Annotated in this window: 58 protein-coding genes and 4 pseudogenes; 22 read left to right on the top strand and 40 right to left on the bottom strand. The window is 68.2% G+C overall.

Features of this window, described 5'->3' with window-relative positions; all coding sequences use genetic code 11:
• The 4 genes from ACIGO8_RS33260 to ACIGO8_RS33245 all read left to right on the top strand — a co-directional run.
• A partial coding sequence (locus tag ACIGO8_RS33260) for a helicase associated domain-containing protein (protein WP_399738521.1) occupies nt 1-101 on the top strand: 101 nt, incomplete at its 5' end.
• A 301-nt stretch (nt 102-402) separates the two neighbouring features.
• Complete coding sequence (locus ACIGO8_RS33255; RefSeq protein ID WP_399738515.1) at nt 403-1,044, top strand: hypothetical protein; 642 nt, start codon at nt 403-405, stop codon at nt 1,042-1,044.
• The gene (locus ACIGO8_RS33250) at nt 1,041-3,245 is read left to right on the top strand and encodes a hypothetical protein (protein ID WP_399738512.1); all 2,205 of its coding nucleotides are present in this window, start codon (nt 1,041-1,043) and stop codon (nt 3,243-3,245) included. The genes ACIGO8_RS33255 and ACIGO8_RS33250 overlap by 4 nt, the downstream gene beginning before the upstream one ends.
• A 27-nt stretch (nt 3,246-3,272) precedes the next feature.
• Nucleotides 3,273-5,327, top strand: coding sequence for a hypothetical protein (locus ACIGO8_RS33245; RefSeq protein ID WP_399738509.1), 2,055 nt, complete (start codon nt 3,273-3,275; stop codon nt 5,325-5,327).
• A 626-nt stretch (nt 5,328-5,953) separates the two neighbouring features.
• On the opposite strand, the gene ACIGO8_RS33240 is transcribed toward ACIGO8_RS33245, so the two are convergent.
• The 7 genes and pseudogenes from ACIGO8_RS33240 to ACIGO8_RS33210 form a co-directional block, all read right to left on the bottom strand.
• Nucleotides 5,954-6,961, bottom strand: coding sequence for a restriction endonuclease (locus tag ACIGO8_RS33240; RefSeq protein WP_399738506.1), 1,008 nt, complete (start codon nt 6,959-6,961; stop codon nt 5,954-5,956).
• Nucleotides 6,961-7,893, bottom strand: coding sequence for a hypothetical protein (locus ACIGO8_RS33235; protein ID WP_399738503.1), 933 nt, complete (start codon nt 7,891-7,893; stop codon nt 6,961-6,963). Before ACIGO8_RS33235 ends, ACIGO8_RS33240 begins: the two co-directional genes overlap by 1 nt.
• 360 nt (nt 7,894-8,253) lie before the next feature.
• Nucleotides 8,254-9,375, bottom strand: a complete 1,122-nt coding sequence (locus ACIGO8_RS33230) for a ParB/RepB/Spo0J family partition protein (RefSeq protein WP_399738499.1) — start codon at nt 9,373-9,375, stop codon at nt 8,254-8,256.
• On the bottom strand, nt 9,375-10,109 hold the full coding sequence (locus ACIGO8_RS33225) for a ParA family protein (protein WP_399738495.1): 735 nt from the start codon (nt 10,107-10,109) through the stop codon (nt 9,375-9,377). Before ACIGO8_RS33225 ends, ACIGO8_RS33230 begins: the two co-directional genes overlap by 1 nt.
• A gap of 168 nt (nt 10,110-10,277) precedes the next feature.
• Complete coding sequence (locus ACIGO8_RS33220) at nt 10,278-10,571, bottom strand: hypothetical protein (protein WP_399738493.1); 294 nt, start codon at nt 10,569-10,571, stop codon at nt 10,278-10,280.
• A gap of 126 nt (nt 10,572-10,697) precedes the next feature.
• Nucleotides 10,698-10,955: a hypothetical protein gene (locus ACIGO8_RS33215; RefSeq protein WP_399738490.1), complete on the bottom strand. Its 258-nt coding sequence runs from the start codon at nt 10,953-10,955 to the stop codon at nt 10,698-10,700.
• A gap of 53 nt (nt 10,956-11,008) precedes the next feature.
• Nucleotides 11,009-11,137, bottom strand: a pseudogene (locus ACIGO8_RS33210) (diguanylate cyclase domain-containing protein); the annotation flags it as partial.
• Between the two features lie 84 nt (nt 11,138-11,221).
• On the opposite strand from ACIGO8_RS33210, the gene ACIGO8_RS33205 reads away from it, so the two are divergent.
• Complete coding sequence (locus tag ACIGO8_RS33205; protein ID WP_399738488.1) at nt 11,222-11,608, top strand: barstar family protein; 387 nt, start codon at nt 11,222-11,224, stop codon at nt 11,606-11,608.
• A gap of 1,222 nt (nt 11,609-12,830) precedes the next feature.
• On the opposite strand, the gene ACIGO8_RS33200 is transcribed toward ACIGO8_RS33205, so the two are convergent.
• Nucleotides 12,831-13,649: a hypothetical protein gene (locus ACIGO8_RS33200; RefSeq protein ID WP_399738486.1), complete on the bottom strand. Its 819-nt coding sequence runs from the start codon at nt 13,647-13,649 to the stop codon at nt 12,831-12,833.
• A gap of 115 nt (nt 13,650-13,764) precedes the next feature.
• Here ACIGO8_RS33200 and ACIGO8_RS33195 point away from each other — a divergent pair, with 115 nt between their 5' ends.
• Complete coding sequence (locus ACIGO8_RS33195; RefSeq protein WP_399738483.1) at nt 13,765-13,959, top strand: hypothetical protein; 195 nt, start codon at nt 13,765-13,767, stop codon at nt 13,957-13,959.
• Nucleotides 13,960-14,044: 85 nt separating this feature from the next.
• Here the strand turns inward: ACIGO8_RS33195 and ACIGO8_RS33190 are convergent, their stop codons facing one another.
• From ACIGO8_RS33190 to ACIGO8_RS33115, 16 genes are all read right to left on the bottom strand, one after another.
• A complete protein-coding gene (locus tag ACIGO8_RS33190) occupies nt 14,045-14,548 on the bottom strand; it encodes a hypothetical protein (RefSeq protein WP_399738480.1) in 504 nt (167 codons plus the stop codon).
• A gap of 90 nt (nt 14,549-14,638) precedes the next feature.
• Nucleotides 14,639-14,830 carry a hypothetical protein gene (locus ACIGO8_RS33185; RefSeq protein ID WP_399738477.1) on the bottom strand — a complete coding sequence of 64 codons (192 nt, stop codon included), beginning with the start codon at nt 14,828-14,830 and terminating at the stop codon, nt 14,639-14,641.
• Nucleotides 14,831-14,906: 76 nt separating this feature from the next.
• The gene (locus ACIGO8_RS33180) at nt 14,907-16,349 is read right to left on the bottom strand and encodes a transfer protein (RefSeq protein ID WP_399738473.1); all 1,443 of its coding nucleotides are present in this window, start codon (nt 16,347-16,349) and stop codon (nt 14,907-14,909) included.
• Nucleotides 16,346-17,188, bottom strand: a complete 843-nt coding sequence (locus tag ACIGO8_RS33175) for a hypothetical protein (protein WP_399738470.1) — start codon at nt 17,186-17,188, stop codon at nt 16,346-16,348. The genes ACIGO8_RS33180 and ACIGO8_RS33175 overlap by 4 nt, the downstream gene beginning before the upstream one ends.
• 86 nt (nt 17,189-17,274) lie before the next feature.
• The gene (locus tag ACIGO8_RS33170) at nt 17,275-17,709 is read right to left on the bottom strand and encodes a hypothetical protein (protein ID WP_399738467.1); all 435 of its coding nucleotides are present in this window, start codon (nt 17,707-17,709) and stop codon (nt 17,275-17,277) included.
• An 11-nt stretch (nt 17,710-17,720) separates the two neighbouring features.
• Nucleotides 17,721-20,045, bottom strand: a complete 2,325-nt coding sequence (locus tag ACIGO8_RS33165) for a hypothetical protein (protein ID WP_399738464.1) — start codon at nt 20,043-20,045, stop codon at nt 17,721-17,723.
• 132 nt (nt 20,046-20,177) lie between these two features.
• Nucleotides 20,178-20,378 (bottom strand): hypothetical protein, encoded by a 201-nt coding sequence (locus tag ACIGO8_RS33160; RefSeq protein ID WP_399738461.1) that lies wholly within the window; start codon nt 20,376-20,378, stop codon nt 20,178-20,180.
• Between the two features lie 3 nt (nt 20,379-20,381).
• The gene (locus ACIGO8_RS33155; RefSeq protein ID WP_399738458.1) at nt 20,382-20,897 is read right to left on the bottom strand and encodes a hypothetical protein; all 516 of its coding nucleotides are present in this window, start codon (nt 20,895-20,897) and stop codon (nt 20,382-20,384) included.
• A gap of 245 nt (nt 20,898-21,142) precedes the next feature.
• On the bottom strand, nt 21,143-23,341 hold the full coding sequence (locus tag ACIGO8_RS33150; protein ID WP_399738455.1) for a DUF2637 domain-containing protein: 2,199 nt from the start codon (nt 23,339-23,341) through the stop codon (nt 21,143-21,145).
• A gap of 140 nt (nt 23,342-23,481) precedes the next feature.
• A complete protein-coding gene (locus ACIGO8_RS33145; protein WP_399738452.1) occupies nt 23,482-23,841 on the bottom strand; it encodes a hypothetical protein in 360 nt (119 codons plus the stop codon).
• A gap of 111 nt (nt 23,842-23,952) precedes the next feature.
• Nucleotides 23,953-24,117 (bottom strand): hypothetical protein, encoded by a 165-nt coding sequence (locus ACIGO8_RS33140; RefSeq protein ID WP_399738449.1) that lies wholly within the window; start codon nt 24,115-24,117, stop codon nt 23,953-23,955.
• 112 nt (nt 24,118-24,229) lie between these two features.
• Nucleotides 24,230-24,484, bottom strand: coding sequence for a DUF5999 family protein (locus ACIGO8_RS33135; RefSeq protein WP_399738446.1), 255 nt, complete (start codon nt 24,482-24,484; stop codon nt 24,230-24,232).
• 137 nt (nt 24,485-24,621) lie between these two features.
• On the bottom strand, nt 24,622-24,798 hold the full coding sequence (locus ACIGO8_RS33130) for a hypothetical protein (protein ID WP_399738443.1): 177 nt from the start codon (nt 24,796-24,798) through the stop codon (nt 24,622-24,624).
• Nucleotides 24,799-24,873: 75 nt separating this feature from the next.
• On the bottom strand, nt 24,874-25,143 hold the full coding sequence (locus ACIGO8_RS33125) for a WhiB family transcriptional regulator (protein ID WP_399738441.1): 270 nt from the start codon (nt 25,141-25,143) through the stop codon (nt 24,874-24,876).
• A gap of 244 nt (nt 25,144-25,387) precedes the next feature.
• Nucleotides 25,388-25,810 carry a hypothetical protein gene (locus ACIGO8_RS33120; RefSeq protein WP_399738437.1) on the bottom strand — a complete coding sequence of 141 codons (423 nt, stop codon included), beginning with the start codon at nt 25,808-25,810 and terminating at the stop codon, nt 25,388-25,390.
• A 109-nt stretch (nt 25,811-25,919) separates the two neighbouring features.
• Nucleotides 25,920-26,777: a hypothetical protein gene (locus tag ACIGO8_RS33115; protein WP_399738433.1), complete on the bottom strand. Its 858-nt coding sequence runs from the start codon at nt 26,775-26,777 to the stop codon at nt 25,920-25,922.
• Between the two features lie 373 nt (nt 26,778-27,150).
• On the opposite strand from ACIGO8_RS33115, the gene ACIGO8_RS33110 reads away from it, so the two are divergent.
• The 4 genes from ACIGO8_RS33110 (at nt 27,151) to ACIGO8_RS33095 (ending at nt 31,880) form a co-directional block, all read left to right on the top strand.
• On the top strand, nt 27,151-28,065 hold the full coding sequence (locus ACIGO8_RS33110; protein ID WP_399738430.1) for a sigma-70 family RNA polymerase sigma factor: 915 nt from the start codon (nt 27,151-27,153) through the stop codon (nt 28,063-28,065).
• Nucleotide 28,066: 1 nt separating this feature from the next.
• Nucleotides 28,067-28,915 (top strand): hypothetical protein, encoded by an 849-nt coding sequence (locus ACIGO8_RS33105; RefSeq protein WP_399738426.1) that lies wholly within the window; start codon nt 28,067-28,069, stop codon nt 28,913-28,915.
• Nucleotides 28,916-29,751: 836 nt separating this feature from the next.
• Nucleotides 29,752-31,251: a transcriptional regulator gene (locus tag ACIGO8_RS33100; protein WP_399738425.1), complete on the top strand. Its 1,500-nt coding sequence runs from the start codon at nt 29,752-29,754 to the stop codon at nt 31,249-31,251.
• A gap of 11 nt (nt 31,252-31,262) precedes the next feature.
• Nucleotides 31,263-31,880, top strand: coding sequence for a DciA family protein (locus tag ACIGO8_RS33095; protein WP_399738422.1), 618 nt, complete (start codon nt 31,263-31,265; stop codon nt 31,878-31,880).
• Nucleotides 31,881-32,111: 231 nt separating this feature from the next.
• Here ACIGO8_RS33095 and ACIGO8_RS33090 read toward each other — a convergent pair whose 3' ends face one another.
• From ACIGO8_RS33090 to ACIGO8_RS33080, 3 genes are all read right to left on the bottom strand, one after another.
• A complete protein-coding gene (locus ACIGO8_RS33090) occupies nt 32,112-32,825 on the bottom strand; it encodes a hypothetical protein (protein ID WP_399738419.1) in 714 nt (237 codons plus the stop codon).
• An 86-nt stretch (nt 32,826-32,911) separates the two neighbouring features.
• Nucleotides 32,912-33,115, bottom strand: a complete 204-nt coding sequence (locus tag ACIGO8_RS33085) for a hypothetical protein (RefSeq protein WP_399738417.1) — start codon at nt 33,113-33,115, stop codon at nt 32,912-32,914.
• A 123-nt stretch (nt 33,116-33,238) separates the two neighbouring features.
• A complete protein-coding gene (locus ACIGO8_RS33080; RefSeq protein ID WP_399738414.1) occupies nt 33,239-33,430 on the bottom strand; it encodes a hypothetical protein in 192 nt (63 codons plus the stop codon).
• A 220-nt stretch (nt 33,431-33,650) separates the two neighbouring features.
• Between ACIGO8_RS33080 and ACIGO8_RS33075 the strand changes: the two genes are divergently transcribed.
• Nucleotides 33,651-34,196, top strand: coding sequence for a hypothetical protein (locus ACIGO8_RS33075; RefSeq protein WP_399738411.1), 546 nt, complete (start codon nt 33,651-33,653; stop codon nt 34,194-34,196).
• Between the two features lie 43 nt (nt 34,197-34,239).
• Nucleotides 34,240-34,977: a hypothetical protein gene (locus tag ACIGO8_RS33070; protein ID WP_399738408.1), complete on the top strand. Its 738-nt coding sequence runs from the start codon at nt 34,240-34,242 to the stop codon at nt 34,975-34,977.
• Between the two features lie 88 nt (nt 34,978-35,065).
• On the opposite strand, the gene ACIGO8_RS33065 is transcribed toward ACIGO8_RS33070, so the two are convergent.
• From ACIGO8_RS33065 to ACIGO8_RS33055, 3 genes are all read right to left on the bottom strand, one after another.
• Entirely contained in the window at nt 35,066-35,509 is a 444-nt protein-coding gene (locus ACIGO8_RS33065; protein WP_399738405.1) for a hypothetical protein, read from the bottom strand.
• 458 nt (nt 35,510-35,967) lie between these two features.
• Nucleotides 35,968-36,225, bottom strand: a complete 258-nt coding sequence (locus tag ACIGO8_RS33060; protein ID WP_399738403.1) for a hypothetical protein — start codon at nt 36,223-36,225, stop codon at nt 35,968-35,970.
• Nucleotides 36,218-36,424, bottom strand: a complete 207-nt coding sequence (locus tag ACIGO8_RS33055; RefSeq protein ID WP_399738400.1) for a hypothetical protein — start codon at nt 36,422-36,424, stop codon at nt 36,218-36,220. Before ACIGO8_RS33055 ends, ACIGO8_RS33060 begins: the two co-directional genes overlap by 8 nt.
• Nucleotides 36,425-36,651: 227 nt before the next feature.
• Between ACIGO8_RS33055 and ACIGO8_RS33050 the strand changes: the two genes are divergently transcribed.
• A complete protein-coding gene (locus tag ACIGO8_RS33050; protein ID WP_399738395.1) occupies nt 36,652-37,167 on the top strand; it encodes a hypothetical protein in 516 nt (171 codons plus the stop codon).
• Nucleotides 37,168-37,496: 329 nt separating this feature from the next.
• Here the strand turns inward: ACIGO8_RS33050 and ACIGO8_RS33045 are convergent, their stop codons facing one another.
• Nucleotides 37,497-37,706, bottom strand: coding sequence for a hypothetical protein (locus ACIGO8_RS33045; protein ID WP_399738392.1), 210 nt, complete (start codon nt 37,704-37,706; stop codon nt 37,497-37,499).
• Between the two features lie 1,109 nt (nt 37,707-38,815).
• The gene (locus ACIGO8_RS33040) at nt 38,816-39,076 is read right to left on the bottom strand and encodes a hypothetical protein (protein WP_399738389.1); all 261 of its coding nucleotides are present in this window, start codon (nt 39,074-39,076) and stop codon (nt 38,816-38,818) included.
• A gap of 66 nt (nt 39,077-39,142) precedes the next feature.
• On the opposite strand from ACIGO8_RS33040, the gene ACIGO8_RS33035 reads away from it, so the two are divergent.
• Together ACIGO8_RS33035 and ACIGO8_RS33030 are read left to right on the top strand one after the other, a co-directional pair.
• Nucleotides 39,143-40,615, top strand: coding sequence for a hypothetical protein (locus ACIGO8_RS33035; RefSeq protein ID WP_399738386.1), 1,473 nt, complete (start codon nt 39,143-39,145; stop codon nt 40,613-40,615).
• Nucleotides 40,616-40,975: 360 nt separating this feature from the next.
• Nucleotides 40,976-41,665, top strand: coding sequence for a helix-turn-helix domain-containing protein (locus ACIGO8_RS33030; protein WP_399738518.1), 690 nt, complete (start codon nt 40,976-40,978; stop codon nt 41,663-41,665).
• Here the strand turns inward: ACIGO8_RS33030 and ACIGO8_RS33025 are convergent.
• Nucleotides 41,604-43,385, bottom strand: a complete 1,782-nt coding sequence (locus ACIGO8_RS33025) for a hypothetical protein (RefSeq protein WP_399738383.1) — start codon at nt 43,383-43,385, stop codon at nt 41,604-41,606. The genes ACIGO8_RS33030 and ACIGO8_RS33025 overlap by 62 nt on opposite strands.
• 726 nt (nt 43,386-44,111) lie before the next feature.
• Between ACIGO8_RS33025 and ACIGO8_RS33020 the strand changes: the two genes are divergently transcribed.
• The 3 genes from ACIGO8_RS33020 (at nt 44,112) to ACIGO8_RS33010 (ending at nt 45,646) form a co-directional block, all read left to right on the top strand.
• The gene (locus ACIGO8_RS33020) at nt 44,112-44,636 is read left to right on the top strand and encodes an RNA polymerase sigma factor (RefSeq protein WP_399738380.1); all 525 of its coding nucleotides are present in this window, start codon (nt 44,112-44,114) and stop codon (nt 44,634-44,636) included.
• Nucleotides 44,633-45,343 (top strand): hypothetical protein, encoded by a 711-nt coding sequence (locus ACIGO8_RS33015; protein WP_399738377.1) that lies wholly within the window; start codon nt 44,633-44,635, stop codon nt 45,341-45,343. The genes ACIGO8_RS33020 and ACIGO8_RS33015 overlap by 4 nt, the downstream gene beginning before the upstream one ends.
• A gap of 90 nt (nt 45,344-45,433) precedes the next feature.
• On the top strand, nt 45,434-45,646 hold the full coding sequence (locus ACIGO8_RS33010) for a hypothetical protein (protein WP_399738374.1): 213 nt from the start codon (nt 45,434-45,436) through the stop codon (nt 45,644-45,646).
• 953 nt (nt 45,647-46,599) lie between these two features.
• On the opposite strand, the gene ACIGO8_RS33005 is transcribed toward ACIGO8_RS33010, so the two are convergent.
• From ACIGO8_RS33005 to ACIGO8_RS32995, 3 genes are all read right to left on the bottom strand, one after another.
• Nucleotides 46,600-47,589, bottom strand: a complete 990-nt coding sequence (locus ACIGO8_RS33005; RefSeq protein WP_399738371.1) for a GlxA family transcriptional regulator — start codon at nt 47,587-47,589, stop codon at nt 46,600-46,602.
• 56 nt (nt 47,590-47,645) lie between these two features.
• Complete coding sequence (locus ACIGO8_RS33000; RefSeq protein ID WP_399738368.1) at nt 47,646-48,299, bottom strand: HD domain-containing protein; 654 nt, start codon at nt 48,297-48,299, stop codon at nt 47,646-47,648.
• 222 nt (nt 48,300-48,521) lie between these two features.
• A complete protein-coding gene (locus ACIGO8_RS32995; RefSeq protein WP_399738365.1) occupies nt 48,522-48,797 on the bottom strand; it encodes a hypothetical protein in 276 nt (91 codons plus the stop codon).
• 92 nt (nt 48,798-48,889) lie between these two features.
• Between ACIGO8_RS32995 and ACIGO8_RS32990 the strand changes: the two are divergent.
• Nucleotides 48,890-49,351 (top strand): annotated as a pseudogene (locus tag ACIGO8_RS32990) (LysR family transcriptional regulator); the annotation flags it as partial.
• A gap of 26 nt (nt 49,352-49,377) precedes the next feature.
• Here the strand turns inward: ACIGO8_RS32990 and ACIGO8_RS32985 are convergent.
• Both ACIGO8_RS32985 and ACIGO8_RS32980 read right to left on the bottom strand, forming a co-directional pair.
• Nucleotides 49,378-50,257, bottom strand: a pseudogene (locus ACIGO8_RS32985) (IS5 family transposase).
• A 53-nt stretch (nt 50,258-50,310) separates the two neighbouring features.
• Entirely contained in the window at nt 50,311-50,760 is a 450-nt protein-coding gene (locus tag ACIGO8_RS32980; protein WP_399738362.1) for an iron chaperone, read from the bottom strand.
• Between the two features lie 73 nt (nt 50,761-50,833).
• On the opposite strand from ACIGO8_RS32980, the pseudogene ACIGO8_RS32975 reads away from it, so the two are divergent.
• A pseudogene (locus ACIGO8_RS32975) lies at nt 50,834-51,082 on the top strand (hypothetical protein); the annotation flags it as partial.
• 210 nt (nt 51,083-51,292) lie between these two features.
• Here ACIGO8_RS32975 and ACIGO8_RS32970 read toward each other — a convergent pair.
• The gene (locus ACIGO8_RS32970; protein ID WP_399738359.1) at nt 51,293-51,796 is read right to left on the bottom strand and encodes a hypothetical protein; all 504 of its coding nucleotides are present in this window, start codon (nt 51,794-51,796) and stop codon (nt 51,293-51,295) included.
• A gap of 527 nt (nt 51,797-52,323) precedes the next feature.
• Here ACIGO8_RS32970 and ACIGO8_RS32965 point away from each other — a divergent pair.
• Nucleotides 52,324-52,596, top strand: coding sequence for a hypothetical protein (locus ACIGO8_RS32965; RefSeq protein ID WP_399738356.1), 273 nt, complete (start codon nt 52,324-52,326; stop codon nt 52,594-52,596).
• 487 nt (nt 52,597-53,083) lie between these two features.
• Nucleotides 53,084-53,932, top strand: coding sequence for a lysostaphin resistance A-like protein (locus ACIGO8_RS32960; RefSeq protein WP_399738353.1), 849 nt, complete (start codon nt 53,084-53,086; stop codon nt 53,930-53,932).
• 590 nt (nt 53,933-54,522) lie between these two features.
• On the opposite strand, the gene ACIGO8_RS32955 is transcribed toward ACIGO8_RS32960, so the two are convergent.
• Nucleotides 54,523-54,982 (bottom strand): hypothetical protein (locus ACIGO8_RS32955; RefSeq protein WP_399738351.1); only part of this gene is annotated, 460 nt, incomplete at its 5' end.

The raw sequence follows: 54,982 nt of genomic DNA, 5'->3' as shown, positions 1-54,982 counted from the left end.
TCCGACTCGGGGCGTGGATCAGCAACCAACGCAGCAGGGCCGCGACACTGACGCCGGAACGGGTGGAGCTGCTCTCCGCCATCGGAATGCGATGGACGTAGACCCCGTGCCCTAATGTCCCGCGTTAGCCTGACCCGGGACTCGGTGCATCGTCAGGGCATCTCTCTCTGGAGCGCTCGATCAGCTCGGGCGGAGCGCGGTGCGCCGTTGCCCTTGCAGTTGAACAGACTTCTCTGGGTCGAAAGGGTGCGACGAAGCACATCATTGAGCTACTCTCCGTGATCTCGGGTGTTGATCAGCTGAGCCTGTATCGCTGGGGGGCGTGTGGGAAACATCCTGGTGAGCCGTCACCGCGCCGGAGGGGGAGCTACATCGCAAACAGCTTCCCGCCTCCTCATAATCATGGATGTGCTCGGCTCTCCCAGCACAGGCAATGGGCTGACTCCTGACGCCGTGAAGGTAGTCCGTTCCCTAACACGACTGGTCAAACTCGACTTCTGGTTGCGTTGCCCGGACTACCTCGCCCATGAACTGCTAACTGAGGTGACTCAGGACCGTCAGCCGGCCGAGGCGACTCTGCGGCTCGTGGCTGACATGCTCGGGGGAAAGGCTCCCTCCCTACACCGCTACCCCATGGCCAAGTATCTGTACGGCGCCTACGAGCGCCCGGACAACGCGCTGGCCCTGTTGGCGTCACGTAGACACATCTCGGTGCGACGCGTTAATGAGAGTAGCCAGAACGCTCGCCGTGACTACTACTTGCTGGCCAAGGGCCAGGATGCAGCCACAGCTCTGCAAGAGGGCATCCCGGAGATGGCCTGGTACGTGAAGCAGGCGCAGGCCATTGGGCTGATCCCTGAAGCAGTCAGCGGAGGCCAGATGCGCAAGCGGCAGTATGAGCACGAAATCTATAAGTCAGTGGCCCCTGGGAAGCTGATCCCGGAGATCACCGAGGAAGTCACACAGCGGGCGCAGGAAGTCGCAGCGCGCTTCGGTGTTGTCTGGCCCCCGGCAGAGGGGCATGAGGGAGGGGGGCGCGGATGACGCCGCCGAAAGAATCTGGAGCTGGATCGGAACCGATCGTCGGGGCCGACGACTGGATCGGCGACATCGTCAAGCGCAGCGGGGTCGAAGAAGTGGAGGTCCGGGAAGCGCTGGCTGCCGAGGCAGTCAGGCCCCCCGCAGGCTGGAGCACGGCTCGTCACGCCCTCGGAGTACGCGGCGTGCATTTCGCTGGAATCAAGCGATTTCGTGACGGAGCCGCCGCGCCTTTCTCCTTCGCACGAGCCATCCAGCCAGGAGTCACCGGGTTCGGTACACAGGACGAGAACGACGCCGGCAAGTCGAGTTTGCTGCACATCATTTTGTGGGCGGTGCGAGGACGGACAGATCTACAGGACGACGTTCGGGGGTGGCTACGCGGTGTGCTTGTCGAAGTCACCGTGGATGACGAACGGATGGCTGTCGTGTTCTCAGTCCACGACAGACGCCCTCGTGGCAGGGTCCTCCTCCTGGCGCCAGATGCCAATATCCCCTGGGACCATCTGAACCAGCTCAGTCGACGGCTGGTCAGCGAGGCTTTCGGGGTGAGCAACGACGCCCGGGTCCCCACACCGGACTTACTGCATGAGATGTGCGAGGTGCTGCGCCCGCACGTGCGGCACGAGCTCGCAGCGTTCTCCTCTGGCAAGGACATGGAACGGGTCATGGACGGGATCATGCTGCCCCGTCTTGGCTTTGAAGCCATTCCCAGTTGGGCAGCCCGGCGGGAAGGCGACCGGATCGATGACGCTGACGGAGCCCTCGGGGTTCAGGGCTGGCCCACCTGGAGCGGGGCCCTCCTAATCAGCGACCCGAGCGTCAAGGTCGTACTCGGTGAGGAGAAGTTCGCCGCTGTGCGGCTGCTGCAGGTCTACCTCGGCAGTCCCTGGGCTCCTGTGGCGGCCACAGCGCAGGCCTACGCGAAGCATCTGGAAAACCGGATCTCAGTGCTGCAGCGGCAGGTAGACCAAGCAAAAACGGCTCACACCCAGAGCTTGGGCGAGCTGCAGCGTGAAATCACAGAGATCGACACGACACTCAATAGTTTGCCGAGTATCCCCGAGCCTGCCGAGCTGGCCCGTCTGGTCGGCGATCTTCAAGCCGCCTCGGCCGCATACGCCCGGGCACAGGAGGTGTGGCTGGAGCACAGTCAGGGCTATGGCGAGACCTCCCGACTCCTGGAGACGGCCGAAGCGGATGTCGCGGCCTTGCAAGAGGCCTCCCTCACCCGCCGGTTCTGGCACGCCCTGAAGCCCACGTGCTGCCCCCGGTGTGATACCGATGTGGCCCCGGAGCGCTGGGCTGTCGAGAAGGCCGGTCGATGCTCTCTGTGTGACAGCGACCTGAAGCTGCAGGCCAACGACGAGCTGGCAGAGAAGCCCGTATCTACGGATGGGCTGCGCCGCATGCTGTCCGACAATGCACTCAATGTCGACGCCTTGGACGACCTCACTCAGGCGCGGCTGGCAGTACTACAGCTCTCGGAAACCGCAGAGGCAGAGTCAGAGGCTATGGACCTCGCCAAACGGGAGCGCGATCACGCATCTGCAGCTCTAGACGTGGCCCGCACCGCGTTGGCTGAGATCGACACATCGGCTGCTGAGCGCCGTCATCTGCTGGAACTGCGCCGAGCCCAGCTCAGCGGTCAGCTGAATGAACGCCGTGGTGCCCGGATCTCAGACTTCAGCGCGGAGATCGCGGTCCTGGAACGCCGCCTTAAGATCCTCAAGGCTGCGGAGGCTGCGTCGGTGGCCCGACGCAAGGGGGACCAGGACGGACTGCTCGCGCAGGTCAATGAGAAGCTCACCGCCATCGGTCAGCACCTAGGCGTTCGACAGCTGACTCGCGCCGAACTCAACGGTGCCGGTCATATGGCGGTCGAGAAGGGCGGGGCGACGGTCCAGTTCGGCAAGGTCAACGACGGAGAGCGGCTGCGCCTGAAGATCGCGGTGATCGCGGCGCTGCTCCGTGTCGGACTGGAAGCCGGTGTCACCCGCCATCCCGGGCTTCTCATCCTGGACTCCATTGGGCGGGAAGAAGCCAAACCAGCGCACGTCGCGCGCATGCTCAAGGAGCTCGTCCAGCTCGCCGAGGACATCCCCGGGCTGCAGGTCATCCTGACCAGTGCCCATGGCAGATACCTCGATGAGACGCTCGACGCCGATCACACGTATGTGGTCGAACCAGGGAACACTCTGTGGTAGTCCCCCATAAGACGACACGAGGATGACGTGAGCGAGGTATCCGCACGACTAGAAGCATTGCGTGAAACCGACAGCATCATCTCCTTGGAGTCTTTGGGGGGATTCGAGACGATCTTGTCGGAGCGTGAAGAGTTGCTCGGCTCGTCCGATATGCCGCTGGTCATCAGCGTTCTGCTAGACGAATGGCCCACCCTGCCCTCACCTGACCAGGCAGCCTCCCTCATCACCGAGGCCATCGCCGCCCAGGACGCGTTCGCACTGGAAGACATCGTCGACGACACACTCTCCTGTGCCGAGGCCCTTCCCGCTCTCGCGGCCCCACTAAGCCGAGCGCTGGGTCACCGGGCTCAAGGCGAAGACGCCGAAGCAGGGATCGCTCTGGAAGGACTGACCCGTCTAGCCCTCGGCGGCTGGACCAGAGCCTTGCGCCTCCGCGGCCAGCTCGTCGAGCAGGCCGGCGAACTCGCCGAAGCCGCGGCCTCTGCCCCACCGGACCCCGTGATGATCCAGCGGCTTGTGCGCTGCCTAGGGGCGGCAGCGGAGCGATGGGAGGACGAAGAGATTCCCGACGCCCTAGAGGCTCTCCTCGTCTTCGAAGACTACGAAGACGACATCTGCTTCGAACTAGGCATGACCCACCTACGCGCCGGCCTCACCCAAGAAGCCGTCGAAAACGTCCTCCCCGAGCTGCGCAGTGCCCGTGACTGGTTGAGCCGCTGCAGCAGGTACGAAGACCGCCTGGACGCACTCATCTTCCAGACCGCCCTCGACGCCCTCCTCGCCTTCACCGCCGGCCAGGCCGTATCCGACGCCCTAATTCACCAGCTGCACTCCCTGGTCCTGGCCTACCGGCTCAACAGCCTCAATGAGCAACCCACGTGGCGCCAGCCACGGGCGGATGCCACCGTCACCTGGGTCCAGCTCGCCGACCGGTTGCACGCGCTGCAGGACCTGGACAGCGCATGGTGGGACCCGCCGGCCCTAATCTCCTCCATGGCCCAGGTCTACAGTGCCCACCGCACACTGCACCTGCTGGCGGCGCCCGACATCCCTTACAAAGATGACGTCCCCCCTCCTACGCAAACGGCAGCGCTGCCGCACCTCCTGCAGCCCCGACTGGCCAGCACTCTCGCGGCCAGAGGGGACAGCGCGGCATTCCTCGACCGGTGGCTGGCCGTCAACGCCGACAACCCCGAAACGACCGAAGAAGCCCGCAGCGCGATCGTGGAACTGCAACAGGCATTGCGCTCAGGAGGCGACGCCGAACTCCCAAAAGGCGGACTCATCGACGTTAGGGACGCCACGTCTGCATTGGCACTCCCTACGGACGTGGGAGAGCGACTCACGGCGATGCTCCAGAGACACCCGGGCCTCGCCCACGACCTAAACAATGCTGGCAGGATCGCCCTCAACGCCAGAAACCCCGACCGCAGCGACTACTTCAACACCATTTACCGGAACCTACGATCCGAGATCGAACGCATCAGCGGTGTCAGTGGAGAGCCCGCGCTGCGTGTGGAGGAGGTCCTGCTCTTCCTTATGAGGTACACGCGCTGGGCCATTGACACAGAAACCGGCGGCGCAACTGGCGAGCCCTTCCTCCGGCCATTCAAGAAGGACGAAGCCGCACCAGAAGAGGTCGACATGGCCAAAGACCTGGCCAAACGCGGGTATACCGCCCTCAGTACAACCCCTCTGTGGGAAGTCAAGAACATCGGGTCCGGCCGCACCGACGTTGTGCTGTTCTTCGGAGCTTTCCGCCTGGTCATCGAGTGCAAGCGCGAACTCGATCATGCGTCCATCGACTACCTCGCCAGCCGCTACAGCTACCAACCGGCCGAGTACGGCGCCACCGACATCAACGTCGGCTTCCTCGTCGTCCTCGAACTCACGCCCAAAACCCGTCACGCACAACTGCACCAATGCCTCAAAGTCACCGCAGTCCCCCCGGCCGAGCCCGGAGGCCGCCCCCACGCCGTACTCACCGCACGCATCCAGGGCAACACCAGATCCCCTTCATACTCCTCCACCCCTGCCGCACACCGCGCGAGAACCTCAGCCGCCAGGCTCACTGGTCCGTAGTCACGCGCTCCGGCAGGTGCTGACTACAGGCAGTCGCTGATCGAAGCCGCGTGCCGAGCCCGGCCTGGGAGAGCGTCCAGGCCCCCGGAACCTGATGCTCTCCCCCAAATGCGGACATCAGGTTTTCTCCGGCATCGAGTGCCGGGCACCAGTGGGGGCTCCGAAGGGGGCGCCCAGGCAGTGCCCTTGAGCTTGCCCAGTCCGGGCCGGAACGCAATCGACTCGGCCGACTGGAAGCGGCCGGCCCAGCACGCTGGCTCCTGAGGTAGGTGCTCAGGAGCCGCGCCGATCGGAACGCCGTCCTGACGCCCCTGAAGGCCTCCGGAAATCGACGAAACGGGAGCACGAGAAGGCTAGAATGGCCGGCCTGGTCGCCGGAACGGCCTCAGAATCGGCGGGAGCAGACCAGAACCCCGCCACGCAAGCGGCCGGACTCTGGTCATCCGTCAGCGTGTCATGCATCAGGCGATCCTTAGCGATACGTCCGGAGCACCGCCCCTGAAACCGGGAGCCGACCCACTACCATCTGGAACGAAACGCTGCGGCTCGCGAGGCATGGCCCGTCCGCCGTCCGATTGCCGGCTACGATCCGGCCGCCCTGCCGATCGCCACTCCCCGACATCGCTTCAGGCGGGGCTCCACCAACCCGTGGAGACGTCATTCCCTCCGGCCTCACCAATGCCCACGACGGAGAGCAACGGCTCGCCCCATGTCGCCCATCGCCGGAGCCTCGAGCAGTCCAGGAGGCGGATGTCGTGATTACGTGCAAAGTCGACAGCAGGCTTCGTGAAGCTGCCGTTGGTAACAGCAATGACGATGTCCGCCTTGTGCTCCGGCCGAGCGGTGCCGTTAAGCGTCTGCACATCGGGCGAGCCGACCTTGCCGCGACCGCCCTGACGGTGCTTGCACTGCAGGACCACCCGGCTGCCGTCGGGGGCCATTGTGATCACATCCGCCCCCAGATCTCGGGAGCCACCGCTGCTGCGGAGAATCGTGTGACCATCACGCCTCGCAAGTGCTGCCACCGTCTGCTCGAACATTGCCGGTGACATGGCGTGGATGTCCTCGACGGCGACGCTGTGTTCCGAAGCGATGAACGACTTCAGGTCTCGCTCCCGCAGCGCCACGTCGTGCATGGCGTCGCGGTGCGCCTTCAGCGCGCTACGAAGCTCGCTCTCGATCCGCCCCAACTGGTCCATGACGATACCGAGGCGTCCCGCCGGCGCCTGCTCGTCGTTTGGCCCCGTCTGGTAGTGGGCGGAGAGGTCTCCCGTGGTGAGTTTCCGCAGCTGATCGCAGACCATGCGAGCTTCACGAGCGGCCGCACTGGAGGCGTCGCAGGCCTGGAGCATCGCGTCGCGCAGCCTGTCGTGGGCCTTGAGATACCGCAGCGAGAAGTGAGTCCCAAGCGGCTTGCGCAAGGCATCCACGTGCTCCAGCTCTCTTGCGACCTCGTCCTCGAGATCGTTTGCAGCGCGGGACCATGCCGCCGCGATCCGGTTCTCGGTCCAGTGCAGGTACGCCGCGAGCAGGTCATCGTCTGTAGCGTCCGATATCCGGCGGCGCAGCTCCTTCTGGAGCTCCGGGTCTGGGTAGTCAGGGAACGGAACGGCGGTTGCCCAGTTGATGTGCATCAGACCCACTCCGCCACATCGTCGAAGGGCTCTCCCCATTCGATCCACTTCTGAAGGTCGAAGCGCTGGATCATCTCTACGTCTGGTTGCGAACTCGCGGTAAGCCGGTGGGCGGGGTGTGAGATGAACTGAAGATTGCTGACCACCAGCACGGAGCTGTATCCACGATCCAGGGCGGAACGTTGCGCCGCGACGATCGCCTCGATGTCCGTGGCCTGACCTGACGCCGGGTTCCTGGCGTGGTCGCAGAAGACGATCCCCTTGAAGGCTTCGCGCGCCACCTCGAGCACCTTCGATTCGGCGGTCACGATGGTGAAGCCGGATCGCTCCAGGGCTTGCTGTATGAGGCGGTCGAAATCGCTCTGCTCCATCTGGTCGAGCTGCTCGAGCGTGGTGCCTGTCCCGGCACGTCTGCGCTGTTCGAGCTCTGCCAAGCCGTGCAGCTCATCCTTGTCCGTCGACAGCAGTGCGCTGAGACGCTTCTTAGCCGACTGCAGCTGGTCGTTCAGGACCGACAGGACGGTGCGCAGCACGGTCAGGTCATCACTGTGATGCGTTCCGAGTCGGTGGGCGAATTTTTCAGCGGCTCGCTCACACTCTTTCAGCGCCTGTTGCGCCTCGTGCCGCTCGGCCAAGAGTTTCTCCGCCAGATCCTCAGCTGCCGCTCGACTGCTCACGCCAACCTGGTCCCCCTCCTGCCAGGACAGGCCGTCGCGCCGGCGCTGGGCCTCATGCATCTCTCGGTCGAGCTCTTGGTAGAGCTGGCGCCACGCGGTTACCAGGTCTCCAGCCAGGCGAACCTCGCTCACCCACAGAAGAGCGCGCAGCATGTCGTCACGGTCAGCACGGCCTATCCGTCTTCCGATCGTGCGGCGCAGCGCAGCGCTTTGGTAGCGGTTCGGGGTGACGCCCGCGTTCCGGTCAATAATCACCGCGCGAGGCTACACGGCCCCACTGACAGCGGCATGAGCGGAAGTCAGGCGCCGTGGCGCTAGCGTGCCCGCCTGCTGAGTTTCCTGAGCGACGCACACTGAGCATGCTCGGGTCGGTCTGTTCATTGTCCCTGACAACATCGACTCGCCACGGCGGATGACAGGGTGCCTGCCTTGGTGCGGCGAGCTCACAGGACGGGCTTGGACCAACACGGCTCTAGGCATTGTCTGGAGTGAGTCGGTTGGACAATCTCTGGCTGACTGCGAGTCGACGTCTGAGCGCACGTCCGATCGAAGGGGGGCCTGGATGCGCAGCAGCCCCCTGCCCTCCGTTCAGAGGGCAGGGGGCCAGGGGGACGGTTATGTCTCGGAGAGGAGGCCTGCAGCGACTCGCTGGAGAATGGCGGCTAGTGAAGCGCGGGCCTGCGGGCTGAGGTTGCCGCTCATGTCGGCGACGACGGCTTCGACTCCGCTGCTGCGCCGGAAGTAGTGCTGGATGAACGCGCTGCGCTGAGCGGGGTCCAGTTTGTCGAAGGCGGCGTCCATGAGCGCTGCGCCGTCATGCCACGGGACCTCGCCAAGCTGGGCTGCCAACGGCGCCGGGGTCACACGCGGCTCAGGAACCACGACCGTTGGCTTGCTCTGGTCAGGGACCGAGGTGACGACTGCTCCCCCACTCGCCGGGGCGGACTCCGAGCCGGAGTTCAAAACCGGGTTTTGAACCGCTGGCGCCGTCGACACTGTGGTCTCCCGCTTCCGCGGAGCCTTCGGTTCTTTGGCTTTACGGAGTTCCTCGGCAGCGATCGCCTTCTGCTGCTCTGGATCTTGAATCCTGGCGATCTTCTCGGCTGTCTTCACCTTGATCTGCTTGGTGTCGACGACGTCTCGGAGCTCGGGTGCGAGGTTGAGGAGGGCGAGCCGGTTGGAGACGTACATCTGCGACTTGCCGATGCGCTCGGCGACCTTCTCCTGGGAGCCGTGACGCTCCACCATCCGCTGCAGGAACTCTGCCTCCTTGTAGGGAGGGATGTTCTTGCGGTGGATGTTTTCGATGACGACCGCTTCGTCGACCTTGTCGTCGTCCTGGTCGCCGAGACGGTCCCGGACGCGGATCTCGAACTTCGTCCAGCCAAGCTGCCTCGCCGCGTGAAGACGGCGGTTGCCCAAGATGACAACCCACTCGGCCTCGCCGACACGATCGCCATGCTGGGGCTTGACACGGAGGAACGCCTCGCGGGACATAGCGACAGCCGGCTGGAGCTGACCGACCGACTTCATCGACTCCTTGAGCTCGCGGAAGTCAGCGTCATCGTCGGTGTAGTCGGCGTCCGTGCGCGGATTGTCCGGATTGCCGATGATCGTGTGCATGTACACCGTGGTCGGCGGAACTTGCGCCTTAGGCGCCTCGGAGGCCGATTCGCGATTGCTGCCAGGCTTCCCAGGGCCGTCGAGAAGGTCAGACCAGGGCTTCTTCGACGCCATCAGCGGGCACCCTTCTTCCCCGCGCCCAGCTCGAGGGCGAGCTGGTAGAAATCCTCGCGGGCTTCCATGGCGACGCGGTTTTTCTTGTACTGGGTCACGACGGTGCCTTCGAGTGCTGCCCGGGTGTGGACCTTGTAGTGACGCACGACGGTGTTGGCGAGGTTCCAGCCTTGGGCGCGGATGAAATCTCGGGTCTGATCCAAGTCGGCTTCACCGTCGCGCGGGTCCCAGTTGTTGATGACGACGAGGTAGGGGATGCCGAGGGGCTTGACCACTTCCTCGATGGTGTCGCGGGTCGGCATGAAGCCAAGGGGCTCGGGCTCGACGGGGACGATGATGTCGTCGGCGTTGGCCAGCACAGCGCGCATGGCGTCGGCGGCGGTGCTCTTGCCGAACGGGTCGCCGGCCTCTTCCTTCTCGTCCTCGGGCAGGTCCATCCAGCCGGGAGTGTCGATGAAGGCGTGCTTGACCTTGCGGGACTTCTTCAGCGCCGAGAAGAGTTCCAGATCGTCCTTGGAGTTGATCTGCTCGAACGCGAAGGGGAGCTCCTGGCCGACTCGCTCCGACCACCACGTGGTCGATCCCTGCGGGTCGGCGGAGACTGCGGCGACGTAGTGGGGGTCGCCTACGGGGGCTGTGCCCAGAACGTGGGCGGTGATGGCCGCGGTGTTCACGGTGAGAGTCGACTTCCCGACTCCACCCTTGCGGTTGATGAGCGCGGTAATCCGTGCCATGGGTGGTACTCCTGATGCTCCGTATGCTTCCCAGCCAGGTCGGCTGGTACTAGCGGACCGGGACAGGATGTCACGAAGTGGCCGTCTCGGTGCCCTTCGGCGGCTGGTTTCAAAACCGGGTTTTGAACATGTCGCCTGTCCGCGCCTCCCGCCCCTCGCCGTGGCGCTTCAAAACCCGGTTTTGAAGACCTCAGGTGCGAGGGCATGTCGAGACCCGCGGAGGGCGACATCCACGACCTGCTCGTAGCCCTGGACGGCCAGCGCTACGGCCGAGGAAGGTCGAAAGCCCGGCTCCTCCACAATGGTCTGCGAAGGAACCGGGCCTTCGGCCTTCAGACCACCCAGGTGGCACGCGCCTAGCTTGAGGTTGGGGATGCCAGCCGTGGATACCAGGACGGCCGGGTACCGCATGGCGGTAATGCGGTCAGTGATCACGAGGAACCGGTTGGTGTTCAGGCCCATCCCGACCCGAACGCTGGCCGCTGCCTTGGGCGCGCTGGGTGGCGGCGTACTCGTCGGCGGGTCTGGAGCCGCGCGGGTGGCCGGCAGGGAACCGTTCCAGGACGGCGCGCCCGGGCAGGGGGGTCGTTATCGCAGGCTGCCCTCCTCGTAGGCGTCGATGAGGTCGCCTATCGCATCGGCATCGGCAGTGGCGGCCTCGCCGACCCAGCGGCCGGACACAGTGAACACCGGGACCTGATCGCGGTCGGCGTCGAAGACGACGACGTAGTTCCCGAACCGCTCCAGCACGAGTCCGTAGACCACGGGGGCCGGGGCGGGCCTGAGGACCTCCAGGCCGTCGACCGTGAAGTGGGCAGGTGCCTCGGGTCCGGCGGGCGGGACCAAGGTGCCGATGACACGCACGAAGTCGCCGGGCTGGATCTCGCGCAGCAGGCCTGAAGGACGGCGGCGAACTCGTCGCCGCCGAGCCGGCCGACGGCTGCGCGCGTGCCCGCCCAGGCCGTGAGGCGGGCCTCGATCGACGCGAGGACGGTGTCGCCCGCCGCGTGCCCGAGCCGGTCGTTGATCTCCTTGAACCCGTTTTCCGGACTAAGCGGAGGCAGCCAGAATCGAAGGGACGCAGCCGCGGAGCTGCACGTATCCTCCGAGCCGTGACAGCGAAATATGTGCTGGACGGCAGGCAGATCAGAACGCTGGAAGACTTCTGGCGAGTCATCGGCGAAGCGATCAACGGTCCCGGGGGCTACTTCGGCCGAAACCTCGACGCCTTCGCCGACTGCCTCAGCGGTGGCTTCGGAACGCCCGACGACGATGACTACGTGATCGAGTGGCGCGACCACCAGGTGTCTCGCCAATATCTCGGCTATCCGGAGACAGCCCGCCAGCTGGAGATCCGGCTGTCACGCTGTCACCCCACGAACCGCCCCTCGTTCAGCGCCGACCTTGCCGCAGCAAGGGAAGAGCGCGGAACCACTGTCTTCGACTGGCTGGTCGAGATCTTCGAGGATCGCGCTCCTGGCGTCCTGCGGCTCCGGTGACAGGTCGCGAGGACGCCTTGTTCAGCAGGGCTCTCCATGAGGTGGGGCGAGTATGGCGTGAGGGTTGTCTGATCTGGGGAATCAGTGACCTGGGTCTTGGTCCGGGCTCCGGCCTGATCCATCGCCGATAGCTTCTTGCTGGCGGCTTGGAGACTGACCTGTAGCCCTTCTGCCTCACCGAGCCAGCCGTTGGTCTTGGCTTCGCTGATGCGGTCCGTGCGGCTGTGGATAATCTCGATCAGTCGCTTTCGTTGGCCGGGATCGATCCGCAGCATCGGGCAGCTAACGCAGGCACGCTCGTGCTTGCAAGGAGTTCCGTAGGGGCGCCCGCAGGTGCCCAACTCGACCTCAGGGCGAAGTGCTGCTGGAACTCGCGCCATTTGTCGTCAGTCGAGGGCGGGGCAAAGCAGCAGCGCGGATCTCGTACTCGCCCGAATGGATGCGATTGCGATGGTGCATCAGCTGACCGGGGACCCGGCACCGGCCCGCCGCCGGATCACGGCGACGTCGTACGGGTCGGCGCAGGGGCCGGTCGCGGGGCGGTCAGTAGCCGCGGTGGTCGTTGACGACGTCGGCCGTCTCGACGTCCGGTCGGTAGAGCTCGCGCGCGGCCTGGGTGGTTCGGGTCAGTCACCGGCCGCGGCGCGGTTCTCCTGCGTCATGTCCCCGACGAGCGGCCGCAGGAGCTCGTCTGTGCGGCGCAGGAACACGTCGCGGGAGGTCTCGTCGGTGCTGTTGAGGGCCTCGTCGAGGTAGGACGAGGCGGTCTCCAGGTCCTATGCCCGTTGATGCCGGCCGCCTGGTAGTGCGGGGCGGCGGTGTCGAGCTGGCTGATGAGGGCGGCGAGGTTGGTGGCCGGGGACTCCTGCGCGACGTAGCGACGGCGCCGGTGGCGGCCAGGCGCAGATCGGCGTCGAAGGCAGCCGGGTAGTAGGTGTAGCAGGCCACGGCGCCGCTGGCGGCACCGGCCAGCATGGTGACCATGTCGGCGCCGTCGAGCAGGGCTTGGACGGAGCGGCGTACGGATGCGCGCACAGCGGGTTCCCTTCGGGATGGGTGAGGGCGGTCCGCGGTACAGCGGGCCGGTTCAGCGAGGTGGTTCGTCGTGCCCGGCTGGGCGGCGCGGGCGGGGGAGTGGCCGGCGTGGGGTGTGGCGGGCGGCCGGTCGGCCTGTCCGGTCCTCGCCCGCGCGGGGCGGGCGAGAGCCAGGCAGGGCGGCAGGTCAGCGCTTCTGGAGCGGGTGCACGTTGTCCCGGGTGTCGTCAGCGTCCGAGACGGCCGGGGCCGGGAGGTGGATGTGCGGCTCGATCTGGTGACCGGCGTTGTGGATGTGGGTGAAGAACGCCGGGCGCAGGGTCAGCCCGCGCAGCGCGAACGCAGAAGCGACGGTCCAGGCGAGGACGGCGAGCCCGGTGGCGATGGTGCGGCTCTCGTCGGGGGCGGCGTCCCAGACCATGGCGATGCTGGCCGCGCCCCACGCGGTCCAGGTCAGGCGCGCGCCGCTGCTGCGGAAGAACCCGCCGGCCAGGCCGAAGATGCCGACGATCTGCCAGACGGTGTAGACGGTGGAGGTGCTGAGCGGCAGCGCGGCGGAGTGCGTCGCGATGTAGGTGCGGATCGGCTGGTCGACCACGGCGAAGACGCCGTGGGAGGTGTCGGCGCCGACCTGGACGCGCGGCACGGCGGTCAGCAGGCTGTGCAGGGTGTCGGCCAGGACGTCGGTCGCGCCGTCCAGCAGGATGAGGACCGCGCTGATCCCGGCGAGTCCGAGCGCCGTCTTCACCCAGTTCGCCATGCCGTGCCAGCCGAGTCCGGGGGCGCGGCGCAGATCTTCCCAGCGGTCGTGCAGGAAGCCGCCGTCGTCCCAGGCGTCGGCCCACCACTCGCGCAGGGCCTTCAGCCGCGGCTCCTTGTCTTCGAGGTCTTCGAGCGAGGGCACGGGCGGGGGCGGCGGGAAGCCGAGGGCCTGGCCGTCGTCGGCGGCCGGGGACTCCTGGCGCTGGGCGGGGACGTGCGGGGTGCGGTCGTTGTGGTCAGCCACGGTCGGCATCTCCTTCGAGGGCGGTGACGCTGCGTACGGGATGGGAATGTCTCTGTCGCCGGGGCCTGGTGGTGCGTCAGGCTGGGGCGAGGCCAGGAGCAGCAAGGGGGGCGCGATGGCAGTCGAGTTCGATTCGGTGATCGCCGGCGGGGTGATCTATCCGGCGTTCACGGATGACGACGGCGTGCTGTGGATCGACGACGAAGACGACTTCGAGGTGGTCGTCGACCACGCGGTCGTCGACGGCGTGATCTACGAGGCGGAGGTCGATGAGTACGGCCGCCTGCTGATCTACCTGGACGACGACTGATTGCGCGGGCTGCCCGGGGTGGCCTGCGCCGTACTCGACACCCGGCCGTGCGGGCGGGATTCGAGTGCGACGCAGGGTGCCGGGATCAGCTGTGGATGTCGTTGCGGGTGCGGGCGAAGAACATGCCGCGCGTGGTGCTGTGGTTGTTGATCTCGGTCTTCTGGGTGACCGGGGCCTCGTAGATGTTCTTGGTGACGGCGGAGCGGGCGCGGTTGATCGCTCCGCAGATCGCGGTGGCGGCCATGGCGAGGCCGGCGAACGGCAGGGTGACCATCAGGACGCCGGTCAGGGTGACCGAGGCGAGGCCCTGGAGGACCAGCCAGGCCCCGCAGCCGATGCCGGTGATCCCGGCGCCGACACCGATGGAGGCCACTGCGATCCCGGCCGCCCAGGCGGGCACGATCCGGCGGTCGTCCTGATGGACGTGCGGGGTGTCGCCGTAGGCGGGCACGGGGGAGTGGTCGCGGAACGACGTCGGGAAGTGGCGGACCGGCGGTTCGGGCCGGAAGTTCTCCTCGATGATCCGCTGGGCTTCGGCGGCGGCTTCGGAGTCGGACATCGGGCGGCCGTCGGTGGAGTGGAAGTCCATCGTGGTGTCTCCGTTCGGGTACGGGCGCGCCCTCCCTGCCGTGTGGCGGGGAGGGCGCGAGGGGTGGGGGAGCGGGGCGGGTGGGGTGGGTTATCCGAGGGTGCTGAGCCATCCGGCGACGCTGCTGATCGCGTTGGTGATGGCGGGCGCGATGCCGGTGGAGGCGAGGGTGAAGCCGAACAGGACGGCGGCCAGCGCGGGCCACAGCCGCAGGTAGCCGGTGCGCAGCAGGACCACGACGATGATTCCGGCGAAGAAGACCAGGGAGACGGTCAGCGCCACAGTGGAGAGCTCCTTTAGGGAAGGCCGGCGGCCGGGCGGGGCGCGAGGCCCGGCCCGGCCGGGCGAGGGGTGTGGGTCAGTTCCTGATCGCGGTCAGGGTGTTGCGGACGCTGCCGAGCTTGACCTCGCGGCCGCCGTCGGCGTTGACCAGCTCCAGGATCTGGAGCGCGTCCAGCGGGTCGTCGTGCGCGTCCAGGACGGCCTGGATGCGTTCGCGCAGCGTGCGGGCGCGGGGCTTGGGCTGGGAGGCGGGGACCGGGGAGGCGGCCGTCTTGGCGCCGCCGTCCTTCTTCTTGCCCCCGCCGCCGCCTTCGCCGTCCTCGTCTTCTTCGGGCTCGGGGAAGACGGCCCGGTAGGCCTCCATGCCGTCCAGGCGTTGGCAGTAGGCGTCCCCGATGAGGTCCCAGGCGGCTTCCTCGATCTCGGGCGGGGCGCCGGGGCCGTACAGGTCGAGGACCATCGGGTCCAGGCCCTCGGTGGGGATCGGGGAGCCGATGTTCCAGAACCGCATCTTGGACGTCGGGTAGTGGCCGTTGACGTTGTAGGCGGTGCCCTGGGTGCCGGGCCGGTCGTCGTCGGTGTGTTCCTCGTCGAACTGCGAGACGAGGTCGATTTCGCCCGCGTACTTCGGGATCGGGGCGAGGATCTGCCCGGCGGGCAGCAGGCCGTCGGTCACCAGCTGCTTCATCATCGAGCTGGTCCAGCGCAGGAGGATGACCTCGCCCTCCTTGAGCATCGCCCGGAGGGTGTCGCTGCCGCCCATCTCCTCGAGGTGGCCGGCCTGAGCGAACAGGCCGATGCCGACCCCGAGGGAGCGGCCGGTGCGGCCGATGTCCTTGATGTAGAACGTGGCTTCGTCCCGGTAGGGCGCGCCCTTCTCCAGGAGGCGGTTGGCCTCGTCCACGATCTGGTAGATCAGCGGGTCGGGCCGGTCGCGCAGGAACTTGGAGCGTCCCAGGCGGGCGTAGCGCTCCTGGCGGTCCATCATGGTCAGCCACGTCGTGCGCAGCTGCGCCATCGTGCCTTCCTGCGTGGTGACCCGCCAGGCAACGTTGCCGTCCGCGCCGGGCCCGGTCTGCCCGTACGCCTCGGGGGCGGACTGGCCGCCCTTGAGGTCGGCGTACAGCACGGCGATCCCCGAGCGCTTCATCGCCGCGAGAATGATCTGCCCGGCAGTGGACTTGCCAGCGCCGGTGGTGCCGAACAGCAGCAGGCGCTGCGCGGAGCCGGACGCCGGGTCGTACAGGCGCAGCATGGAGGGCCGGCCGTTGTGGTAGCGGCCGATCCATACGCGTCCGCGGTCGTCCATGACCAGCATCTGCGGGTCGGCGAGGATGACGCGGGCGAGCGGGTCGTGCGGGTAGATGGTGACCAGCGCCTTGTCGCCCATGACGCTGGTCTCCACCGCGAGCCGGTTGACGTCCTTGATGCGCAGGGCGTTGGCGAGCTTCATCGGGTGGTACGTGATGATGTCGCCGGCCTCCACCGCTTCCACGGTCAGCTCGTAGATCTTGCTCATGCGGGGAGCTCCTTGGTCTCCTCGTCGGGGATGTCGACGGTGCGGATCGCGGTGATGACGGTGGAGGGCATGCCCTTGGGGGCGATGAGCTTCTCCCAGGCCGTGTAGATGTCCAGGGCCTCCTCGGGGGCCTGGCCGACGGTCAGCCGCCGGACCCCGGCGCCCTGCTTGGGCACGGGCGTGATGGTGATGTCGTCCTCGGGCCAGTTGATGGCCGCGGACAGCTCTAGCAGGTCGATCTTCGGAACCGGCTTGCCGGGGAGGGTGGAGCGGATGACGGCGGTCATCGACTCCTCACCGGTGCGTTCGATCTGCTCCAGCACGGTGTTCGGGGCGGCGCCGCCCTCGATGGCGACGTGCTGCGCCCAGTAGGCGGCCATCGGGTGCTGCGGGCCGGCCTGGTCGGTGTCGGCGGCCAGGAGCTCCTGGGTCTGCTCGATGGCCTCGGGGGTCAGTGACTTCTCGCGGCCGGCCAGGACCCGGGCCAGGCGGGCAGGGCGCACGTGCAGCACCACGGCGGTCCAGCCCGCGTCGGCGAGCAGCTGCCAGTACCAGTCGATGCCGGGCACGATCCGCTGTGCGGTGAGCAGCGCGGCCATGGACACCGACGGGGATAGGTACAGGCCCATGGCGGTGTTGCCCGCGGCGTTGCGCGGCAGGGTCAGCGACCACAGGGCGCCCCATCCGGCGCAGCCGAGGGCGGCCAGTACGGAGGGGCCGTAGAAGTCGTGGGTGAGGGTTCCGGTGGCGAGCGCGCCGGTGCCGGCCACGGTGGCGACGCGGCCGAAGGCGTTGCGGGCCAGGGTGAAGCGGCCGCGCAGGGGTCCGAGGCGGATCATCGGTGGGCTCTCCTTCGAGGCATGAGGAAGGGCGGCGAACCCGTCGTGGGGTTCGCCGCCCTTCGTGGTGAGGGGGTGAGGGTGGGTCAGCGGTTGCTGTAGAAGGTGCGGTCGGCCATCTCGATGCCGTCGGGCATGTTGTTGGCGGCGTCTGCGACCGCGCCGTAGTCGGCGATGTGGCCGTCGGCGGTCTCGTGGAAGAGCGTGGACATCTCCTCGCACTCCACCGCCATGGCTTCGGCTTCGTCCTTGCAGGACCGCATCACGGTCGCTGCCTCGCGGTGCTCGTTGACGGTCGACTGGTCGACGCTGAGGGCGGCGGCCTGGTCGGCGAGCTTGTCGACCGAGTCCGCGCAGTCCTCCACGTACTTGAAGGTGGAGCGGACCTGGTTGGACAGGCCGGCCATGGTGGCGCTGGCGGCGGTCAGCTGGGCGACGACGATGCCGAAGCGGACGGCACCGACGATGACGGAGCCGGTCTTCTGGAGGGCTCCGCCGATGACGGGAACGAGGTCGGACACGGTGGGTTCTCCTATTCGACGTGGTAGTCGCGCTCAGCGGGGGCGGCGTGTCCGGCATCGCGGACGGCGTCGGCGAGCGGCTTGTGGCGGCGCTCCGCGTTCTCGCCGGCGGTGCGGATGGCCTCGGAGGCGGCGGGCAGCTTCTCCGCCAGGGCCTCCGCCTTCGCTTTCACGCTGACGGCCTTCTCCGCCAGGATCAGCACCCAGCCCTCCAGGACGCCGGGCACCTTGAGTTCGACGATCTTCGTGTGGAGGGCCTCCAGCCGCGTCATCATCTTGTCGCAGCCCTCAGCGGCGGCGTTGGCCTCGTCGACGCCCGCCATGATCTCCTCCGCCATGTCGGCGTCGGAGTCGATGACGTCGTAGATCGTCAGGTCGCTGTCCGCGTACTGGGTGTTAGGTGCCTTCGCCGGGACGGGCACGGTCACTCCGGTTCCTCCTTTTCGTGATGCGGGAATGGCTCCGGCCGGGATGCGGGCCGCGCGGCGGTTCTGCTCGCGGCGGGCGGCCCAGCCCTCGCCGCCGACCTGTTCGACGGTGATCGTCGTTCCCTGCGCGTAGCCCCAGCCCGGGGGCGGGCCGAACCCTCCGCCGGGTGTTGCGCCCGGCGGAGGGTTCGGCGTGGGGCCGGAGCTGGCGGCGCTGGACGGGTCGGGAGCCGGGCGGCCGGAGCGGCGGGCACTCGCCCGCTCCCACCAGCCGCGGCGGGAACGGCGCTTGTCCGCCTTCGGCTTGGGAACCGCCCCGGCCGGACCGGTCGGCTGCGGCCCGGCCGTGCCCGGGCTGGGCTTGCGCGGCTGCTTGGTGAGCTTGACCTTCTTGCGGAGGTTCACCTTCGGAGCCGTGCCGCCGGCGCCGGCCGCGCCGTCCGTACCCGGCTTCGGCTTCTTCTTGAGGCTGACCTTCGGCTTCTTGGTCAGGCTGACCTTCGGCGTCGTCGTGCCCGTGGTGCCGGGCTTGGGCTTCTGGGTCAGGCTGACGTTCGGCGTCGTTGTGCCCGTGGTGCCGGGCTTGGGCTTCTTGGTCAGGCTGACCTTCGGCGTCGTCGTGCCCGTGGTGCCGGCAGCGGCGGGCTTCTTGCCCTTGTTGCCCTTCTTCTTGGGGACCGTGGTCAGAACCGGCGGGTCCAGCCGCTTGCGGCGCTTCTTCAGCCGCCGCGCCGACTCCTTCGCGATGGCCGCGGGCAGCGTGACCCGGCCCTTGCCCTTGCGCTTCGGGCCGGGACCGCTGCCCGACTTCCCCGCGCCCTTCTTGCCCTTGCCCTTGCGGACCGTGCTCAGGACGGGCGGGGACAGCCGCTTGCGGCGCCGCTTCAGCCGGCGCGCCGACTCCTTCGCCGCCGCCTCCGTCAGCGTGACCCGGCCCTTGCCTCCCGCGCCCGTTCCGGAGGTGCCGGACTTGGTCCCGGTCGTACCGGACTTCGAGCCGGAGGTGCCGGGCTTCGGCCTGGGCCCGCGGGCCGACTTCGACCCGGAGGACGGTGTGGTGCCGCCGCCCGAGCCGGACTTGCCGGTGCCGAGGGTGCCGGTGCCGTTCTTCGGGTTGGGACCGTTGCGGATCCGGTCGGTGGCACGGTCGCGTACGGCTCCGGAGAGGCTCCCGGAGTTGTTCTTCGTGCCGGTTGTCGGGGTCTTTCGGCCCCTGTTCTCGGTGTTTCTGCCGCCCCTTGTCCCGGAGGGCTCCAGGGCGCCTCTGCGGCCCCCGCCGCCGCCTGCGCGCCCGCCGGTGCCCAGCGAGGGCGTACGGCCGCCAGAGCCGCCTCCAGACGGCTTGTTGGGCGTCTTGGTCCCGGAGCCGCCCAACGGCTTGGAGCCGCCGGAGGAGCGGAACGTGCTGGGCGTGGAATTCTTCCCGGAGTTTGCCCGGCCACCTCCGCCGCCTGCCGAGCGAGTGCTGCGCCCGAATTCTGGACCGGCTTGCAAGCGGCTTTTCTGGCGGGCTGCTTCAACACCGATCGCGGCTTTATCAGCCGCCGCTCGCTGCTGGTCTGCAATTGCCCGGTGGTGTTCGTGTCGGGCTTTCAGATAAGCGGCTGCGTTCCATGCGCCGCGCATTGCGGCGACGGTAATTCCGGCCATCATCACCACCGACATGGCGGCGATTCCCTGCCCTTCCGGGCTGTCCGGCATTCCCGCGTCCGCGTGCGCGGTCGTCGTACTCGCGCCGCCGACATCGGAGTCTCCCGCCACCAGCAGGGAGGGCGGGGGCGCCAGGTCGGGCAGGGCGGCCAGGGTGGGGGCTGCGGCCCCGGGCGGCGGGCCGCAGCCCACCGGCCCCGGGATCGTCAGCCCGCCGGGGAAACCGAGGACGGTCCCCCCGGCGTCGTCGTCGGCCATCGGCCGTCTCCTTCGATCAGTCACTCAGGGTCACGAATCGGGGTGCCTCACGCGCGCGTATAGGCGCGCGTGTGGGGACCCCGCGATTCACGGAGTGAAGCGGTGATGATGAGCAGTGATGAGCGCGGAGCGTTACGAGCCGGGGCCCCGGCCCTGCTGCTTCTGGGTCCACCCCTGGAGCAGCAGGACCAGGTCGGCCCATGCCTTGTCGTCGGCGCCGGCCAAGAGGCGGGCCAGGTCCCACAGCGCGGTCGCCCGCGCCTTGTTCGTGGTGGTCTCCGCCAGGCGCTTGTTCCAGCGCGCCTTCTGGCCCTTGGAAAGCGGGGCAGCCACTTATCAGGCCCTCTTTTCCAGGAAGTCCTGGAAGGTGTGATCGCCGCCGTCTGCGCCAGTCTTCTTCGCGACTCCCTTCCCGTGGCCGGTCGGCTCGTTTAGGGACTGCGACAGGCCGTTGAGCTGTCCGGCAGTGACGACCGCGCGGGCGTTGTTCAGGCCCTTCCTACGCGCCTTCTCAAGCTCCTTCTTCTCCGCCTTCTTCTCACGCTTCTCGGGCAGATCTACATAGCGCCGCTGGAATTCGGCGTCGAGCTTTCCGGCGTGATTTACGGCGTCCCGGAGGTCGCTTTCGAGCTGCGCCAGCGGACGCGACGCGAGATAGGCCCGGATACGGGCCTCAAAGGGCTTGTCCCCGTCGAACCTGATGTTCTCCAGGTCAGCCCGGTACTCGCGCAGCAGCGCCCTGACCTCGTCGGCCATCTGCCGCAGCCGCTCGCGCTGCTGGGCGCCGTACAGGGCGGTGCCGCCGGGCTTCATCAGGTGGTCCGAGGTCCATCGATTGTTGTTCACGGGCATGGCAGAAGACCTCCAGGTCTCGGGGTGAGGAGAGGGAAGGGGTTCATGGGTCCGTGTCCCCGAGGCGTGCGAGCGGGGCCGGGATCGTGCTCGGTTCGGGCTGATCGGCCGCGCCCCGCTCGGGGCGGGATGCGGGCGAGCGGCCTGCCGGCCGTGGCCGTCACCCGTCCGCGCTCACGCTCAGGACTGTGAGCGCGGACCGGTGGCGACCATGAGCGGCAGGAGCGGTTGAAGGTGACGGGCGCTCAGGCGCTCGCCGGGACGCTCGCCTTCGCGCTCACCAGGGCGTCCTGGGCACTCTCTTCGACCTGCTCGCGCAGGCGCTGGGCGGTCGGGCGGGAGACGGGCTCGTCGGACAGGCCCGCCTCGGTGAGCGCGTCGCGGATCTCCGTCCACTGCGGGCGGCGACCGAGCTCGGTGTAGAGGAGACGGATGCGGTCGTGGCGGCGCTCGGTGAGCGCGTCCCGCTCGCTGCGCGTGCGGGGGCTGTCCGCTCGGTGAGCGTCGTACCTCTCGGTGGCGCGCTCATCGGTGTGAGCGCCCGTGGTGAGCGCGAGACGCTCACGCTCACCGTCGGCGTCTCCGGAGGTGAGCGCGCTCATGTCGGGGTGAGCGCCGCTCGGTTCCGGGTGAGCGCTATGAGCGTCGGCGCTCTCTTCGACGCGCTCGATGGCGTGAGCGTCGTCGGGGGTGAGCGTGTCGGCGAGCGCGGCGGGCGCGGAGCCGAGCTTGAGCGCCATCCGCTGCTCCAGGGGAGCCGTCCACCGCCATAGCAAGCCGTGCTCCTTGCGCAGCCGCGCTCGCAGCCAGGTCTCCTGCTGGAGGCGGGTGAGCGCCTCGTCGTAGGAGGTGATCTCCCACAGGATCATCCGGCGGCGCAGCCGGGCGGTGGGGATCGGGGCGAGGATCCAGCGCGAGCGGCGCACCGTTTCCATGCGCACCTTGCCGGTGACCGCGCCGATCCTCGTGGCGTAGACGTGGGAGGCGATCTCCGAGAAGACGACCCACAGCAGCGTGAGGGCGGCGTGCCCGATGCGGCCCGACGCGGAGTCGGAGGCGTTCCAGTTCAGGTACACGGTCACCGCCGTCAGCGCGCGGGGCACCCAGCGGATCCAGCGCAGCTCCATCCCCGTCCGGATCAGGATCAGGTTGGCGCCGGTGAACGCCGGGATCGCGACGTCGATACCGACCGGCAGCAGCCATGGCCACTCCCAGCCCCACGCGGCCGCTTTGGTCTCCAGCGCGGTGTAGGAGGAGAGCAGGCCGAGGGTGGAGACGGTCGCGGCGGCCAGGACGATTGCGACGACCAGGACCAGCTCCTGCCTGGACAGCGGCGGTACTCCGCCGGCGGGCCGGGCGTCGTTGCGGAGCTTGCGCCGCTTGGCGCGCGACTCCGCCTTGATCTCACGACGGCGGGCCCGCTGCACGGTGCGCTGCGACGCCGCCTCCAGGACCCGCTCGGCCTCGGCCAGGGCCAGCGCGGCGGCGGCCTGGTCGGCCGTGGCCTTGGCCGCCGCCTCCCGGGCGGTCTTGGCGTTCGTCTCCGCCTGTTCCCGCAGCCGGGATACGTCCTTGTCGGTGGCGGCCCGCAGCTCCTCGACGGCCTTGCGGGCGTCGTCCAGGGCACGCTCGGCGTCCTGGCGAAGGCCGGCCGCAGCCTTCTCGGCTCCGGCACGCACCTGCGCGGCTTGGCCGTCCGCGCTCTCGCGCGTCCGGTCGGCCTCGGCCCGCGCCCGCTGCAGGAGCTGTTCGGCGTCGGTTGTGGCATGGGTCCGGGTCTCGGCCGCGGTCCGCTCCGCAGCCGAGAGCAGCTCGGCGCGCTTGGTCTCCGCGTCAGCGAGGACCTTCTCAGCGGCCTGCGCGGCCTGGGTCTGCACCTCGTTGGCCTGCGCGAGCGCCGTGGTGGTGACCTTCTCGGCCTGGTTGCGGGCGTCGGCGAGGATCTCTTCGGCCGCGGCGGTGGCAGTCGTCGTAACGGTGTCGGCCTTGCTGCGGGCGTCGGTGAGCAGCTGCTCTGCCTTCGCTTCAGCGTCGGTCAGGACCTGCGCGGCGTCGACGGCCGCGCGGTGGGCGACCTCGGTACGGATCCGCTCGGTGTCGGCTGTCGCAGCGGCCAGCATCCGGGCCTGCTCGGCCGTGGCCGCCTCGGTGATCGAAGCGGCCTGTGTGCGCGCACCGTCGAGCAGTGCGGCGGCGCGCTGCTCGCTGTCGGCGAGGATGCGCGCGGCGTCATCGGCGGCCAGGCCTCGCAGATCGGCGGCGCGGTCGGCGGCGTCGGCCAGGACCGGGTCGGCCGCCGCGAAGAGCAGCGGCATGCTCTCCTCGGGAGCGGCGGCCTGGGCGGGGATCGTGGCCGGCGGCTGCGGCGCCTTGGCCCGGGCGGTGCCTCGGGGGTTCGGGGCCGGAGCGGGCTTACGCCTGCGCCGGGTGGTGGTGTTGGCCACGGAGGTGTCCTCTCTTTCCGGCGCCTCGTGCAAGAGGTCACCGCGGATCGGCGGCGGTCGGTAGGGTCGTGACCAGGCCCGCCGAGTCCCCGGCACCTCTCATGCCGGGGACTCGGCGGGCCGTCTGCGTGAGCAGGTGGTCAGCGCTGCTCGGGCAGTTCGGGCAGCTTGTTGGCGGTCGCGTGCTGCTGGGTGAGCCAGGCCATGGCGGCCGCGGTCATGTCGCCGGCCGCGCTGTCGCTGTTCAGCGGCGCAGTGTCGATGTCGTACATCGCGTCGGCGGCGGGCAGCAGCCGCATGTAGTCCGGGTTCGCGTAGTAGATCGGACGGCCCGACGGCAGCGGGGTCAGGTCGTAGGTGTTGTGGAGGCAGACCCGATCCACGCGGCAGACGAAGGTGTGGGCGGCCTGGCCGGTCCAGGACTTCTCCGGGTCGCGGTACAGGACGTACTGGCCTCGCTGGAACGTGAGGGCGCTGGGGTTCTGGGTGCTGTTGCGCACGGCGATTCCTGACGGTCAGGTGGTCCGGACTGTCCGGCTCCCCGTCACCGCCCGTCCCGGCCACCGTGGTGTTCGGCGGCCGGTGCGAGCGGATCAGGCAGCCGTCAGACGTCAGTTGCCGTCGGGGCTGGCGATCCACTCGGGCGGGATCGAGTGGCCTTCGCGAAGCCGGATGGTGTCGCGCACCCTCGCGGTGGAAGGCGTCTCCGGCTCGACGGGGCCGGCGGCCGAAGAGGGCTTCGCCGTCGTCACGAGATGCGGGGCAGGTTTCCTCATTGCTCGCTCCAGGTGTCCGAGGTGGAGTGGGTCCGGACTGTCCGGCTCCCCGTCACCGCCCGCACCGGCCGCGCCGGTGTTCGGCGACCGGTGAGCGCGGAGCAGGCGACCGTCAGGACGGGACTTCGACCGGGCGGCGCGGGGCGATGATCTGGCCGCCCGGGAGCAGTTCGCCGGTGTCCTCGAAGACCACGACGGCGTTGCACAGCAGGCTCCAGCCCTGCTCCGGGTGAGCGGCCAGGACGTGCGCGGCCTCCCGGTCCGGGCTGTCGGCGGTCGGGCACGTCGGGGTGTGCGTGCAGAGCGACTCGGGCAGCCGGGTGGTGCCGGCGGTCGTCGCGGTGTCGTGCGGGGTGCTGCTGCTCATGAGCCCTCCTGCGGGACAAGCCCGAGACGTTCCCGGGCTGGAGCATGTGGAAGGCCGGCCGCCCGTCTCGCGGGCGACCGGCCTGGTCAAAGCAGCGCGAGTACGAGACGGCTGTTGGATCCGTCCCGTACCGCGGGTCAGCCTCGCCGCTCCCTCTGCTTGGCGAGGTAGGCGTCCTGGAGTCGAGCGAACGACTCGTACAGACGCTGGCCGGTGTCGCATCGCGCGTTCGGCGAGCAGGTGGTGCAGGTCTTGCCGTGCGCGCGGCTGGAGGACGCGGCCTTCATGTACTGGGCGTGCAGGGAGTCAGCCACGGGATCGCCGGCCGAAGTCGTGGTTGGCGTTGGTGCGGCGTAACGCGTCGCTCAGGCGCTGCTGGTCAGCGTCCGTCATACCGTCGCTCCGTTCTGGGTGTTCCGGGCGCGGTTGCGGGCGGCGCGGCGCTTCATCGCCCGGCGCTCGTCCTCGGACAGTCCGCCCCAGACGCCGTCGTCCTGGCCGGAGGCCATCGCCCATTGGAGGCACTGCTCGATGACCGGGCAGCGCGTGCAGACGGCCTTGGCCTCATTGATCTGCAGGAGTGCCAGGCCGGTGTTGCCGATGGGGAAGAACAGCTCGGGGTCCTCGTCGCGGCAGACCGCGTTGTGGCGCCAGTCCATCTCGTCACTTCCCCTGCCGGACGCGGCGCAGGGCCTCGTCCATGATCGGGTCGGAGTCGCCGTCGTTTCGTGCGATGCTGGTGGGCATCAGGTCCTCCAGTCAGGGTCTGGACAGCCCCGGGGGTTCCAAGTCGCCGGGGCTGTCGTCGTGTTGGCGGGCCGTACGACCGGCCACGACCAGCGGCCACCTCTTGGTGCAGTAGGGGTGGCCACTGATCGTGGGCGTCCGTCCGAGGTCGACTGGTCAGGCGGCGGCGTACTCGGGGCGGCAGCCAGAGCGGATCGTCCAACGCAGGCGGTCGGCGTGGGGGAGAAGGACGTCGACCAGGCGCTCGCGGATGCGGGCGGTGATGGTCGGGTCGGCGGCGAGGATGTCGCGGCCAGCATCGACGCGGGCGGCGATCTCCGCGCCGTGGAAGAGGGCGAGCTCGTGGCGGCGGTCGGGCGCGGCCAGGACCGCGGCCGCGTACCGGCGCGTCTCCCGGGCGGTGCCCGCGGGCTCGTGCATCTCCAGCGGCGTACCGAAGGCGATGTCGAGGTCGACCTCGGCGTCGGTGAGTTCAGTAGGGAGCGGGACGTCGAGCTCGTCCAGGAGCGTAAGCGTCTCGGTGTCGAACACCTCGCCAGTGCTGGGCCGGTGCGTCGTCAGGGTCAGGGGGGCGGGCATCAGGACCTCCAGGTTGCGGCGAGTCAGGCGGGACGGGGAGCAGAAGGCCCCGGCCTCGTCCCCCTCGCGGAGCGGGAGAAGAGGTCGGGGCCGTGGGCGGTGGTACAGGTCAAGCGGCGAGTACGGACCTGCGGCAGCGGGCGGTGTAGGCAGCAGCGGTCTCGCCCGGGATCGGCGCGGGCAGCTGGGCCCTGACCGCCGCCACCAGCGCGGTGTGCGCGGGCTGGTCTGCCGGGGCAAGGGGGCGGCGCCAGACCGTGGCAAGGTGCGTGTAGGCGGCGCGAGTGAGGTGCTCCGCCAGGACGTCGCGCGCGCACCGATCGTGGGCGGCGTCGCCTAAGGCGCGAAGGATGCCGGTGGCCAGGGCACGAACGGAACGCCGGTCCCCGGCAGTCTGGGGAGCCATGCCCGCCGAGTTCCCAGCGGGTCCGTCGACGGCCGCACCGCTAGCCGCAAGGATCGCGTCGGCAGGAACGCGAGCGGCGTCGGCCCGACGGGCAGCGGGCACCACACGCTCCCACTGCGCTCGCCGGTAGGCGGGGCGCTCCTGCGGCTGGGCGATCTTGAGGGTCTGGAGGGTGGCGCGGCGATGACGGGTCAGGTCGACGGCGAGGCGCTCCTCGCGGGCCCACTCGTTGTACTGGCGGCGCCAGGCATAGTCGGTGATGTCCACGTCGACGAGGCGGTTGCTCGAGCGGCAGCGGATCGCGTCGGCGACGCCAGCCCGGCCGGTGTGATGCGGAACGAGCTTGAGCAGGTGGGTGCCGCGGCTGGAACTCACGGCCACCCAGGTGCCGCAGTCCGGGCACACCAACGAGATGCGGCGGGTCTGCGTGGTCTCCACGGTCCGCATGTCGATGTGTCCGGGCGACAGGGTCGAGAGGGCGATCGCGTCGAGGGGGCTGACGCGTGAGGTACGGGTGCGGCCCTTGCGCATGGCGGCCTTGGGCATGGCGAGCTCAGGCATGGCGACTCCTCAGCAGGAAGAGGGAGGGGTGTATGCGGGGGCGGATGCTCTCTCTGCCCACCAGGCCCACAGGCCAACGGCCGTGTCCTGGCAGACAGACAGCGCATCAGCGCTGACGTCGTACAGCAGTCCTGCCAGCCGGGGGGTTTGGTGGTGCTACCGCCTCCGACCACCTGCCCGACTCCGAAGAGACGGGCTGCAAAACTGCGAAGTGCTGGGCGCTCGACAAGCAGATATAGCGAACGCAACCGAAAGATTTAGCGCCCTAAACCGCTCGGCTGTCGAAACCATAGGTCTCCTCGCGCCGCTCGTCAACCACCTTGAACCCATGAGGTTTAATGGGGTAAACATGACTCTATGAAGGGAGGCACGCATGGAAGCGCACGATGCAGCTCCAGCCGCGCTGAGAGAGCAGTTCGATGCGGCTTTCGACGTCGCCTTGTCCCAGCTGAAGGAGCTCCCCGACCCTCTCGAGCGGGCGAAGGTCGCTCATGGTCTCGCTGGCCGTGTACAGGACTACGGCAACGAGTTTCAGGCGGTCCGAAATGAGGCGATGAACGAGACGCTGCGTGTGGGCCGGTTGAACAGCACTCAGCTGGCGTCCGAACTCGGCATCAGCAAGGGACGCGTTAGCCAGCTCGCCAAGGGAGCTCCGCCGGAGAGGCTCTTCCTCGGCTCGGGCAAGGTCATCGTGGCGCTAGCCGAGAAGTTGGAAGACGGCAACGACAAGGATGGCAAGAAGAAGGCCATCCAGGGCCCCGTGATTGCCACCGAGGACGTCCAGACGTACGAACGTCTGCGGGAGCTGGCCGAAGACGTTGGGTTGGAAGTCAGCTTTGAACGGATTCCACTCGGCGGCAACGTCCGGCTCAACCGGAACAACCTCGTGGTCATCTGCGGTCCTCGACTGTCGCCCCTCATCGAACAGATCCTCGAAGGGGATCCCCACCTGCGATTCGGCAAGGATGACGACGGCTGGTACCTCACCGACCGCAACACCGGGCAGATCTACCGCTCACCGATGGACCGGGGCGAGAACGGCGACATCGCGTACTTCGGCCGGCTCCCACGCCCCGATGGCAAGGGAACCTTCTTGTATGTTGCCGGCATCCACGCGCGCGGCTCTGGTGGCGTCGTCCATTGGCTCAACCAGGAGCTAGCCACCGTGCATCGCGAGCTCAAGGCGCGACGGTTCTCGACCCTCATCTCCAGCCGCTTTGACCCGGAGACCCTTGAGATCGTCGCGAGCGAGCAAATCACGCCGTTCTACCGCCCGGAAGGGGCCTGACGTGCAGGTATCCGTGGCTTCGACCCAAGGTGTGGGCACCGCGAACGAGGACACTGTCCACGTCAGCCCCACCGGGGTCGTCGTGCTGGACGGCCTGTCCGCACCCAAGGACCTGCCCATGGGGTGCATCCACGGCACCCCCTGGTACGTGCGGCAGCTCGGGACACGCTTGATCAACCTGATCGGTGACGACGCGGTGTCGCTACGCGAGGCGCTGCGAAGCGCCATCTCCGAGGTCAACGACCTCCACCGCGGCAGCTGCGCGTTGGACCAGGAGGCCGTCCCGGCGTCGACCGTCGTGATGATCCGTGAGCGGGGTGACATCCTCGACTACCTCGTACTCTCCGACAACGTGCTGGTGCTCGACCTCGGCGACGAGGGCATCCGGACCATCACCGACAAACGCGTCGAGGAGGTGGCCAGCGAGGAGATGGAGGCCGCGCTCCAAGGGCCGACGGGCACTCCCGAGCACGCCGCTCGCGTCTCCGCACTTGTCACCGTCCAACGACGTCTCCGGAACCGGCCCGGCGGCTACTGGGTAGCGGCAACGAACCCGGCCGCGGCTGACGAGGCGATCACAGGGAGCGTCGACCTTGCGCAAGTTCAGCAGGCCGCTCTGCTGACGGACGGCGCGAGCCGGCTCGTCGACAGCTTCGGAGTCCTGACCTGGGCGCAACTCCTCGATGTGCTGCGCAGCGAGGGCCCATCTGCCCTCATCGCTCGCACCCGCGAGGCCGAGCTCGCTGACCCGGTGGGCGAGCGGTGGCCGCGGTTCAAGCGGTCCGACGACGCGACCGCCGCGTACATGACCGCAGATCAGCCTACGCAGACGCCCCCCGATCGCCAATGAGGAAAAGCCGTGATGGCCCCTCACGTACGCCCCGACACGGTGTGACCTGTCGTCACTCTGCGGCAGGTGGTGAGAGTAGGGTGTCCTCGGATCTGATCCACAGCAGCAAGAGAAAAAGCCCTCTGGACCTTAGGCAAGTCCTGAGGGCTCTCGGCCGGAGTAACCCGGCCCGGCGAACCACCTTTACTGAGAGGAAGGCGGTCGCGTGATGCAGGGTACCCGTACCCGCACGCGGACACACACCACCCCGCCGTCGCAGCGACGCACTCGCGTCGCTCCGGCGGGGCGTTCGCGCTTCCGCACGCTCTTCCTCATTCGGACCATCGGCCGCGTGGCCCAGTCCGGACTCTCCTACTTCCGCGCTGGTGGGCAGCGCGGCCCGCACTCCCAGGAGGGGGTTGTATCGCCGTAGCAGCGTGATTGGCGGCGCCCTATCGGGCCATGGCCGCCGGGACGCCCAGTCCTCGAGGTGTTAGCCGCACCTCGGCTGAGCGCCCCCTAACACCGACCGGGTTAGCCGCCCGATCGAAGGGGTCGTTCGCACCCGGTTAGCCGCCGGATCCGAACGCTCGTACTGGTTCTCCCAGAACCACGAAGCACCTACTTGGGGCTTCGCCGAAGCACCGCAAGCGGGCTTCGTCATGCCGTTTCGGCGAGGCCGCAACGACAGGAGTCATTGTGCAGGACTGTCATGCCGTTTTCCAGCTCAGCTGTGACCGTTTGATCCGCTTTAGTTCTGTCTGCGCGTTGTCTCTTACGGCACTCCGTGCCGACACGACCCTCGTCATCGTCGATGGTCCGCGGTGAGCGCCCTCAGGGCGGAGGTTGCGGCGTCTGTGCCGGTGCCGCGCGGTTCGGTCGACGACTCGGTGGTCACGCTGCCCGAGCTGTGGGTGCCGGAGGCGCGGCAGTGGCTGTCGACGTCGACGGGTCGGATCGCGGGGGAGGGTTACTCGTGGATGCAGGCGGTCCACTGGGTGGCCGGGTCCGGGTTGTATCAGCCGCGGCGGTACCGGTCGCACGGTCCGCGCAGCTTCGGGCCGACGACGGTGCGGGTCGCCCAGGAGCTCGCGGCGCTGCTCCCGTGTCGTCCGGGGATCGAGTACCTGGTGCGGCGCACCGGGCTGTCGGAGCGGTCGGTGGAGTATCACCTGGGGATGCTGCGGGAGGCCGGGCTGCTCGCGTACATCGTCAAGGGCACGCGGGTGGCCGGCGGTCCGGCGCAGGCCTCAGAGTTCGCGCGGATGATCCCGCCGGAGTTCGACGTCGCGCTGGGGATCCGCACGGTGCAGCGCGATGAGACTGCTCCGGCGTACACGCGGGCGGTGTCCGGGATCGCGGAGGCCGGCCGGGAGCTGATGGCGAAGCTGGCTAGGAAGGCCGCCCGGAAGGTGCGCAAGCGGCGGGCGAAGGCGTCGTCGAAGACCTCGGTAAGGGCTGCCCGCAAGGGTGCTGAGCAGCGGGTTGGGACGGCTGTTCCTGGTGAAGCCCGTTGCACCCCAATGCAGGTGGGTACCTCAACTGGGTCTTCTGCGGCTGGTACTTCCCTCCCCCCTGAGAGCAAGCTCGCAAGCGGGGTGAGCACCTCCTCCACCGCGAAGAAGGCCAAGGCGAGGACCCGCTCCAGCGCGGGTGAACGGCGGCAGCTGAACAAGGTCGGCCGCCGCTTCCAGCTCGCCCGTGAGCTGACCGAGCGGGTCGACTGGCTGCGTGGCTGCTCGACGCCCCGGATCGCCTGGGTGGTGCGTGGTGTCGCCGATGCCGGATGGACGGTGAACGAGGTTCTCGCCTGGCTCCACCTGCGCGGCGAGGCCGAGCGTGTCCGCCGAGGCTCCGGCCTGCTCGCCGTCCTGCTGAACAGGGCCGAGAGTGTCCTGGACACTCCGGCCAAGCGCACTGCCGCCGTCGAGCAGTGGCACGGGGCCCTGGAGGCCCGGCGCCGCCACCGCATCGAACAGGTCCGTGCCGAGCGCGAGCGGCAGGACGGCGCATGGGAATCCCCAGCCGACGCCGCCCTCAAGCGCGAGATCGAGACCGCGTTCGCCCACGTCAACAACGCCGCCCGCAACAACCTCCAGCAGTCGGTCCTGAACGGCCCTGCCCAGCCCGCTCAAGCCGGTGCCGATCCGTTCGAGATCAGCGACGAGGAACGGACCGAGATGCGCGGCCAGGCCCGTGCCCAGCTCCAGCTCGGGACGACCGACCTGATCGACGACACGATCCACGCCCTCGGCACCGCCGCGGCCCGGCACCTCTTCGGCGAGGACCTGGTCCGCCGCGCCCAACAGCTCGCCGGGTTCGCCCGAAGCTCCCTGACCACCTACCAGACGCAGTAGGAAGACTCGCCATGACCGAGACCGACCTGCCGGCTCCGAGCGTTCCCGAAGCATCCGGCGCCGACCTCGCCCGAATCGCGCTCCACCAGGCCCGCGAGGCCGCCCGTCAGCGCGGCGCCCAGACCCGTGCCCCGCGCCGGCCGAAGCGCGCGACCGTGCAGCAGCGCGACCGTCGTGACCCCACCGGGTTCGCCACCGTCATCCAGTCCCTCATCGCCGAGCGGGCCTGGGACGTGCCCGCCTCCGGAAGCAACCTCCTCGACCAGTGGCCCGACATCGCCGCCGCGGTCGCACCGAACCTGGCCGCCCACGCCACCGCCGTCACCTTCGACTCCCCGACCGGGCGGCTCGACCTGCGCCCCGACTCACCGGCCTACGGAACGCAGCTCCGCTTGCTCACTGCCCAGATCATCGACGCGGCCAACCAGCGGGCTGGCAAGACCATGGTCCGCGACGTCCGCGTCCTTCCGGCGAGTGCTGCCCTCTCGGCTCCGGAACCACCAGTGGCCACCCGCCCCGCCGACCGGCCGATCGGCCCGGTGAAGACCAGGGAGAACGCCTCGGCCGGGTACCGACGCACGCTCGCGGTCCTCCTGACCACCCGTACCCCGGCGAACGGTGAAAGCTGACAACATGCGGTCTTCGTGGGATCGGCATTCGTTCTGTAACCAGCGGCAGTTGTTGCTCGGTGTCGGGCGCGTGCCGCGCAACACCGGCACAGCACCGAGCATGCAGGTCAGACGTATGGCGAGGGATTGCCCCTTATTACCACCTGACGGCTTGCCAGAAGCCTGGTCCTCGCTGAGGCACAATGTGATCCCGCAGGATGCTGCACGTGCGGCCGCCCTCATACCTGCCCGCTAGCGGGGTTCCGGCGTTTCAGCGTCATCACCCTCGCGGGTGTGTCCCCGTCGGCGGTCCCATGCGAGCATCGCGAGGGGTGCCACCGTGCCCGCCACGCCGATGATGTCCGACACGGACCCGAGAATGTCGCTAGCCTCACCCTGGTCCTGAACGGCGACGGCAAGCAGCAAACCCAGCGCGACCACGATGGCGCATACGAAGGCCAGAAACAGCTTCTTCTGCTCGCCCAGCGGGAGGTATGCCACCTCCTGTTGGAAGGCCTCGGCGGAGGCGCGCAGGTCGACCAGCGTTTCGGAGGGCACTTCGACGGGCTGCTCTGGCGGCCCACCGTCCACTAGTGCCCCCAGCCAATCGCTGGCGTATATCCCTTGAACCTGCTGAGAGAACCAGTCCCGCGGCAAGGCAGCCTCTGAGACGTGAGCCAGGCTGCCCTGCAGCCAGGACAGATCCAGGGCTTCTTCGATCGCGTAAGACGCCGTCGACACGCCTTGGGTGAGCTGCTGACTGATGTATGCCGCACCCACGCTGTCTCGAAAGGCTCGATCGATCGCCGCAGCGGCTTCGTTGGCAATCGGCGCCAGCGCCACCTGCGCTATGTCTTGCAGCGCAGGCAGGGCGATTGTCACTGGCCGTCCTGCGGCGGTGAACAGTGCCTCGTACATCGGCTGCAGATCCACGCTGATCAACCGGTTGGTCTCAGAGGTATCCATGGACGAACCCTTGCACACGCCTCCGACGTGGATAGCTGCGACGGACTCACGATGGGAACCCGCGTCGACCGCGCGCCGCAGCTGCTTCATCGTCGGTCGGCGGCGGCGACCAGCCACCGGCCGGCCATTGCGAAGTTCAGCGCCGTCGGGCGCCTCGCGTACGCCTCCCTGGCATCCTTCGGCCGCAGTGTCACCCCAGGCGGTCCGACCGTGGTCGCCCGTAACGTCACCCAGAGCACCGTCCGCGCGCCCTTCAACGGCAGCGCGCCCTTCAACGGCAGCGCGTCCATGACCCGCTCACGCGGCCTCGGGTAGTACCAGCAGGCGTGTTCACCAGCGCGGCGGGCGCCCCGCTCCGGGCCGCTCACAGGCGATGCCGACAGGTGGGCTGTTCTTCACGCGGTCGACGTCTTCTATGTAGCGGGGGGCAGGACGAGCGATCCGTCGGCACAGCCCCCGGCACGGGCGATCTCCAGCGGGTCGTGCCCGGCGGCGCGGGCGACGGTGGCGAAGCCGCGCCGCAGGGAGAGGTCAGACCAGTCGCCTGACAGGCCGGCAACGTCGGCCAGGCGCTCGATGACCTCGGCGGCGGCCTCGGCAGTCATGCGCCCGGCCGGGTCGCGGATCGGACGGGCTCCCCGGGTAAGCAGCAAGGCAAGGCGGTCCCATCGGTCGTCGCGGGGCGGAGGGGGCCGTCGTGGCGGCTGACTTCGTGGGCCGGCTACCGCCGCGCGCCCGTGGGGACACCTTCCCGAAGGATCTACTCTCGGCCGCGCTTGCTGGACTGCAGGACAGCGCCTGGGCGCACGAGCGAGAATCACTGCCGTGGATGCGGGTGCAGCGGCCGTGCTTGCCGCGACAGTTGCCGGCGTGTCGAGTGCGGTTGGCGTCACGGTGAGCGCTTGGGTGTCGGCGCGTACGGCAATCAGCCAGGCAGCCACGACGGCCAGCGTAGAACGGCAGAAGCTGGATGCCGAGTGGGAGCGACGCTCCTTTGAGGCACGGCAGGCGGGCTATCATGCCTTCCGCCTCACGACGATCACCGCGGTGCAACAGGTCATTGCGCTTGCGGAGGGGTCCGGCACTGTTGCCGCCGCTCAGAGCCCGTCCCCGGATGAAACACGGGTTGCTGCTAGGGAGGCCCGGCTGTCTCTTCTGAAGGATGTTCTGCCCCTGGGGAGCAATGAAGTCGCCGATACCGCCCAGGTCCTCTGTCGAGAACTCGAAGACGCCTACAGCGCTGCGGCTGTAGTCGCTGCGGCCAGCGCTACAGATGACGCTCTCGCGAGCTGGGAGCAGGCATACGCTGCCGTGGACGCGCGTCTTCATCATCTAGCCAGGAACATGGGTCAAGTGGTCTTCCCTCGGTAAAGACCATCGCGCATGTCTCCTCGCAAGAAGAGGCCGCTGCGCGTTGTCCCTCAGTGACTACTCGTTCGATGAGAAGTCGCCTGTCGCTTCCTCCCAGGCTGCCGGCCCGTACGCCGCTTCGGCCTCGACTGTCGTCCCATCGTTGCGCCAGACGACCAGCGCTCCACCGGCGGTGCGTGGCCGCGAGCGGCTGGGCCTGATGCGGCCGCTCGGCGAGGCGCTCGTGATCCAGGGCCTGCACTGGGGCGACGAGATCCGCTCACCCGCCGAGCTGGCTCCGCCCGAGACTGACATCAGCGAGCACGAGATCGAAGGCGCGCTCGCCCTGATGGACACCATGAGCGTGGAGCACCTCGCCGACCTCGGCGACTGGCTCACCGACCACTACACCGAGGCCCTGGTCGAGGTCATCAGCGCGAAGGCCGAGCACCGGGAGCCGGCCCCGATCGCGGGTGAGGAGCCGGAGGCCGTGCCGGTCGTCGACCTGATGGCCGCGCTCGAGGCGAGCGTGGCGAAGGCGAAGGAGTCCCGCGGTGAGACCGGCGGGCCGGCCACCGTCCACGAGATGCCGAAGCCGAAGAAGACCGCAGCCAAGAAGAAGACGGCGAAGAAGACGACCGCCAAGAAGACAGCGGCGAAAAAGCCAGCGCACGCCGCAAGTCCGCGTGAGCCCCTCTCGCTCCTCGGCCTGCAGGAACGAGGACCGGCCAGAGCCAGCACCGCTGGCTCACGCGGGCGGCGGCGTGCCGCAGTAGATCAGAACCCGCTTTCCTGTGACTGAGCACGCTATGCGGCCTGGATGGGCAACTTCGATGCTCAAAGCCCGGCGCCCGACCGGCGGCTACGGAGGGCGTCACCTCGGATGATGCCTAGTTGGGGTCCTCTCGGGCCTCGTACCCTTCGAGGCCGGCCCAGAGCAGGGGAGGGACAAGTGCCGCCAGGTACCAGGCGAGGTCGGTGAACTGTGGCGCGTCCGGGATGCTTCGGCGGTCGATGGTGGGAAGGAAAGAGACTTCCCTGCGCTGCGCGAAGAACATGAGCATCCCGCCAGTCCCGCCCTGCGGGTGGTAGATGTTCAGCGCCACGGTGAAGGGCAGATTCGCTGCGGAGTCCAGCTCCGCGAGCACGGCGTTCAGGCGGTCGGGGGTGCTGTCGTACCACTCGTGCATGTCGTCTGCGTCGTTGATCATGTACGAGATGTAGCCGGGGCGTTCCTCAGCAGACCAGCCGGCCGGGGTCAGCAACTCCAACAAGCCGCGCACGGTGGTCGGGCGCTGGAAGGTGAAGTCGATGTCTGCTTGTCGGTTACCCACGTGCGTCTCCGGGAGCTTGAGCGGTCGCGTCGCATACTCGCTGCCACGCGACGCTGCGTCGACCTGATTTCCCTGGGACCGCTGCTCCAGCGGATGCAGTGCCCGACGTAGAGCACTGCACCGAGCCAGCATCAGTCGGTTCCTCGGTCGACGAGACGCTCGGCCAGGAGGAAGTCTTCGTGTTGCTGCCGGGTGTCGATGAGCCGGCGGTCCTCTTTCACCTTGCGCGGGCCCCTGGGGCCTTGGCCACCCCTGACACAGGGCTGCCCGCGGCGTGGTCACGGGCTTGCTCGGCGACCGGCGTACGCGGCTGGCCGGAGAACGGCAGCAGCCTACCGAAGACCACCGATATCCAGGACCGCGGTGAAGACGGGATGGAGAGTTGAAGCCCGCTCGCTGCTCAGCGGACGCCGCCGACAACGCGCGACACGACGCGGCGAAAACGGCCCAGGAGGGGTTCAGTCGACCTCGACGTAGGTGACGATCAGGATGCTTCCCAGCGCGGTCGCGTAGAAGATGACGCGAATGCCTTCGTGCTGGTGGTCGCGCAGCGCGGTGGCGGTGGCGTGCGGCTTCGCGGCGGCCGGGTCGGCAGCAAGGACGTTCAGCGCTTTGTCGAGGCGGGCGGTCTGCTCGATGGTGAGGATGCGGACCTGGGTCTCGGCCGGCTCGACGAACACGATGCGCGGACGCCGACCCTGGGAGTGCTTAGGCAACTTCCGGCGCCTCGTCGCTCTGGTCGGCCAGGCCTTTCTCCGACCGGATCTCGTCCCAGCTCCGGCACCGGTCGAGGTCGATGCCCTCGGCGGCCAGGTTCTCGAGGACGTACGCGAGCGCCGGGTTTCCGGGGAACTCCGCGCGCGCGGCCTCGCGCAGCTCGCGCTGCTCGGCCTCGCTGAAGATGAGGTTCGCCATCGTGTCCTCCGCGGTCGGGTGTTAGCCGAGGCTAGCGCAGGTGGCCTTGGCCAGGCAGCCGGTCACCAAGGCCCGCCCGGCTCCGCGTCATGCCGCAACGGCAGCTGGGGCCTCCCCAATCCCACCGGGTGGACGCGCGCCTCCACGCCCTTGCCCTGGAGGTTCTGGCCGAGGGAGGAACGCTGACAGAATGAGCGGCCCTGGCAACTTTCCGCCGAGGGGGACATATGGCCGATGAGCCGCGACCGACCGAGCCGCCGTCCGAGCTGCCGAACGAGGCCAGAGCGGAGAGAAAGCCGCTGCTGCAACGCGCGGCCGGCGCGTGGAAGAGGCGCTCCCCGGCCTGGAAAGCCGGCGCGATCGGCGTGGTCGCAGCAGCAGCAGCCGGAGCGGTCGCCTACGCCCGCCGCGTGAACGCGGCCAACGACGACGCCGAGCATGAGACCGAGCGCGAGGACGAGCCCCCGAAGCCGACCGGCATCTTGGCGGACGTCGCCCGCATACTCGAGGAAGCTGCCGCCGCCGCGCTCGACGAGCTCGACGCCGGGCAGGAAGAGGAACCTGAAGCGGCTGATGGCGCGAGCGGCCCCTACCGGCCGCGTCGCGGCGGCCCGGTCAGCGGCCACTGGCGCGACCACTGCCTCAACCCCCGCGGGCACGCCTCCGGGAACTGCACGCACAAGAAGATCTTCATCCCCGACTACGTGAAGGGCGGGAAGGAAGAAGAGACCGCCGAGGCGTAGCCCGTCAGCGGCGGCAGCGCGGTCGACGGCGCTCGACCGGGGCCCGGGCCGAGCGGCAGCCGGGCCCCCTTGGGGCGACGCGCCCCGGGCTGACGCCAGGGCGGCACGCGTCACCCTCCTCAACGCCGGCCCAGGCCTCACAGTTCGCGGATGCCGGAGAGGGCCTGGCCTATGGCCACGTGCTCTTCAAGGGTGAACCTAGGACCGCAGCCGCCTGACAGCAGGAGGGCCCCTGCCGAATCAGCTCTCCTTCCGGCCATCGCCAGCGCCCCGGTCTTCGGTGCCGGCCTGAGGCCCTGGTCCTCGTCGGCCAGGCGCTGGAGTTAGGTCTACTTGCGGACGTTCACGGTCACCGTGACGCCGCCAGCGGCGAAGGCCGCGCCGCCGATCGCCCCAACTGCGGCCGCAGTTTCCGGATGGCCGCTCAGGCCGAGGGCTACAACTGCGACAGCAGCTGCGATGCCGGTGCCGACCGACACCCAGGCGATCAGGCGCGAGTTCTTGGGCGAGGCGCTTGCTGTACGGTCAAGGGGCGTCATGGGTATCCCTGCTGATCGGTAGGTGGGCACCCAGCAACTGACGAGAGGGGAGACCCCACCGTGGCCAGGCCCTGGAAAGCAAAGGCCGCGAACGGGGTCTCCCTTCGTCATGTCGAAGGGCGTTTCTCGTGTGCCGACTCTACGACTGGGAGCGGGCAATTCGCTGACCCCCAGGCGACACGAATGGCCTAGTCGCGCCATTGAGTTGTAGGTTTTCCCATACCACGCCCGACTGACAATGTCTGGGGCGGATCGTCCCAGCTCAGGCACCACTTCAGGGGGATGGGGCGCACCGTACGGGCTACACGAAAGTGGCCTACCGATGCTTTCGAGGTGTGACGCACCTCACGTCTTCGGTGCTCGTGAAGACCTCAATTCGTCCGGCCCAAACGACTGTTGTCGTTAGTCGTACAAGCGGCCCCGAGCTGCGCGGCCACATCGCCCGGAATTCGCGCGGACCTTCGGTGTGCCCGAGGTCGCCCACCGCAGGCGACCTTGGCTACGGCGGCCTGCAGGTCGCCTCGTCCGCGCCGGTGATGTCCAGGACAACGAGACCGGGGTCGCTGGGGTGGATTGGGTCGATCGCGGCTCCATGCCCCTGGGAACGCCCCACCGGGGCAGGCGGTTCAGGACCGACGCCTGAATCACCTGCACGAGTAGGACGCTGCTCTTGCCATGAAACGTCTGGGGTGCGGACGACCGCTCCCGACACTAACCACTGCACCAGCGCGGCGGCGAGGTGCACGCCGGCCTGGGCGGCCTCCAGCGTCTCGGCGGTGCCGCTTTGACCACCATGGCGGGACGTCTCTCCCTCCCACAGCGCGCGCACATCATCGCCTCAGCGACGGCGATGGGTCCCCGGCGGCCGGCACCGGGACCGCGGCGCTCCGGATCCCGAGAGCTCGTCCCGCCGATCAGTTCGTAGTCGTCCATCCCGAAGACCGTAGGTCTCCACCGAGGCTCGGCTCCAGGGGTGGAGGGGGCCAAGGCGCGCGGAACGGTAGTGCTCCGCGGTCTTCTTGGCGGGCGCCTTCTTCGCCGCGGTGGTCTTCTTGGCTGCGGTCTTCTTCGGCTTCGGCATTTCGTGCACGGTGGCCGGCCCGCCGGTCTCACCGCGCGATCTTCGCCTTCGCCACGCTCGCCTCGAGCGCGGCCATGAGGTCGACGACCGGCGCGGCCTCCGGCTCCTCGCCCGCGACCGGCTTCGGCTCCCGGTGTTCCGCCTTCGCGCTGATGACCTCGACCAGGGCCGTAGTGGTCGGTGAGCCAGTCGCCGAGGTCGGCCAGGTGCTCACGCTCATGGTCTCCATCAGGGCGAGCGCGCCTTCGATCTCGTGCTCGCTGATGTCAGTCTCGGGCGGGGCCAGCATGCATGACCGCCACGTGCGCGTCATATTGGTAATGGGGGGCTGTGGGGGCATGCCGCAGGAGAAACGATGTGCGCTCTAATTTATCGACTTCTGGATGCGGAGATTTACCTTCACGAGGACGGGTCCTTCACCCATACCCCTAACGAAGGCGACGAAGTCCAGGATCTGACTGAAGCGCCCGACTCGATGGGTCCCCTCTATGTAGGCAACCGAATCTGCCGACTGCCACTTTTCAGAGACGGCCTCATCAACGATCCAGGAATTCTAGCACTGAAAGAATCCTGCGAACTCGTCACCATGGGCGCTGACCTGGTTTCATTCGCACTCGCCCTAGAGAATTGGCTAAATAACACCCCCCCAAGCAAAGATCCAAATCTAGTGCTGCTGGAAAAACTGCACGCCCAAATGAAGCAAGTCCAGGACTTCCAGCTAGCGAGTTGGGTAACTTCCCGAGAGGAAACAATCGATGACCTGAAAGCCGACGCATATACCGCCATTCAGACGGTGCACGGATTCTTTGACGCATGCAACGCCGCTCATACAAACGTCACCGCCATGCTTGAGAATAACGCATTCTGGGCCAACAAGATGGCCATAGCAGATACGGATACTAAGAAAGCTGTCACCCGCTTGATGGGATCCAGTCTGTGGATGCGCCCAAACAGCGTGGCAGCAATGTCGGGCGGGGGTGATCCGATGGACCCGGTGACGGGATGGATGTACCACATGGCCGACCGGGCGCCCGAGACTGGATTCCATCAAGTCTGGGACCACCGATGGCCGCTACCCGCTCTACTGTATGCGATGAGCGCCAGAATCTGCGTCATGAGGGCAGTCAATCCCTCTCTGACGAGCAATGCCGGCGTCGTCACCGAGATAAAGCAGTACATAGATTACCTCAGCAACATCTGGATTCAGATGTCGGACGGAGTCCGCCATCTGAAATTCGAAGATTACACCGCCAAGCAGAAGAGTGCACTTGGAAACTCGGGATACATTCCGACGTTCGCGGCGGATATTAATGGCGGCGAGTTCATCGGAGGAACAGCTTACACTTTCAACATTCACGCACCTTCTATGTGGAACTGGCACGGGCCGCGCCCACCGGGCGACCTTGTCGCCAGTAGCGACTTCGGTAATTTCTTCGAATGGTTCGGGGTGAAGAAACTCTTGATCACCGTTGGAGGCTGGGCGCACGGGCAAGTCGCTGACGCCATAGGATTGCAGCAACTCATTCGATATTGCGCTCAACTTCATGCGCTTATCGATCCGAGCAGGAGACTTCCATTTCTTGATTGGCAGCGCTCGGTTGATGACATAATGTCGGATGACGACCGCCGGAAGGATGCTCTAGCAGCGGCGCGAATTGTCGAGCTGACTCCTGAGCCTCAGGGCGAGAATGCCCCGTCTCGCTCCTTCTACATTTATGAGGCGCTCCATGCGAATCATGGCGAAACCGCGGAACTTGTTGGAAAGTATGCAGATGATCTGTTTCGTCTAGGCGTGGCCAACCAAGCCGCCCCATCCCGTAAGCGCTAGCGACAGCGCGCGGGCAAGCCGCCAGAGGAGTCGCACCCCTGCCCAAGGCGGAGTGGCCCGGTTCCACCGGTACAGCCATAAGCGGTGTCGACCAGGGCGACGGCGGCGACCGGCGCCACCTCGGCCGGCCGGGCGGCACGCCGGAGGCGATCCGCACTGAGCAGCAGACGACCGTACTTGGCGGCGAGATGATTGCCCCGGGCTCGCGAGGTCGGGGCCGCTGAATTCTGGCCACCGGGCCAACGGTGGAACGCCGTGCACCATGTGTACCTCGCCCGTGGAGCACGGGAAGTGGCGGCCCCTGTCGACACGCACGAAGCGGACCGGATCGAGTGGCTCGCTCTCGACAAGGTTCAGGACATGATCGACGCGCGGCAGATCCTCGCCGGCGTCGCTGTCACGGGGCTGCTTCACTGCTGGCGCGCCGCCCATAAGCGCCGGCGCCGCAGCAACGAGCTCTCGAAGATGCCGCACCGGCTGCGTGGCACCTGCGTGGCCGGGATGGCAGCGAACACCTCACGGGCCCGCGACACCAGAGTTCCGATGAGGTGTTCCCGCGCGAGGAACCCGCCCTCAGTCGCGGCGCGCGACCGCGCCCCGCGACAAGGCTTTCGGGCATGCCGCGCAGTGTCGCAGGAGGCACTGACAAGGGCCCGGCATGGGACGCACGAGAATCCCGTCGACCACAGCGTGCCCTCCCGCGGCGAACTCGCGGACTTCCTGCGGGCGGAACGCCGGGCGAGCGGGCTGACCTACGACCACCTGGCGGAGCGGACAGGGATCTCCGCCGCCACCCTCAAGCGCGCTGCATCCAGCAGGGTCACCCCGCGTGTCGATCCGGATCATCGAGCCGTCGACTCCTGCCTCCCGAAGACGGCGCAGCCGCGTACGCATCTCCACTTGGTACCGTGCCTCAACGACCACTTCCCACCGTCCCGCGCGACCCAGGCGCCTGACTGCAGGTGCCGTCCCGCGTCGAGCCGGCCCGTCAGGAGGTCTGCGCATCGGCAGATGCGGGATCCAGGGAGTCGAGAAGCTGACCCAAGGTGATCTTCTCCTCGCCGTACCCGAAGGTCATGGCGGCGGCGAGCGCTGCCCACCGGTCGGCGCTTCGGCCGCAGCGGTCAAGCAGGATCTGCAGCGCGATCTCGGGTTCGCTTCCAGAGAGGATCTCGTCGGCGGGAATCTGGAGCAGGTGCTCCAGGGTGTGGTGGCGGGACTTGACGACGGCCCGGTAGATCTCGGAGCGGGAGAGGACCTCGCGGGCGGCAGGGGAGTCGAGCCAGGACTGCAGGACGGCCGCAGGGTCGGGGTGTTGGGCGAGTTCGTCGTCGCTCATCAGGCGCAGCACACCGTCGTCTTCGTCCTCATCGGCCGGGACGGCCGCTGCCGCGTCCAGGAACCAGTCGGGGCCGGTTGCCTTCTCGGCGATCCAGGCCAGCTCCGCGGGGTGCAGCCCGTCCAGGGCGTCGGTGACGGCGGTGCGCGGGGTGTGCGGGTTGGCGGCGAGGGCGGTAAGGGCCTGGACGCGGCGGTGTTCGTTGTTGCGTTCCAGGAGCCGGTCCGGGCGGTCGTGGTCGGGGTCGAGGGTGCCGATGACGCGGATCAGGGTCTGGCTTGGGGCGGGGGAGACGACGGCGGGCTGCTCCAGGCCGGCGAGCTCGGCGCAGGCCCTGGCGAGGTGGTCAGGGCTGGCGCTGAGGAGAGCCAGGTCCTCGGCGAGGCTCAGGAGCCGGCTGGCGAAGGCGCGGTCGCCGTTCTGCTTCGCGGGCGGGCTGAGCAGTCGACCGCGGGTGGTGAGCGCGTCGGCGGCCGCGTGCAGCTGGTCGGCGGCCAGGGTTGCCAGGCGAGGGTTATTGCGAACGCGGTTGGCGAGGTGGTGCAAGGTCCTGCGGGCCGTCACCCGCGGATTGGGCAGCTCGGCCAGCTCGGGCAGACACAAGGCCGGAAGGCAGGCGAGCAGCAGCTCTTCACTCAGGGCGGGAGTCGGATCGATAGGAAGGTCCTCGCTGTCCGGGTCGGCGAAGGCCGCGCGGTTCCGGGCGTCCTCGAGGGCATGGATCTCGGCCTGGTCCAGCAGCAGGTGCTGGACGGCCGGCCCGAGCGTGGGGTGTGCGGTGAGCTCCGCCCACCGCTCGGGGCACCGAGCCAGCACCGCCCAGACGCCGCTGTGGCCGCCCAGGTCCAGGGACCAGTCCTTAGTGAAAGCGGAGAGGGCCTCCCAGCCCTCTTCGGGCTGCGGGTGAAGCAGGTACGCGGCGAGCGGGGCCAGACAGGCTTCCAGGACGGCGTCGAACAGCTCCGGCGGCACGGGCAGGGGCGGCGCGTCCGCGTTGCTGCTGTAGCGGTCGGAATCCCAGTACCGGACGACGTGCTCCACCTCGTGGCGGGGGAGTTGGGGCAGAAGGGCGATCGCGGCCTCGACCTGCTCGGGGTGCCGTGCAAGAGCGGAGACCAGCTCCGCCCATGGCCGGCGGTGCCGCAGAATGCCGTGAACGTCGGCGATGGTCACCGTGCCCGCGGCGGCCAGGTCGGTCAGCATCTTCTCGTCGGCGTGCACCAGAAGCTGGCCGCGTAGCCGCTTGCCCGATGTCCGGGCCAGCAGCGCGGGCAGGGCGGCCTTGAGGGCGTCCTCCCGCCGGCGCTCGGTGTGCGAGTCAAAGCCGTTCGGGGTGCACAGAGCTTCGATCACCGTCTTGAGGGCTTCCTTGGGAAGGCCCTCGCTCAAGGCGAGCTCCCGCCACAGCGGGTACGTACCGGCGCTGACCATCCTCGATTCCCCTCCCACTCATGCCCGGCGTTACCGCCCGGACGCTGGCCGTGGGACGACCGTAGGGCCCAACCTGACCTGCGCGGGCGCGATCCACGAAGTCCCTCGCCATTTGGCCCGCGCCGCGGGCGTGCCAGCGCTGTCTCTCCCGCTGTCGACGAAGGAGGTCCGACCTTGGCTACACGGACGCCGCGCGGCGGGGGAGTCTTCTCCTGGTTCCGCGGCGAAGCGTGACCAGGCGTCGAGACGGTCCGCAAGCGCGAGGTGCGCCAGGCCGCGGCGGGAGACGGCGGAGTAATCGAGGTTCCGCTGGGTCCGGACTCGCGCTGCCGCGACACACATCCCTCGGGCTCCGCCGGCACCCCTGACCACCTTCCAGGAGGGAAAGGTGGGCGTCGCCCGGGGAGCGCGACGTAGTTACCTGTGGGCGGGTTTGGCGGATTTCACTCGATGGTGGCGAGAAGCCACCCACTCATCGGCAGCACCACTTTGTGACGTCGATCACTCACTGCGCATGTGTCACACCTGTGAGTGACCATTCTCGCAGGTCAGGGGCCGTGACAGCGCCTCTGATGATCACGTTAAGCACCGACCCGACCGCACCGCGTGAAATTCGTAAGGCCGCGCATGCATGTTCGGCCGATTGGGCCGGTTGAGTGATCCCTAGCGGTGCCCCGGGAGCCGCTCTTTCCGTCAGCCCTCAACGAAGAGGACCAAAGACACCCCATGACCGACGACGTTCGTGAGGACGGCCACATGCCTGTGGCCGAGGAGGCCCCGCTCCAGCTTCCCCTGGAGTTCGAGGCCCACTACCTCACCAACCAGGTGACCTTTCACGACTTCGCGCTGAAGATCCTGCTGACCAACGAACGGGCGGAGAAGGCGGTCCACCGCGCCTACGTGGAGATCCGCACCCACTGGGACACCCTGCTCACCGAACCAGACCTGCAGGCGCAGACCTGGCAGATCCTGCGCCGCGCCATCATCGACGAACTGATCGGCGGCTGCCGCCAGGAACTCGCCGCGCGCGACAGCGGCATCGGCCTGTACCCGGCCCTCGCCAAGCTCCCCCCGCGCCAGTTCGACGCGATCGTCCTGCGCTTCATCGGCAAGTACGACACCAAGGACATCGCCTGGTACATGGGCCTCACGCCCGGCACCGTCAACCACCACATCCGCAAGGCCCAGGAGCGCCTCGCCCCCATCCACCGTCGCGCCACGCGGCCGATCAAGAAGGAGGACGCCCAGTGAGCGACACCTGGGAACAGCTTTTCGCCGACGCCGACATCGCCGTCTGCGAGCCGCGTCGCGCCTTCGACGTCGGCGCCGGGCTGCGCCGCATCGCCCGCGACACCGCCCACCTTCCCTCCTCTGACCCGGCACCCATCGGCGGTCACCCCAGCGCCCGGCGCCGGCTCGGCGTCATGGCCCGGGTGGTGGTCACCCAGGCGGGGGCCGCCGCCCACATGGAGGAGCTGACCGCGCTGCTCGGCGGCGACGACACCGTCGCGCAGTTCGACGGCTGGACCGACGGCGTCGACATCGAGGGTGTCCAGGTCTTCGCCTGCATGCTCTACCTCGCTCACCACCCCGAAAGCGCCCGTTTCTGGTGGCGCTTCGCCGCCGGCGCGGGATCCAGCGGCGCGGCGTACTGCCTGTACCTCGACCACCTTGCTCTCGGCGACGATCGTGAGGCGAAGTTCTGGAAGCGGCAGGTGACCGCTCTGTTCTGCCCGGACACACCCCGGGACCGCGAAGTCGACACCCAGGCGTTCCTCAAGGCGCTGGAGCACTTCACCAACGACTCCGCCAGCCACGACGCCAGCCGGGCAGTCCTGACCGGCGGCCTGGAAGCCGACGTCGACCAGCTGGCCGACCATCACACCGCCGACGGCCTGGTCTGCCGCCCCGACGCCCGCCTGGCCGACCGCATCCACGAACTCGCCGGCCGCCCCTGAAACGCAGAAGTCCGGCGCGGGGCCGAAGGTTCCTAGGCCGCCCAGCCCCCGCCGGACCACACCAGTACCCCGAAGAACGGAGCACCTACCGTGAAGACTAGCCGCCGCACCCGCACCGCGGACAAGACCGCGCGAATCTGCCGCACCCGCACCGCGCAGCAGCCTTCCCGAATCCGCCGCGGCCGCCGCTGGATCGCCCGCCGACGCAGCGCCCTCATCTCCAGCACCCTGCGTGGTGCCGCCTATGCCACCGGCGCTGGCATCGTCTCTCTCGGCTTCTACCTGATCCAGCAGCAGATCTGACTCCCGCGAACCAGACAGTCGGTGGGCCGCAACCTCTTGGTGCGGCCCACCGCGCGTCTGCGGGCGTCAACTGCGGTGCTGCGACGCCGCCCGTCTCGGGATTTCCAAGCCGATGGCCGTCGTGATGGTGCCTGGCGTCGAGACTCACCAGCGTGACCGACCCGAACGCCCCTGATCTCGATGCCGGACTCTGCCGACGGAGAGGGCCGGACGACTGCTGGCAAAGGCCGGGTCCGGTTCCCGCTCGTACGGTGGGTGCTCGCCCCGCTATGACGTGGGAGGCGAGGCGCCTGGCCGCCGACCCGACAACGTGACCTCAGGAGAACGTCATCGTTGAGCCTGTCGGCCCACCTGCGCGGGCCTCCACACAAGGCCCCGCCGGCACCCACCCACCGCTGGCGGGGCCGGCCCGTTCAACTCGCCTTCAGGTGAGCGCCGGCAAGTGAGACCGAACGGGAACCTGCAGGTCAGCGCGACTCGATCTGTCATGACGTGCTCGACAACCTCGGCTGCTACGACGGGGCCCGCGGCGATTTCTGCAAGGACCACGCGTGCTGCCGGTGCCAGCAGCGCACCTGCGGCCAAAAGGGTCGGCGACGAGCGGCTCTGCGGGCTGTGGGCCTCCTGCTGCTGGCCGCCCGCGCTCGGGGGCTGGTGTGCGGGCGGCCAGCCCTTCGGCCCGTCCTGTCGATAAAGGGCCGTGCTCTGACGGTACGTCCCTGCTGGCGAGAGAGGGCTGCAAGGACGGCGCTACCCGGTCCCTGAGGGTGACCCGGCAAGGCATTCGGCGCAGCCTTGGCAGCGCGGTCACACCTCGCTCGGTGCCGGCGGCGCCGGGATCACGTCGACCCCTTGGATGGTTAGCTAGCCTGCGTCTTGGATGACTGAGGCGGTCGCGCGGTAGTCGGCAGAGATGCGGAAGTACGCATGGGCAGAGCTCCTCGGTCCGGCAGTCACACCATCCGCCGGACAGGGCCTGGCGCAACCGGTTCCCTTGCTGGGGCGGACGTGGTGCGGAAGCGAGCCCGGTACGCGGTGGGGGAGACACCAAAGGTCTGCTGGAACACGCGACGCATGCTCTCGGAGGACCCGAATCCGGCTTGCTGCGCGACCTCCTCGACCGGCGCGGTGCCCGAGGACAACAGGACCTGGGCCGCCTCCACCCGAACGGCGTCGGCGTACCGTCCGAGCGTCATGCCGGTCTCCTGCCGGAAGAGGCGTGCCAGGTGTCGGGGACTGACGCCAAGCCCCGCAGCCAGCGGGTCGACGCCGTAGGGGAGAGCGGGGTCCATGGTGATCTCGTCCATCGCGCGGCGTACGAGCGGGTGCTGGGGCGGCCGCGGGGTCATGCGGACGCTGAACTGCGATTGCCCGCCCGGGCGCGCCATGAAGACGACGAGCTGGCGGGCTGCCTCCCTCGCGACGTCTGCGCCGTGGTCCTCCTCCACCAGAGCAAGGGCAAGGTCGATCCCCGCCGTGACTCCGGCCGAGGTGACGATGTGGCCGTCGCGTACGAACACGGGGTCCGACTCCACGCGTACCTTCGGATAGGCGGCGGCGAGCTGCGGAACCAACTCCCAGTGGGTCGTGGCGCGCCGGCCGTCGAGGAGCTCGGCCTCGGCCAGAAGGAACGCGCCCGCACAGACCGAGGTCACTCGCCGCGCCCGTGTGGCGAGACCGGCGATGAGTGAGAGCAGGTGGCTGTCGGCGACAGCATGCCGCCAGTCTCTGCGGCCGGGCACCAGCAGCGTGTCGATGTACTGAGGAAGATCCTCGAGGGAGGCGTTCGCCCCGATCCGCAGCCCGCAGGAGGTGCGCGCGTCGAGACCGGCGGTGGAGACGACCCGCACGTCGTAGCGCGCGCCGTAGCGATTGGCCGTGGTGAAGACCTCCAGCGGCCCGCTGACGTCCAGGAGCTGGACTTCGTCGAAGGCGACGATCACTACGATCCGGTCCGCACCCTGACGAGCTCGGCTGTCTGCGCCCCGGGACATGGGTGCTATTCGTCCCACGGCGAGTCCAGGATCGTACGGACGAAGTCCTTGCGCTCGAAGCCCGGCAGGTAGTGCTGAAGTACGTCCGCCTTGACGTTCCCGAAGGTGGTTGCAGCTTTGTGCCGGACGCCGTCGGTGAACGCACCGAGAATGCGCGCCTTGAAGTCGGGGCGCGGATGCAGGGCCACGATCTCCTCGCGCTCGGCGGCGGAGATGTCCGCGAAGCCGATGCCCAGGACGTCGTACTCGACGCCGGCGGTCACCAGAGCGACCTCGGGCTCCATGAACTCAGGAATCCCAGGGGTGGTATGCAGGGCGATGGCCGTCCATACCCGGCGCACGCTGTCGTCCGGTACACCGTGTGCCTGCAGGAAGCGGCGGGCTTCATCAGCACCGTCGACCTCGAAGCGGCGGCCGCTCGTCCGGAACTGCTGGCCCAGTCCCAGGTCATGGAACATCGCGGCGATGTACAGCAGCTCAGGGTCGAAAGCGAGATCACGGTTGCGGCCCTGAAGGCTGCCGAAGAAGTACACCCGCCGTGAGTGGTGGTAGATCAGGTCACCTGCCGCTTCGCGGACCAGCTCGGTCGCCTCCCGCGTCAGCTTGGTGTCCGGCACGTGCATGCCTGCCGCTGTGTTCCCGGCCGTCGTCACCGTCATGGCATCTCCCCTGTACTTGGCTGATGGGACCCATCTGGTTCAAGAGCAGGTCCCAGTTTCCTCATCTCTCTCGGGCGCAGCCATGGTCATGGGGACGTGGAACCCACAGATAGGGACATCCGCCTCTGCGTTGCAGCCACACGGTCTGCGGAGTTCAGTGGTCCGGGCGGCTCCCGAGTCGCGGTCGCCGCCTCCTCCGCCACACCCGCGCTGAGGAGCCTTTCAGGGTCGGCCGAGGACGGCGGCGTACAGGTCGTTGGCGTACTTGGCTGCGGTGACGGCGTTCTCGCGGTCGGCGAAGTGTGGGACTTGCGGTGAGACGGACAGCACCTGGTGCTCGATCCCGGCGGTGCCGTTGAGTGCGAAGCGGGCCTCGAGCTCAGCCGGCGAAGCGCCCGCGCCGGTGTTGCGCTGGGTGGCGGTGTCGGTGCGGCCAAAGGAATCGAGGAGATCGACGTATTCATCGGTCCACAGGTGGCCGCGCACATCGATGCGCATAGAGAGTCCTCTCTCCAGGGGAGTGACGCACGTCCGGGCGTCTCAAGTGAGGGCCAGCCCGGCGAGGGCGGCGGAAGCGGCGCCGAACCGCCGAGCGCCTGCAGATCACCCAGGCCCGCGTCAGCCAGGCGGTCAGACAGCTGAAGCGCCCGATCGGCGCACAGTTCTTCCACCGCACCAGCCGCAGCGTCCGGCTGACACCCGTCGGCGCGCAGGCGCACCGGGAGTGGGAGGCCGGTTACCGCCAGATCATGCACGGCGTCGACGCCGCCACCGCGGCCGCGCGCGGTCACACCGGCGTTCTCGCGATCGGCACGACGGGACCGCACTTCTGCGTGGTCAAGGGCGCCATCAGACTGCTCCAGGCCCGCCACCCGGCGGTCCAGGTGCAGCACCGTGGTACCGGTCGACGACCCACGCCTCACCGTCGGCTCCGGTCGTGCACACCTCGCAGGTACGGCTCATGGTCGGGGCCACGCATCCGCTCGCCCGCGGCCGACTCCAGCGTCAGCCGGTTCTCGCTGGCGGCCCTCGCTGGGACGAACTTTGTCTGATGTGGCACTAGGTTCTGTCCGGCGGATCACTGACGGAGCCAGAGCCGAATCGCTGCGGCCGGGACGGTGCCGTGGAAGACGTAGGCCCGTTTGTCGTAACGGGTGGCGACCGCACGGGAGTTCTCAAGTCGGTTAATCGTCCGCTCGACCTCGTTGCGGCGTCGGTAGCGGTCGCGGTCGAAGCCGACGGGCCTCCCGCCGTCTCTGCCTCTGCGTCGCCGGTTGGCCCGCTGGTCCTTCGGTTCCGGAATCGTGTGCCGGATGTGGCGTCTTCGCAGGTAGCGGCGGTTTCGGCGGGAGCTGTATGCCTTGTCGCCGCTGACGTGGTCCGGCCGGGTTCGGGGTCGTCCGCCCAGCGGCCGGGGAACCCTGACCCGGTCCAGGACCTCGACCAGCTGCGGAGCGTCGCGCCACTGGCCCGGCGTGAGTAGGAGGGCCATAGGGCGGCAGCCGCCTTCGCCGGCGAGGTGGATCTTGCAAGTCAGGCCGCCCCGGGACCGTCCAAGTCCCTCATCGGGGCGATGGTGTCGAGGCGTCGTCCCTTTTTCGGGATCCGCGGCCGGGTCTTGCGGGCGCCGGCCGCGTGCTGTTGGGCCCGGCAGGACGTCGAGTCGACATCGACCATCGACCAATCGATCCGGCCTGCAAGGTCGGCGTCGGCCTGGACCGACTGCAGGATCCGGTCCCAGGTGCCATCCGCCGACCAGCGGCGTGCCGTTCGTAGACGGTTTTCCACGAGCCGTAGCGTTCCGGCAGGTCACGCCACGGGATACCGGTCCGGACCCGGAACATGATGCCGTTGATCACGGTGCGGTGATCGTTCCACCGGCCGCCTGGACCACCCGAAGGTGGCAGATGCGGCTCCGACAGCGACCACTCGCGATTCGTCAGATCCCCCCGACCCATGACCGAACCAACGAGCGTTCGGCCGGAGAATCACATGATCCGCCGGACCGAACCTAGCCCACCGCCCGCTTCACGAGCGCCGTGATCCGCTCCTCCACCTCGGGTGTCACCTCGGTCAGGGCGAAGCCGGCTGGCCACATGGTGCCCTCGTCCAGCTTCGCCAGGTCGCTGAAGCCGAGGGTCGCGTAGCGGGCCTTGAACTTCTCCGCGCTCTGGAAGAAGCAGACGACCTTGCCGTCCAGCGCGTACGAGGGCATCCCGTACCAGAGCTTCGGTGCCAGCTCCGGGGCGCCTGCCGTGACGACGGCATGGACCCGTTCGGCCATGATCCGGTCCGACTCTTGCGTCTCGGCGATCTTCGCGAGGACATCCTGCTCGGCCTGGGCCGCCTTGTCCGCGGCGGAGGCGCGTCGAGCCGCCGCCTTCGTCTCCTTGGCGTGATCCTTCATCGCGGCCCGTTCCTCGGCCGTGAAACCCTCGTACGTTCCAGAGCTGTTGCTCATGGTGTGGCCCCCATCCCGTGAAGTGATCTTGAAGGGGACCTTAGTGGAGGGGGACGCCCTTGCATACGATCGAGCGGTGGATGCCTGCGCGGTCGACAAGGAACGTGTCGCGTTCGGGTGCCAGACGGTCTATTCGTCCCAGGCGTTCAGGCCGGACGGCCCCCTCGCGGGCGACGAGTGGCTGGCCGTCGAGCACCCGGAGCGGGTCGCCGGAGTGCTTCTGATCCCCAACGACCAGTCCTACCGCGGACGAACCTGCGAGCAGGACATCAAGGACGGCGGCGGGCCGCACCCTCCGGAACCGGTCGGCGCGGGGGACTAACTGTAGAGACGCTAGGAGGGTCCGGCGGATCAGGGCCGGATAGGGCCCGGCGTCTGGTGCGGTGCATCGCAAGGCGCCGGAGCGTCCTCATGGCGGTGGGGGCACCTCCCGTGCCCGAAGGGCTACGGGGGCACTATGTGGACGTTTCGGCAACGCAGCGAGGCGCCGTGCCAGGAGCCGCGACCCCGGCCATGATCCGCCGGACACCCCCTAGTAGGCGGTGACGCGGACTCGTCGAATCGCTCGTCGCCTCCGCCGCGGAGCACGGGCAGGGAAGGGCTTCCCCTTCCGGACCAGGGAGAAGTCGGAGAAGTCGCGGGCCCAGATGCATCCGTCGGCGTCGTGGAAGAACACCCCTGCAATCCCGATCCTCATCTCGTCCAAGTACCGAGGAACCCGGACCTCGACGCACTCACCCGGCTCCACGACGTCTTCCTCGAACGGCCATGCGCGCAGCCGACCACCGCTTGCTCCGAAGAGGACGCCCGGGAAGTAGATCGGTCGATCCGCGGTGTTACGCAGCACCACCCGGATCTGGGACGACTCCGCATATTCGTCGCCCTCCGGGTAGTACATGGACACCACCTTGGACGCCTCCAGGCGCTCCTCCTTACGCCTGTCCCGCAGGAGGATGTAGAACCCAAGCAGTAAGGATCCGCCGGTCAGGAACGCACTCAGCCAGGCGGGGGCTGTCCCCCAATCGATTCCCCTCATGGCCAGGGGATGCGCTCCGCGGAACCGTCGGAAACGGGAGTTGAGGCACATCTGAGGTCACGCAGACCGCGACGCGAGCTCGCGCGTGTGAGCTCGCGTCGCACGAGGAGCGGCTGCAGACGCTGAAGCGTACGTCGTCGGCGGCGCACTCCTCGGTCCCCATACTGGAATCAACGAATTCCACGACATCCGTTCCTCGACTTCGGTGGCTCTCAAGCGAGGCGCTTCCATGAACTTCGGATGAAGACCAAGGAGGGGAATGGGGTACTCGAGATGATGCCCTGTTTGGTGAATTCCGCGTCACGCCCGATGTCTGCAGATCGGCATCACCCGGCTAGATGTCGCTGCTGCGTCATCGGTCGAGGGCAAGTGGGGTGATGGAAAGACTGTCCCTCTCACCAGCATGGGACTTTCAGCGATGCTGACTGCTCTTCCGGATCAGGTCAACGACCCGTCGAACCGGAATCAGCGGATCAGACCGCCAGGGCGTAGCCCTATCATCGGAGAACTCGGTGAGAGGGGAAGCAATGAAGGGCGAAGCGAAAGAGCTGGCCTTGGGATGGGGCGCCTGGCTGCTGATGGGAGTGATGGCTGCCCCTCATAGGTACAACACCGACATCATCGACACGATCTCCCTGTGTCTTCTCGGGCTCTACACTCTGTTCGTGCTTGCCGTGACGGTTCGGTTTGCGTTTCGCCTGATAACGATTCGAAGCCGGACCGCGGGCGCGGCAAGTTCGACGGAGCAGGGGACTTTGGGCGTGGCAGGCAAGGCAAGCGACCGGACTGAGCTGCGGTAGTTTCAGGATCTACCGGACGGCCGAAACCTGTGCGCCCCGTGATGACTGCAATCAGGACAGCGAAATCCTGCCATGCGAGGTACGCCGAGTGGCGTGAGGAGAAGGGCCTGGGGTGGGTATATCAGGGTCGGAAAACGGCGCACGGGGCCAGCGGAGCGATGAGGAAGCTAATGCTTCCGAGCATCAGCCGAGACCGACTCAGGGTCTGGGAGCGGCGCCATGGACCGGGCCAACGCATCCGGTTGCCGCCGCGCCGGAGGAACACCCCGGTCAGCCAGGCGGTATGGGTCACGAGCGGAGTGCCACCACTGGGATGACGCCAGCTGCAGGAGGTTTCCTGCATGGTGTCCCCGCACAGGCGTGGCCCCTTGCGGAGCAGCGTGCCGCCGCGCGCGGGGCCGTTCCTGCCCGCGACGGGTCGCGGTACTGCGAGCAGGCGCGTAACGGGCGGCAGGGGCCGTTGCGCCGGATCGGCGAGGCGCTGACGGTGGCTGGGCTGTTGGCCGCCGGGATGGTCGCCGTTCTCCTGCTCGGCATGACGGCCGCGTTCATGTACGGGACTCAGTTCGCACCCGAGGAGGGCGAGCGCCTGTTGGCCGATCCTCTGGCGGACGAGGCGCTCGGGTTGCTGTCGCTGGCCGTCGGCATCCCCGCGGTGATGCTCGGGGTGCGCTGGTGCGGTAGCCGGCCGGCGGGGACACTGTTGTCGGTGACGGGCCGGCTGCGGTGGCACTGGCTCGGGCTCTGCTCCGGTCTCGCGTTCGCCGTCATGGCCCTGAACATGGGCGGGCTGGCGCTGTGGGACTGGCTGGCCAACGGCGACGAGATCTTCACCGGTGAAGCGCCTGGTCCGGGCCGGCTCGTGGCGGGCTTGACGGTCTTCCTCGTGATCGTGCCGTTCCAGGCCGCCGCAGAGGAACTCGTGTTCCGAGGTTGGGTGCCGCAGTTCTTCGGAGGGTTCCTGAGTTCACCCTGGCCGGGAGTGGTCGTGGGTTCCGTGCTGTTCGCTCTGGCCCATGGGTTCGGCGGGTGGAGCGGATTCCTGCTGCTGTTGTACTCCGCGCTGTGGTGGGGGTGGCTCGTGGAACGTACAGGCGGACTGGAGGCCGTCATCGCTGTGCATACCGCCAACAACCTGCTCGCCTACGGCATCGCGCTGGCACTGGGACAGCTCGCCGACACCGGCACGGCCGCGGACGCACCGTGGCAAGCACTCCTGGCAGAACTGGTGACCGCACCGGCGTACTGCCTGCTGGTGGCCCGCCTCGCCAAAAAGCGCGGCATCACCGCGCGGCGGCCGACGGTACGAGACGGCGGTATGCCGCGCCTGGTCTAGCTCGAGTGCACCCAGGCCGCCTGCCAACAGCGACACAGCCAAGGAACAACTCGCCGATACCGGCCTGGGCTCCTGCTGCGGCTTCCCCCGGCATCTACCCCGTGACGCCGTCCGTTTCATCTGCTCGATCCGTCTCCGAGATCGTCCCGGCGATGCCGCGCCCGCGCAGGTCAGCACAGACACGGCCTCATCGGCAGGTTGCGGAATCACCGCCCAGATCGCACGCCGTCGCGGATGACTGCGGATCGCCCCGGACGAATACGCCGTCTCGGCCAGGAACATCTCCGACCTCTGGCCAGCCGGCCCGCAGTGCCCGGAAGCCATCCGCCTGGCCGGGCGTGATCGCAAGGGCGAGCGAGTGTCAGCGGCTGGCCGCCGGTCAGGCGGCTTGCCGGTCGGGACCGTCCAGAGTCCGATGGTCCCGACCGACGGCAGGAGCTCTCGTTGACGGGCCTCGCGGTCCGCTGATCAGCCGGATGAGCGCAGAGTCGACCGCGACGCCCGAGTTCTACGACATGCGTGAACGAGCTTCAGCCTGCCAGGTCTCACCGCGCGTTGCGCCGGGCCGTCGGCCCACGGGCACACACTCGTTACCTGAAGCGGCCACTCCAAGGGGTCCAGGGCATGAAATATTTCCTCGGCCAGTAGCCAGGAGTTGAGCGGTTATAGATGGCGGTATAGCCGTTATAGATGAACCGGGCACCGTGCCTGCCTACGTTCCTTGCATACCAGTAGGTCTCGCGCGCGTTGAGCATCGCCGACCCACAAGCGAAGGCGCCGCGCCAGCTCCTGCACTGGGTGTACCTGCGGAATCTCCTGAGCCGCCTGAGCATGGTGGCGGTCTTACCGGCTGGCGTGATCAGGGCGCCGAACATGAGCGTGGAGTGGAGCATGTCCGCACTCGCGTGGCGGCGTCGGTAGCCTCGCCACTTCCTTAGCCAGCTCATGGGGTTGTACCAGGCTTGTCCGTTGAGGTCGTATTGGTTGATGGGGTCGCCGGGGTAGCCGTAGCGGTTGTCTCCGCCTCCGTAGACGGGGTCGGTGGACAGG

This window comes from Streptomyces sp. NPDC053493, from assembly GCF_044544825.1.
In the GTDB taxonomy this organism is placed as follows: domain Bacteria; phylum Actinomycetota; class Actinomycetes; order Streptomycetales; family Streptomycetaceae; genus Streptomyces.
The sequence above is the reverse complement of the archived record's forward strand: the minus strand, read 5'-3'. Positions and strand labels throughout refer to the sequence as shown.

What these genes read in the sequence shown, in the direction of transcription:
- ACIGO8_RS33120 (WP_399738437.1), bottom strand. Translation starts at nt 25,810, where the DNA reads ATGCCCGCCCCCCTGACCCTGACGACGCACCGGCCCAGCACTGGCGAG.
- ACIGO8_RS33220 (WP_399738493.1), bottom strand. Translation starts at nt 10,571, where the DNA reads ATGGGCCTGAACACCAACCGGTTCCTCGTGATCACTGACCGCATTACC.
- ACIGO8_RS33250 (WP_399738512.1), top strand. Translation starts at nt 1,041, where the DNA reads ATGACGCCGCCGAAAGAATCTGGAGCTGGATCGGAACCGATCGTCGGG.
- ACIGO8_RS33000 (WP_399738368.1), bottom strand. Translation starts at nt 48,299, where the DNA reads ATGACGGTGACGACGGCCGGGAACACAGCGGCAGGCATGCACGTGCCG.
- ACIGO8_RS33230 (WP_399738499.1), bottom strand. Translation starts at nt 9,375, where the DNA reads ATGGCGTCGAAGAAGCCCTGGTCTGACCTTCTCGACGGCCCTGGGAAG.
- ACIGO8_RS32970 (WP_399738359.1), bottom strand. Translation starts at nt 51,796, where the DNA reads ATGAGGGGAATCGATTGGGGGACAGCCCCCGCCTGGCTGAGTGCGTTC.
- ACIGO8_RS33195 (WP_399738483.1), top strand. Translation starts at nt 13,765, where the DNA reads ATGGCAGTCGAGTTCGATTCGGTGATCGCCGGCGGGGTGATCTATCCG.
- ACIGO8_RS32995 (WP_399738365.1), bottom strand. Translation starts at nt 48,797, where the DNA reads ATGCGCATCGATGTGCGCGGCCACCTGTGGACCGATGAATACGTCGAT.
- ACIGO8_RS33180 (WP_399738473.1), bottom strand. Translation starts at nt 16,349, where the DNA reads ATGAGCAAGATCTACGAGCTGACCGTGGAAGCGGTGGAGGCCGGCGAC.
- ACIGO8_RS33030 (WP_399738518.1), top strand. Translation starts at nt 40,976, where the DNA reads ATGATCGACGCGCGGCAGATCCTCGCCGGCGTCGCTGTCACGGGGCTG.
- ACIGO8_RS33140 (WP_399738449.1), bottom strand. Translation starts at nt 24,117, where the DNA reads ATGAGGAAACCTGCCCCGCATCTCGTGACGACGGCGAAGCCCTCTTCG.
- ACIGO8_RS33225 (WP_399738495.1), bottom strand. Translation starts at nt 10,109, where the DNA reads ATGGCACGGATTACCGCGCTCATCAACCGCAAGGGTGGAGTCGGGAAG.
- ACIGO8_RS33080 (WP_399738414.1), bottom strand. Translation starts at nt 33,430, where the DNA reads ATGACTGCCGAGGCCGCCGCCGAGGTCATCGAGCGCCTGGCCGACGTT.
- ACIGO8_RS33045 (WP_399738392.1), bottom strand. Translation starts at nt 37,706, where the DNA reads ATGACGCCCCTTGACCGTACAGCAAGCGCCTCGCCCAAGAACTCGCGC.
- ACIGO8_RS33050 (WP_399738395.1), top strand. Translation starts at nt 36,652, where the DNA reads ATGGCCGATGAGCCGCGACCGACCGAGCCGCCGTCCGAGCTGCCGAAC.
- ACIGO8_RS33055 (WP_399738400.1), bottom strand. Translation starts at nt 36,424, where the DNA reads ATGGCGAACCTCATCTTCAGCGAGGCCGAGCAGCGCGAGCTGCGCGAG.
- ACIGO8_RS33110 (WP_399738430.1), top strand. Translation starts at nt 27,151, where the DNA reads ATGGAAGCGCACGATGCAGCTCCAGCCGCGCTGAGAGAGCAGTTCGAT.
- ACIGO8_RS33020 (WP_399738380.1), top strand. Translation starts at nt 44,112, where the DNA reads ATGACCGACGACGTTCGTGAGGACGGCCACATGCCTGTGGCCGAGGAG.
- ACIGO8_RS33115 (WP_399738433.1), bottom strand. Translation starts at nt 26,777, where the DNA reads ATGCCTGAGCTCGCCATGCCCAAGGCCGCCATGCGCAAGGGCCGCACC.
- ACIGO8_RS33035 (WP_399738386.1), top strand. Translation starts at nt 39,143, where the DNA reads ATGTGCGCTCTAATTTATCGACTTCTGGATGCGGAGATTTACCTTCAC.
- ACIGO8_RS33165 (WP_399738464.1), bottom strand. Translation starts at nt 20,045, where the DNA reads ATGGCCGACGACGACGCCGGGGGGACCGTCCTCGGTTTCCCCGGCGGG.
- ACIGO8_RS32965 (WP_399738356.1), top strand. Translation starts at nt 52,324, where the DNA reads ATGAAGGGCGAAGCGAAAGAGCTGGCCTTGGGATGGGGCGCCTGGCTG.
- ACIGO8_RS33025 (WP_399738383.1), bottom strand. Translation starts at nt 43,385, where the DNA reads ATGGTCAGCGCCGGTACGTACCCGCTGTGGCGGGAGCTCGCCTTGAGC.
- ACIGO8_RS33095 (WP_399738422.1), top strand. Translation starts at nt 31,263, where the DNA reads ATGACCGAGACCGACCTGCCGGCTCCGAGCGTTCCCGAAGCATCCGGC.
- ACIGO8_RS33090 (WP_399738419.1), bottom strand. Translation starts at nt 32,825, where the DNA reads ATGGATACCTCTGAGACCAACCGGTTGATCAGCGTGGATCTGCAGCCG.
- ACIGO8_RS33240 (WP_399738506.1), bottom strand. Translation starts at nt 6,961, where the DNA reads ATGCACATCAACTGGGCAACCGCCGTTCCGTTCCCTGACTACCCAGAC.
- ACIGO8_RS33125 (WP_399738441.1), bottom strand. Translation starts at nt 25,143, where the DNA reads ATGGACTGGCGCCACAACGCGGTCTGCCGCGACGAGGACCCCGAGCTG.
- ACIGO8_RS33175 (WP_399738470.1), bottom strand. Translation starts at nt 17,188, where the DNA reads ATGATCCGCCTCGGACCCCTGCGCGGCCGCTTCACCCTGGCCCGCAAC.
- ACIGO8_RS33040 (WP_399738389.1), bottom strand. Translation starts at nt 39,076, where the DNA reads ATGCTGGCCCCGCCCGAGACTGACATCAGCGAGCACGAGATCGAAGGC.
- ACIGO8_RS33135 (WP_399738446.1), bottom strand. Translation starts at nt 24,484, where the DNA reads ATGAGCAGCAGCACCCCGCACGACACCGCGACGACCGCCGGCACCACC.
- ACIGO8_RS33155 (WP_399738458.1), bottom strand. Translation starts at nt 20,897, where the DNA reads ATGCCCGTGAACAACAATCGATGGACCTCGGACCACCTGATGAAGCCC.
- ACIGO8_RS33255 (WP_399738515.1), top strand. Translation starts at nt 403, where the DNA reads ATGGATGTGCTCGGCTCTCCCAGCACAGGCAATGGGCTGACTCCTGAC.
- ACIGO8_RS33085 (WP_399738417.1), bottom strand. Translation starts at nt 33,115, where the DNA reads ATGGACGCGCTGCCGTTGAAGGGCGCGCTGCCGTTGAAGGGCGCGCGG.
- ACIGO8_RS32980 (WP_399738362.1), bottom strand. Translation starts at nt 50,760, where the DNA reads ATGAGCAACAGCTCTGGAACGTACGAGGGTTTCACGGCCGAGGAACGG.
- ACIGO8_RS33190 (WP_399738480.1), bottom strand. Translation starts at nt 14,548, where the DNA reads ATGGACTTCCACTCCACCGACGGCCGCCCGATGTCCGACTCCGAAGCC.